The following is a 57,008-nucleotide window of genomic DNA, read 5'->3' as shown; positions in this document are numbered from 1 at the left end:
GATCGACCAAAGGCCGCCAGGCCTGCGCGGAGATCCGCGGACCCCGCCCCGGTGGTCGACCAAGCGAGCGCCCCGGTGGTCGACCAAGCGAGCGCCAGCGAGCGCGTGGACACCTTCCGCCCCATGCTCGCCGAACTCGACGAGCGCCGCGCCGACAACTCCCCCGCCGTCGTCGACATGGCGCCCCTGGCGGCTCCCGGAGCAGGGCCGCGGACGCTGACCTGGGCCGAGCTCGCCGGACAGGTGGATTTGCTCGCCGACGGCCTCGCCGGGATCGGCGTCAAGGCTGGCGACCGGATCAATTTGCTTGTCCCGCCGGGCATCGAACTGACCAGCCTGATTTACGCCTGCCTGAAACTCGGCGCCGTCATCGTGGTGGCCGACGCCGGGCTCGGCCCGGCCGGACTCAGCCGCGCCATCAAGGGTGCCGGCCCTCAGTTCATTGTCGGCATCGAGCGCGCCTTCGTTGCCGCCCGGCTGTTCAACTGGCCCGGCCAGCGCATCAGCGTCACCGAGATGGGCGAGGCCAAGCGCAAGCTCTACGGGATCGCCCACACCGTGCCCGAGCTGGTGGAGGCTGCCGCGGCCGCGTCGGCTGCCGGCCGGTCTCTACTCGGCGCCGGCGCGCCTCCGTCGACCACGGACACGAGCCCCCCGGTGGTCGACCAAGCGAGCGCGACGTCCCCGGTGGTCGACCAAGCGAGCGCCAGCGAGCGCGTGGAGACCTCCCCGAACCCCGACGACGACGCTGCGATCCTCTTCACCTCCGGCTCCACCGGTCCGGCCAAGGGCGTGGTCTACACGCACCGCCAGCTGGCCGCCATGCGGGACACGTTGAAGGACACCTACCGGCTGGAGGCCGGCACGTCGCTGGTGGCCGGCTTCGCCCCGTTCGCCCTGCTGGGCCCCGCCCTCGGCGTCACATCGGTCACCCCGGACATGGACGTCACGGCGCCGAAGACGCTCACCGCCGCCGCCCTGGCCGACGCCGCCGCCGCGGTGGACGCCACCGCGGTCTTCGCATCGCCGGCCGCGCTGGCCAACGTCCTGGCCACGGCCGACGGCTTGACCGACGAACACCGCGTGGCGCTCTCCAGCGTCGAGTTGTTGCTCTCTGCCGGGGCCCCGATTCCGGAACCGCTGCTGGCCAAGGTGCAGTCGCTGGTGCCGTCCGCAACCCTGCACACTCCCTACGGGATGACCGAGGCCCTCCCGGTCACGGACATCAGCCTGGACGGCATCCGCGCCGCCGGTTCCGGCAACGGCGTCTGCGTCGGCACCCCGGTTTCCGGCGCCACGGTGGCCATCGCCGCGGTGGCTCCGGACGGCAGCGTCTCCGGTCAGCCCTCCACCGACCCCGGCGTCACCGGAGAGATCCTGGTCAGCGCCCCGCATGTGAAGGACCGCTACGACCGTCTCTGGATCACCCAGCAGCACAGCGCCTCCCTCCCGGGCTGGCACCGCACCGGCGACGTAGGCCATCTCGACGCCGAGGGGCGGCTCTGGGTAGAGGGACGGCTCGCGCACATCATCACCACTGCTTCCGGTGTCGCCACTCCCGTGGCCGCAGAGCAGGCGGCGGAAACGCACGACGGCGTCCGGCTGGCTGCCGTCGTCGGCGTCGGTCCGGCGGGCACCCAGGTACCCGTTGCGGTGGTGGAAACGCTGCCGCCGGCCGCCAAACCGGGAACAGCCCCACGTGAGCTCGGCGAGCAGGTGCGCTCCGCCGTCGTACGCTTTACCGGTCTGGATGTCGCGGCGGTGCTGGTGGTACCCGAACTTCCCACCGACATCCGCCACAACTCCAAGATCGACCGGGCCAGGCTGGCCGAATGGGCGGCCAAGTCGCTGGCCGGCGGACGGATCACCAAGCCATGAGCACCAACGAACCGGCGGACGGCAGGTCTCTACTCGGCGCTGGCGCGCCTCCATCGACCACCGACAAGACCGCCCCGGTGGTCGACCAAGCGAACGCCCCGGTGGTCGACCAAGCGAGCGCCAGCGAGCGCGTGGAGACCCGCGCGGAGACCCGCGTGGACCACAGCGCCGAAGAGGCCAACGCCCCGGTCGACGAGCGGTCTCCACTCGGCGCTGGCGCGCCTCCGTCGACCACCGGTAGAACCGTCCTGGTCACCGGCGCCAGCGGCATGCTCGGCGGCGCCGTCGCGCGGCTGCTGCTGGAGCAGGGCCACCGGGTCCGGACCTTCCAGCGCCGGCCGGCCGACATCGGCCCCGGCTCCGAGACGGTGCTGGGTTCGTTGACCGAACCCGACGCCGTCGCCCGGGCAGTCCAAGGCGTGCACGCAGTCATCCATCTGGCCGCGAAGGTCTCCTTCACCGGTGAGTGGAGCGAGTTCGTGGCCACCAACATCGACGGCACCCGAACCCTGCTGGCCGCGGCCAAATCCGCCGGTGCCCGCGACGTGGTGTTCGTTTCGTCCCCGTCCGTGGCGCATTTCGGCGAAGCGATCGCCGGAGCGGGCGCCGGGACCGCCGACCCCGAGCGGGCCCACGGCAACTACGCACGGTCCAAGGCCGCCGCCGAGCTGCTAGCCCTCGCCGAGGATTCCCCCGGCTTCCGGGTTGCGGCCATCCGCCCGCACGTTGTCTGGGGCCCTGGCGATACCCAGTTGGTGGAGCGTGTGGTGGCACGGGCCCGGGACGGCCGGCTGCCCCTGCTGGACAACGGCGCCGCCTTGATCGACACCACCTACATCGACAACGCGGCGGCGGCGATCGTCCGGGCGCTCGAACGGATGGACCAGGCGCATGGCCAGGCACTGGTGGTCACCAACGGCCAGCCCCGGCCGGTCGGCGAGCTGATCGCAGGAATTTGCGACGCCGCCGGCGTGAGGGCGCCGGGCTGGTCGGTCCCGGGCTGGCTGGCCCGGGGCGCCGGTGCGGCGATCGAACGAGCCTGGACCGCAGCCGGAAAGCGCGGACTGGTCACGGACGAACCGCCTATGACTAAATTCCTGGCCGAGCAACTGTCCACGGCGCACTGGTTCGACCAGCGCCGCACGCGCGAAGTGCTCGACTGGACACCTGACGTCAGCATCGAGGACGGGCTGCGCCGGCTGGCGGCCCACTACCGCCCAACGGCAAGCTAGGAGCAACTGTGGAGAGCGTCAAGCTGATCGAGTCGTGGCCGGTGGACAACGCGGCCACCGCCGTCGTCGGCCCGGACGGCACTGTGCTGGGCACCCACGGCGACCAGCAACGGCGCTTCCCGTTGGCCTCGGTCACCAAACTCCTTAGTGCCTATGCCGTGCTGATGGCGGTCGAAGAAGGCGCGCTGGAACTGGACCAAGCTGCAGGGCCCGAAGGCTCCACGGTTCGTCATCTGCTCGCCCACTGCGCCGGTTTCGACTTCGGCGACCGCACCATCCGCTTTGCCCCGGGAGCCCGGCGGCTCTACTCCAACGCCGGTTTCGAGGTTCTCGGCGAAACGTTGGAAGCCGCCACGGGCATGAGCTTCGCCGCGTACCTGAAGGAAGGCGTGCTGGCCCCGCTCGACATGGCGGACACCAGCCTGGACGGCTCCCCCGCCGCCGGCGCCACCTCCACCGCCGCGGATCTGTCCCGCTTCGCCGCCGAACTGCAAAAACCATCGCTGCTGGCCCCGTCCACGCTGCAGGAGGCAACTCGGCTGGCTTATCCCGGCCTGTCCGGCGTGCTGCCTGGCTTCGGACGCCAGCAGGACAATGACTGGGGCCTCGGCTTCGAAATCCGCGGCCATAAAGACCCGCACTGGACCGGCGCGAACAGCTCGCCGAACACCTTCGGTCACTTCGGCCAGTCCGGCACCTTCCTCTGGGTGGATCCCGACGCCGGTGCCGCCTGCCTCGCGCTCACCGACCGCGACTTCGGCCCCTGGGCCGCTGAGATCTGGCCGAAGTATACGGACGAAGTTTTGGCCGAGCTGGAGCGTTAGGCGGGTTCTACCAGCGTCCGTTGCGCGGGCGCGGCTGGCAGACCGGGCAGGTGTAGGACGAGCGGTTCATGAAGGTGTCGCGGCGGATCTTGGTGGTCAGTCCCAGGTCGCTGCAGCGGTAGCAGGGCTCGTTTTCCCGGCCGTAGGCGTTCAGGTGCCGTTCGAAGTAGCCCGAGGCGCCGTTGACGTTCACGTAGAGCGAGTCAAAGCTGGTGCCGCCGGCCGCCAGCGCCTGGGTCATCACCTCGCGGCAGGCATCGAGGAGGCGTTCCGCGTCCTTGCGGCGCAGCGTGTCCGTGGGGCGGGCGTAGTGAAGCTTGGCAGCCCACAGCGCCTCGTCCGCGTAGATGTTTCCGATGCCTGAGACCAAGGCCTGGTCCAGGATGGCGCGCTTGATGCCGGTCTTGCGGGCACGGAGTCGCTGGTAGAACGCGTCAAAGGAGAAAGCCGGGTCCAGCGGGTCGCGGGCGATGTGAGAGGCTTCGACGGGGATCAGCGGCAGACCGGTCTCGGAGATGCCGCCGGAGTGGCCGTCGCGGGTGGGTTCCAGATCTGCCAGAAACATGCCGCCGAAGATCCGCTGGTCGACGAAGCGCAGCTCCGCCGGCATGGGCGAGCCGTCGGTGTCACTGGCCGGGCTCAGCGTCAGCCGCACTTTGAGGTGCTTCTCGTCCGGCTGTGCGCTGTCCTCCACCAGCAGCTGTCCGCTCATGCCAAGGTGCGCCATCAGGGCGAGTTTGGGTTCATTTCCGGCGTCGCCGTTTGAATCGTTCACACCCGTGGCAGCGGCCTCCAGCAGGGGCATCCAGAGGAACTTGCCGCGCCGGACGACGTCGGCGACGTGGGCGCCGACCAAGTTTCCGCGGAGGTCCTCGGCGCCGAGTGTGTGCCGGCGGATGGAGCGTTCATCAAGGACGTCGACGCCGGTGATGGTCCGGCCGCGGACCCACTGGGCCAACCCGCGGCGGACAACCTCCACCTCGGGCAGCTCAGGCATCCGATCCGCTGTTCTCCGTCACCGATTCGGGTAGGGATCCGCGCAGGTCCCGCCACGTTGAGGCGGCGGCTTCCTGTTCGGCTTCCTTCTTGGAATGTCCGGTCCCTTGGCCGTGTTCGGCGGTGCCGATCAGTAGCGTGGCCACAAACGTCCTCGCGTGGTCCGGCCCCGAGCCCTCCACGCGGTACGTCACGTTGCCCATTTTCCGGGCTGCGGCCAGTTCCTGGATGCTGGTCTTCCAGTCGGTCCCGGCACCCAGGGCCTCGGCGTCTGCCAGCAGCGGCCCGATCAGGCGCATCACCAACTGGCGTGCGGTTTCGATGCCGTGGCACAGGTAGGTGGCGCCGAACAGGGCTTCCATGGTGTCGGCAAGAATAGAGGACTTGTCCGCGCCATTGGTCAGCTTTTCGCCTTGCCCGAGCAGCACATGCTGCCCCACATCCAGCGAGCGGGCAATGCCGGCCAGCGCCCGGGTGGACACCACTGCGGATCGCCGTTTGGCCAGCTCGCCCTCAGGCAGGTCCGGATTGTCCCGGTACAGCGCGTCGGTCACGGAGAAACCCAGAATCGAGTCGCCCAGGAACTCCAGGCGCTCGTTGGTGGGCAGGCCGCCGTGTTCGTAGGCGTAAGAACGATGGGTTAAAGCGAGACGGAGCGTCTCGGCGTCGAGATCGACACCGAGACGCTCCAAAAGCTCTTCAGTTGAAGGCATACCGGACGTTATTACGCGTCGGCTACCTTGCGGCCCTTGTACTCAAGGAACAGCGCGGTGCCTGCCGAGTCGGTGACAACCTTTGCCTGGTGCGGCAGGCTGTAGGTGACACGGCCGTTCTCAACGGTCTTGACCAGATTGGGCGCAGTGGCCTTCCACTGGGACCGGCGGGCGCGCGTATTCGAGCGGGACATCTTCCGCTTGGGAACAGCCACGGCTAACTCTCTTCTCTCTCGTCTGACTCTTTACTTTTCGGCGCCTCGTCGGCGGCCGTGCCGGCCAGCCCAGCAAGGGCTGCCCAGCGAGGATCCACGACCTCATGTTGGTGACCCGGATCCTCTTCAAGGCGCATCCCGCATTCTGGGCACAAGCCTTGGCAGTCTTCCCGGCACACCGGCTGGAACGGCAGGGCGGTCACCACTGCGTCCCTCAGCACCGGCTCGAGATCGATTAGATCGCGCTCAACCCGCCGCTGTTCGTCCTGTTCTTCTTCCTCGAGGAGTTCAGCATCCTCATAGTAGAAGAGTTCCTGCACTTTGACGTCAAGGTCGTACGCGATGGGATCCAGGCAGCGCCCGCACTCGCCCGTGACAGCCACGGATACAGTGCCGGAAACCAGGATTCCCTCGTGCACGGCCTCAAGCTTCAGATCCAGCTCCATGTCGGAGCCTTGCTGAACGCCAATGAGCGCTGCCCCGAAATCCTTCGGCGCAGCTATATGTTCCTCAAGAGTCCGCATGCTGCCCGGGCTGCGCCCGAGGTCCTTGACCGCAAGGGTCAAGGGCGAACTTTGATCATGGTTCAAGACCAATGTACTGAAAACTCCTAAAGGAACATACGACCGACGTATCATCTTAGCTTGGATCCGGCGCTGGCCCAAACCGGCCATCCTGCGCCAGTCTCAGCCCTGTCCGGCAGCCGCCAAGGGCGTCTCCGCCTCGATCTGGCCGGCGAGGTCAACGATCCAGGAACGCAGTTCCGGTCCCAGGTCTTCGCGTTCCGTTGCCAGCGAGATGACCGCCTTGATGTAGCTGAGCTTGTCGCCGGTGTCGTAGCGACGCCCCTTGAAGACCACGGCATACACGCCGCCGCCCTCGTCGTCGGACTTCGCCAGGGTCTGCAGCGCGTCGGTCAGCTGGATTTCGCCGCCACGCCCCGGCGCGGTCTGCTCCAGCACTTCAAAGACGGCCGGATGCAGCACGTAGCGGCCAATCACAGCCAGATTGGACGGCGCGTCGGCCGTGGCCGGCTTCTCCACCAGGCCGTGGACCTTCACGTGCGCCGCTCCGTCAACGGCGCTGACGTCGGCGCAGCCGTAGGCGCTGATCTGTTCCGGATCGACCTCCATCAGGGCGATGACGGAACCGCCAGTCGCCTGCTGCACAGCGATCATCTCCGAGAGCAGTTCGTCGCGCTCGTCAATGAGGTCATCCCCCAGCAGGACGGCGAAGGGCTCGTCCCCTACATGCTGCTTGGCGCGGAGCACCGCATGGCCCAGTCCCCTGGGATCGCCCTGGCGAACGTAGTGGATATCCGCCAGCTCGGAGGATTCGCGCACGGCGGCCAGCTTCTCGAGGTCGCCCTTGGCCTCCAGCGTCTCCTCGACGAACGGCACACGGTCGAAGTGGTCCTCCAGGGACCGCTTGTTCCGCCCGGTGATCATCAGGACATCCGTCAGGCCGGAGCGCGCCGCTTCTTCGACGACGTACTGGATGGCCGGTTTGTCGACGACCGGAAGCATTTCCTTGGGCATGGCTTTGGTCGCCGGCAGGAACCGCGTTCCCAGGCCTGCAGCAGGGACCACGGCTTTGCGTACTAGGGGAGCATGAGACATGGGTACGAGATTAGCTGAAGCAACCACTCAGTCGTAATCGCACGTCATTACTCGGGCGCAGATATTGGGACTGTTCCCCCGGCGCGGAAGCGATTGAGAACCGCTTTGGGCACGAACTCGGAAATGTCTCCGCCCAGTGACGCAACTTCTTTGATCAGCGTGGAGGAGACATGCGAATAGCTGTTCTCGCCAGCGAGAAACACCGTCTCAATCCCGGCCAGGTGCCTGTTCATGTGGGCCATCGGCAATTCGTAGTGGTAGTCCTGCGACGAGCGCAGGCCTTTGACGATGACGCCGGCCCCACGGCTGCGGCAGTATTCGGCGAGCAGGCCCTCGCCCATCGGTTCAACGCTCACACCGCGGAGGTAGGACAGCGTCTCGCGGGCCATGGCGAGCCTCTCCTCCAGACTGAAGCGGTACTTTTTGGCGTAATTGGTCGAGACGGCGACGATGACCTCGTCATACATGCTCGCGGCACGGGCAATAATTTCCACGTGTCCTTTGTGGAGCGGGTCGTAGGATCCTGGGCAGACAGCACGGCGCATAGAGTCGAATCTAGCCGATCCGGCAGGCCGCGCACCACGCGGGATGGTAATACTGGAAGTCATGAGCACAGCAATGAGGCAACTGGTGCACGGACGCCGTGACAACGTTGCCGCCCCATGGCAGCGGACCGCGGCGGGATCGAACCTCCTCGGCGATGACGGCGGGCTCGGCGTGACCATTTTCGAGGAGATGACCACGCTGGCGGCCCGGACCGGTGCCATCAACCTGGGACAAGGCTTCCCGGACGAGGACGGGCCGGCCGAAATAGCTGCCGCCGCGATGGACGCCATCCGCAACGGCGCCAATCAGTATGCGCCGGGCAAAGGGACGCTCACGCTGCGCACCGCCGTCGCGCATCATCAGGAACGTTTCTACGGACTGACCCCCGACCCGGAAACCGAGATCATCGTCACCACGGGGGCAACGGAGGCTCTGGCAGCCACGCTGCTGGCGCTGACCGGACCGGGCGACGAAGTCCTGACCTTCGAACCCTTTTACGACTCCTACGGCGCGGTCATCGGATTGAGCGGCGCCCGGCATACCACGGCACCGCTGCTGGCTCCGGACTTCCAGCCCGACCTCGACGCACTTGAGGCGGCCTTCTCCGAGCGCACCCGCATGGTGGTGGTCAACAACCCGCACAACCCCATGGGCAGCGTCTTCCCGCGTGCGGCGCTGACCCGAATCGTCGAACTGGCACACCGCTACGATGCGCTGATCGTCACCGACGAGGTCTACGAACACCTCACCTTCGATGTCCCGCACATCCCGATCACGACGCTGCCTGGCGCGGCGGAGCGGACCCTCACCATCTCCTCGGCCGGAAAGACGTTCTCCTTCACCGGCTGGAAGGTCGGCTGGCTCTCCGGCCCGGCGGACCTGGTAGCGGCGGTGCGGACCGTCAAACAGTTCCTCACGTACAGTTCGGGCGCCCCGTTCCAGGATGCGGTGGCGCTGGGGCTCGGACTGCCCGACTCCTTCTACAAGGGCGTCGCCAGGGACCTGAAGGCCAAGCGCGACCTGCTCAGCGACGGCCTGCGGCAAGCGGGGTTTGACGTCTTCACGCCGCAAGGAACCTACTTCGTCAACGTGGACACCGCACCGCTGGGCTTTGCCGACTCCCTGGAACTGGCCCGGCGGTTGCCGGAGCAGATCGGTGTTGCGGCCATCCCGGTGCCGGTGTTCTGCCACCCCGACGGCGCCCGGCGTACCCGTTCGCTGCTGCGCTTCGCCTTCTGCAAGAAGACCGAGCTGCTGCAGGAAGCCGCCCGGCGCCTCGCCTCCCTGAGGAAAGGGGCCTGAGCCGTGGCGGAACGATATCTCGGCGGCAGCGGCCTGCACGCCAGCATCGACAAGGACGACCGCGTCCCGGGGTCCTACGTCCTCAGCATCGGCGGCGCGGAGCAATCACACGTCAATCTGCGGCATCCCGACGAAGTGTTCTACGAATACCTGCGCCGGATTGCCAACGTCGTCGACCTCGCCGGACCACAGGGAGTCCCGCTGCGGTGCCTGCACCTGGGAGCCGGCGCCCTCACGCTGGCCCGGTATGTCCAAGCCACCCGCCCCGGTTCCGAACAAGTAGCCGTGGAGTTGGAGCGGGAACTGTTGGACTTCGTGCTCGAGCACCTGCCCATGCCGGAGGGAACCGATCTCAGGGTCCACTTCGGCGATGCCCGGCATGAAGTGGCCTTCGGCGATATTGAGGGGACGTTCGACGTCATTGTGCTGGATGTCTTTGCCGGCGACGACGCCCCGGAACACCTCACCACCGCCGGCTACTACGAGGAGTTGCTGGACGTGCTGGAACCCGACGGAGTGCTGCTGGTCAACGTGGGCGACGATCCGCCGCTGACATTCGCCAAGCGGCAAACCAGGGAACTGGTCTCCGCCGCCGGGTCCGTCGCTGCCCTCGCCGAGACCGGCATGTTCACCAGCACTAGGGCCGGCAACATCGTGCTGGCCGCATGCCTTGACGGCTGGTCGCCTGAATGGACCGACGCGCTGCTGGCCGCGGGCCCACACCCCGCAGCCGTGCTCACCGGTCCCGAGCTCGAGTCATTCGCCGGGGGCTGAGGGCCCCATGACCGGCTCGGCGAACCACAACTGGGTCTCGCCGTACTTCTTGACCGCAAACCGCACCAGGCGATGCGGCCACGCGGGTTCCTGGGAACGCGAGGAACGCTCGACGACGACCACCGCGCCGTCGGCAAGGTAACCGGACAGGGACCGCAGGACCGCCCCGAGCGCGTCCTCCCCCAACGGATAGGGCGGATCCATCAGTACCAGGTCCCAATGTTGTCCCGCGGGAAGTTTCTCGAGAAAACGTTCCGCTTTCATGCGGTGAACGGTGGCCGTCTTCCGGCCCAGCTTCTCGTTGACCATATCGGCGTTTCGCCGGCATACCGCTGCGGCCTTGTCCGCCGCTTCGACCAGGTCGACTGTGGCAGCGCCGCGGCTGGCCGATTCCACGCCCAGCGCCCCGGATCCGGCGAAGAGGTCCAGCACGCGTGCACCGACCAGAATGTCGTAGGACTCCAACCGGGAGAACAGCGCCTCCTTGACCCGGTCCGTCGTCGGTCTCGTGTTGTCGCCCGGAACGCTCGCCAGGGTCAGTCCCCCGGCCACGCCGGCCACGATCCGGCTCACCGATTACCCGCGCTCAAGGAAGGCCTCGCGTTCGGGGTTCAGGTACAGCTCGATGGCCTCCGCCAGTTCCGGATACTGAGACAGCGTGGAGTCATGCTGCAGGATAGCGGTGGCGTCTTCGCGGGCACGGGCGATGACCGCCTCGTCCTTGATCACCCGCAGGAGTTTCAGCGTCGATTTGCCTCCCGATTGCGAGGCGCCGAGGATGTCCCCTTCGCGGCGCAGCTGCAGGTCTGCCTGGGAGAGTTCGAACCCGTCGGTGGTGGCGGCAACGGCCTGCAGCCGCTCCCGGCTGGGGTGGCCTGGTTCCAGCTGCGTCACCAACAGGCAGGTACCGGGGAGACCGCCTCGGCCCACCCGGCCGCGGAGCTGATGGAGCTGGGAAATCCCGAATCGGTCGGCGTCCAAAATCACCATCATGGTGGCATTGTGCACGTCGACACCGACTTCGATCACCGTGGTCGAGACCAGAATGTCCAGCGTGCCGTCGTTGAACTCCGCCATGGCTGCGGCCTTCTGCTCGGACTCGAGCCGCCCGTGCAGCATGCCGATCCGCACGCCCGCCAGCGCCGGCAGGCCGCTGATGTGCTCGATGATTCCGACCACCGAGGCCATCGGCCGCTGTTGCTCCTGGTCCAGATCGTCCGGCGGATCCGCTTCCTCGAGCTCGTCGTCGCCAATCTTGGGGCAGACAACGTAGACCTGCCGGCCGGCGTCGACCTCTTCGCGGGCGCGCTGCCAGATTCGGTCCTCCCACGCAGGGTGTTCCTGCAGCGCCACCATGTGAGTGGTGATCGGCGCGCGGCCCGCGGGCAGTTCGGTCAGCACCGACGTCTCCAAGTCACCGAAGACCGTCATCGCCACGGTCCGCGGGATGGGCGTGGCGGTCATGACCAACAGATGAGGCGGTGTGTCGGCCCGGCTGCGCAGTTTGTCCCGCTGCTCCACTCCAAACCGGTGCTGTTCGTCCACCACTACCAGCCCCAGGTCCAGGAACTGCACGGTCTCGGCAAGCAGCGCGTGGGTGCCGACGACGATTCCCGCTTCCCCGGTTGCTACATCCAGCAGGGCCCTGCGCTTGGCAGTTCCGGTCATCGATCCGGTGAGCAGCACCACCTTGGTGCCGTCGGCGTCGCCGCCGAGCATGCCGCCCTGTGCCAGCGGGCCGAGCGTCTTGCTGATCGACTCGTAGTGCTGTCCGGCCAACACCTCGGTCGGCGCGAGCAGCGCCGCCTGGCCGCCCGAATCGACCACTTGAAGCATCGCCCGCAGGGCGACCAGAGTCTTTCCGGAACCGACTTCCCCCTGCAGCAACCGGTTCATCGGCGCATGGCCGGCCAGCTCTGCCGCAATGGTCTGCCCGACGTCGCGCTGCCCGTTGGTCAGCTCGAAGGGCAACCGGGCGTCGAACTTGTCGGCGATGCCGCCGGTCCGTCCCGGTCGCGCGGTGGCGTGCTCAGCCGCCGCGATGGCCCGCTTCCGCCCCAGCGCCGCCTGCAGGACCAGCGCTTCCTGGTACCGGAAGCGGTCCCGGGCCGCGTAGGCGGCCTCCATCGAGGCCGGCCGGTGGATCTGTTCATAGGCCTCGGCCAGCGAGAGCAGTCCGTCTCGGATGGCGATGTCCGGCGGGATGGGGTCGCCCAAGCGGCTGAGGTCCACGATGTCCAGCAACGCGTCCACCGCAGCCTTGATCCGCCAGTTGCCCAGCTTGGCCGTGGCCGGGTACATCGGTACCGGACGCAAGGCTTCCTCGGCGTCGAAGTCGAAGGCGTCCTCAAGCAGTTGATAGTCCGGGTTGGTCAGCGTGAGGCTGCCTCGGTAAGAGGTCACCTTGCCGGAGAACATGGCGAGTGTGCCCGGCTTCAGCTCGCGTTCGGCCTGGTAGCCGTTGAAGAAGGTGAGGCTGATGTCCGAGGAATTGTCGGTCACCACCACTTCGGTCAGCGAGCCGCGGCGGGCACGCATCCGGCGCGACGTGCACTTCAGGACACGTGCCACCAGGCTGGCATCCTCGTCAAACGGCAGCTCGGCGATCATGGTCAGTTCGCCGCGCTTCAGATACCGCCGCGGAAAGTAATTGAGCAGTTCCCCGGTCAGCGTGATGCCCAGATGCTTCTCGAGTGCCGTCGCCGAACGTTTGCCGAGCCGCCGCTCCAGCGGAACGCCCAGCTCATCGGGCAGGTCAGCCGCCATGGCTGTGCTCCGGCGGCCCGGCCAGTTCCGTCATGGTGACATTCATCGGCTCACCCAGTTCCCGGATGAGCCCCAGGGCCGCATCGCCGTCCGGCACGTGGGCGTGGACACGCCAACGGTACCCGCCTTCGACCTCGGTCACCGCACTCATGATGACCGAATCGCCCAGCTCGTCCAGCTTCAAGCGCAGCGTTGCCGCATCCAACGGGCTGAGGTTTATGGTGCACATTACCTCGACGCCTTCGTCGATGTGGTCCAGGTGCAAATGCGGATCCTGCACGTTGAAGCCGTGCAATCCGTCGAGCAGTTCGGGCTGCAGCCCCTGGCCCAGGGCGCTGGCACGCAAGGTGTCCATGATGAGCAGGAAACCCACCGCCCCGGCATCGACAATATGGGCCGATTCCAGGGCACCGAGCTGGGCCTCGGTCCTGACCACTGCGGCGAGGGCCTCCTCCACGACCGCTTCCAGCGTCGCGGCCAGTCCATGGTTGCTGTCGTCGCCGTGCTGGGCGCCATGCACGGCCGAGGCCGCCCGCGACACGGCGGCGATGACGGAGAGCATGGTTCCCTCCACAGGCTCGCTTAGCGCAGACCAACAGCGGATCTCGGCACGCTGCAGGGACGCGGCGAGCAGCGGTCCGGTCAGCCGGGTGGTCCCGCGCAGCGGTTCAGCCAGGGCAGCCAGGAAAACGGACAACAAGGTACCGGAGTTTCCGCGCGCTTCCTCCATGGCGGCCTGGCCCGCACCGGCCAGGAGTTCACCGACGTCGCTCGTGGGGTTTTCCGAGGCTGATTTAGCCGCCGCCCGGATGGTCAGATAGAGGTTGGTCCCGGTGTCGCCGTCGGCCACCGGGAAAATATTGATGGCGTTCAGGCGGTCGCTGTGGTTCCCGAGTACCACCTCGGCCTTTGACAGCCAGCGGCGCAGCGCTTCGGCATTGGCAGCAATCTTCGTCTGCAACATGATCCCATCTGCATGCGCCGGCGATGCCCGCCAACGATCGTCCTCAGTTCTCCGGCGTTAACTGAGCCTACCGCAGCCTGCCCAGCCAGTCGGCACGCCGCGACGGCGCTGTGGACCTACTCCAAATCCGCGGTGCTCAGGTATTCGCCGAGGCTATCGCTCTTCAAGGCATCTGCGATCTCGGCAATGGCCGCCTCATCGGGTACCACGATCGATTGGCCGTCGGCGGACGTGCCGGTGCCGAGCGTCGGAAGGGTAAACATCTGAACGTCGTTTGAACGCACGTCTCGAAGCGATACTCCCAAGGACCCTGCTGTCATGGCGTTCAGGTCATTATCGACGCTGACGAACGGAGAGAATTCGTCGACAACCTCGTTGATGCGGATCGGGTTTGTCAGCGTTTCCGCCGTCAGGAACTCGGACATCAGTGCCTTGACGAAGAGTTGCTGGTTACGGACGCGCTGATAGTCGCCGTCGCTGAAGGCCTTGCGCTCCCGCACGAAGGACAGAGCAGATTCGCCGTCCAGGGTCTGCGTGCCCGCCGGGAAGTGTTCCCCGGTCGACCCATTCGCTGAGAAGGCCGCCGGGTTGTTGATCTCTACCCCGCCCAGGGCATCGGTGAGTTCCTTGAAACCTGAGAAGTCGATGATCGCCACGTGGTCGACGCGGGTCTCGAACATGCCTTCAATGGTTTCAACCACAAGCGGCACACCACCGAACGCCATGGCCGCGTTGATCTTGTGCTCACCCTGGCCCGGAATGTCCACCCATGTATCTCGCATGATCGACATGACGTAGACGTTCTCCCGGTTTTCCGGGATGTGCATCAGCATCATGGTGTCCGACCGGCTGCCATCCGAGGTCTCGGTGAGGTTCTCCCCCGAGGTGTTGCGGCTGTCCGAACCCATGAGCAGAATGTTGACGGATTTGTCGTTGGGGTCCTTTTCCGCCCGGTTGGTCGGGAAAGCCGACTCGATCGTCTGCGACTTGCTGTTGAAAGAGTTGGCGAGGTTGAAAATGTAGCCACCTCCAACAATTGCGGCCACAACAACAATGCCCAACAGCGTGAAGAAGACCGTTCGAATGGGGTCTTTCTTGCCCTTGCGGCGCTGCCGCCGTGGGCGGTATTCGTTGTCATGTTCAGCAGTCAATGAGGTCTCTTCCTTGGGAGGGGCTACCTAATAGGATAAAGCCCGCGGCAGGCTTGCCCTTGCAGGAACCCCGCTGGGCGTGGCCGCCGTCACGGCGGCCCCGGCGGCCTACAAAGACCGGGATACGCTAGCAGCATGACCCGTGTTTTCCCCAATCGCCTCCGTTGTGCTGCCCTGTTGTCGCTTGGATTGTTGGGAACCCTCACGGCCTGCTCGCCGGTGGTCACGGTTGACGCAGCACCGGATGCTGCCAATCCCGGCTGTGCTCCGATGATGGTGATCCTGCCCCAGTACGTGGCCGACTTCCCGCGCCGCGAAACCAGCAGCCAGGCCACCGCCGCCTGGGGGGACCCGTCACAGGTGATCCTGCGCTGCGGAGTTCAGGTTCCCGGTCCGACAACGGATCAGTGCGTTTCAGTCAACGACGTGGATTGGGTGCTGCGCGAAGGCGAGAACGGCTACTGGACCGCTACGACGTACGGGCGCACGCCAGCCACGGAACTTATTTTCAAGCCCGACGACGTGGCGGAGAGTTCCGTACTGATGGATCTGTCCGCGGCTGCCTCGGAGATTCCGCAGGAACGCAAGTGCCTGAGCATCTCGGACACGTTGTAGGGCTGCACGGGTCTCCACGGGTCTCCACGGGTCTCCACGCAGGCGCAAGCGCCTTTGGTCGACCACCGGTGAAACACGCAAGCGGCTTTGGTCGACCACCGGTGAAACACGCAAGCGCCTTTGGTCGACCACCGGCGCAGTGTCGGTGGTCGATGGAGGCGCGCCAGCGCCGAGTAGAGACCGGTCGGCCACCGCGGGTCTCCACGCAGGCGCAAGCGCCTTTGGTCGACCACCGGTGATCGAAACGCCACCGGCTGCTAGCGGAGTCCGGTCTTGCGGTTGAGCGCCAAATAGAGCAGTTCGTCGATCAGTTCGGTGTAGGGCAGACCTGACTTGGCCCACATCTGCGGGTACATGCTGATGGGTGTGAAGCCGGGCATGGTGTTGATCTCATTGATGATCAGCTCGCCGTCGGGCGTGTAGAAGAAGTCCACGCGCGAGAGGCCCTCTCCCCCGAGTGCGTCAAACGCCAGGGCGGCAAGCTCCCGGACCTTGTCCGTTGCGTCCGCCGGCAGATCTGCCGGACAGCTCAGCGCGGCAGCGGCCCCATCGATGTACTTCGCTTCGAAGTCGTAGAACTGATGCTGCCCGGGCTGCACAGCTATCTCGCCGGGCAGGCTGGCGCGGGTCGGTTCGGTGCCGCGGCCCTGAAGCACTGCCACCTCGATCTCCCGACCGATGATGCCGGCCTCCACCACCACCTTGGGATCGTGCTCTCGGGCGGCTTCGATGGCGGACCGCAACCCGGATGGCTCGGTCACGCGGGTGATCCCCATCGAGGATCCGGCGCGGGCGGGCTTGACGAAGACCGGGAACTGAAGCGCGGCCGCCCGCTGGAGCGCAGCGTCGGCGTCCTGCTGCCACTGGCGATCGGTGATGACTACGTAGGGTCCAACGGCGAGGCCGGCCGATTCGAAGACCACCTTCATGAAGTGTTTGTCCATGCCCACCGCGGAGGCCAGCACGCCGGCGCCGACGTAGCGCACGTCGGCCATCTCCAGCAGACCCTGCAGAGTCCCGTCCTCACCGAACGGTCCGTGCAGCAGTGGCAGCACGACGTCCACGTTGCCCAGGCTTTGAGGAACCTGCGCAGCCGGCGCCACCACCAGCTCCGGAGCGGTGTCGCGGCTGGCCAGCATGACCGGTTCTGCGGACGCGGCAATCTCCGGCATGGCACCCGAGGCCAGCGACCACTGGGCCGGATCATCGGCGACCTGCACCCACTGGCCGTTGCGCGCAATACCGATGGGAACGACGTCGTACTTGTCCTTGTCGATGGCGCCCAGGACACCTGCTGCGGTGACGCAGCTGACCGAATGCTCGCTGGAGCGTCCGCCGAAAAGTACCGCAACGCGGGGCTTGCGGCCGGCTGTTGACTCCGGCGCAGCCGGGCTGGATTCGTGGTTCACTGCAGCTCACCTTCGGATTTGAGTTCACGGGCCAATAGCCGTGGGGCCAGTTCCTCGACGGCGATCTCCCCCTCAAGGACGGCCACCACCGCCTCGGTAATCGGCATGTCGACACCGAGCTTTGTGGCCAGATCCAGCACCGCCCGGCCGGACTTGATGCCTTCGGCAGTCTGGGTCATCTGTTCGGACACTTCATCAAGCGTCAGCCCCTCGCCCAGCAAGCGGCCGGCAGTATGGTTGCGGGACAGCGGCGATGAGCAGGTGGCGACGAGGTCGCCCAGCCCGGCCAGACCGGCCATGGTCTGCACGTCTCCGCCCAGGGCCAGGGTGAGGCGCGTAGTCTCGGCGAGTCCACGGGTGATGACCGTGGCCTTGGTGTTGTCGCCCATGCCCTTGCCGTCGCAGATGCCCACGCACAAGGCGATGACGTTTTTGACGATGCCGCCGATTTCGACGCCGGTGACGTCCGGGTTGGTATACGGGCGGAAATAAGCCGCGGTGCAGAGCCGGGCGATCCACTGCGCCACATCTTCATCCGTGCAGGCCACCACGGACGCGGTCGGTTCCTTGCGCGCGATCTCCATGGCCAGGTTGGGGCCGGAGATGACTGCCACGCGGTCGTCGGACAGCCCCAGCTCTTCCTTGATCACTTCGCTCATGCGTGCGTCGCTGCCGCGCTCCAACCCCTTCATGAGCGAAACCACCACTGCCTCCGGATCCAGCAAGGGTTTCCAGGAGGCCAGCTGCGGCCGGAGGGTCTGGGCCGGGACGGCTAGCACTACCAGCGGTGCATTCAGGACGACGTCGGCTACATCAGCGGAAGCAACCACGTTGCCGGGCAGGACGATGTCTTTGAGGTACTTGGCGTTGCGGTGTTGGGTATTGATTTCCTCCGCCACCTCGGGGCGCCGTGCCCACAGCCGAACTTCGACCTCGGGGTGTGCGTCAGCAACTACCTTGGCGAAAGTAGTGCCCCAGCTTCCTGCTCCGAGAACTGCAATGGTTGCAGGCAGGTCGGGGCGTTCGCTCACAACTTCTCCTCTGGCGGGATTTCTTCCGTATGCACCGCAGGACCGGCACCGAAGTCCCGGCCGGTCGATTTCTGCCCGTGTGCGGAAGGATCCCAGCGGAAAGCAGGGGGTTCTTCGCCGCGCACCTCGGCCAGCAGCGCAGTGATGCTGTCCATAATCCTATTCGTTGCGGCGTCGAGCACCGTCTTGGTGATCGGCATGCCGCCGAACTCCGACAGATCGACCGGGGATCCGGCCACCACATGAGCGGTCTTGCGCGGGAAAAGGCTGGGTTTCTTGGCATAACGGGGCAGCAAGTCGTTGGCTCCCCAATGTGCCACCGGGATGACCGGCGCTCCGGTCTGCAGGGCGAGCCGGGCGGCCCCCGTGTGCCCGCGCATGGGCCACAGATTCGGGTCCCGCGTCAGCGTGCCTTCCGGATAGATGATCACGGCGCCGCCTTCATCCAGCACTTCGCGGGAGATTTCCAAGGAACGGTTAGCGCCCGAGCTGCTCCGTTCGACCGGAATCTGCCGGGCCCCGGACAACAGCTGGCCCACCACCGGAATCTTGAACAGCGAGGCCTTGGCCAGAAAATGCGGCAGGATGCCTTGGTTATAGACATAGTGGCCCACTACCAGCGGATCAATCTCCGTGTTGTGGTTGGGACAGACGATGATTCCCTGGTTGCTGGGGAAATTTTCGGTTCCTGACCAGTTGCGCCGCAAGACCAGGTTCAAGACCGGCCGGACTGCGCCGGCCAGGATACCGATGACCACACGCTCTTTGGTAGCTGCTCCCATCGCTGCCTACTCGACGTCGAAGTCCGCGCCGAGGCCTTCCAGCTTCGACTGGAAGTGCTCGTAGCCGCGATTGATGAGTTCGATGCCGGTGACCCGGGAGGTTCCGGTGGCAGCCAGTGCGGCGATCAAGTGGCTGAATCCGCCACGGAGGTCGGGAACGTCAATTTCCGCACCGGAGAGCTGAGTAGGGCCGGAGATGACGGCAGAATGCAGGAAATTCCGTTGGCCGAAGCGGCACGGAATGCTGCCGAGGCATTCGCGGTGAACCTGGATGTTCGCCCCCATCCGGATCAAGGCTTCGGTGAAGCCGAACCGGTTCTCGTAGACCGTCTCGTGCACAATCGAAACGCCTTCCGCCTGGGTCAGGGCAACCACCAGAGGCTGCTGCCAGTCCGTCATGAACCCGGGGTGCACATCGGTCTCGAGCACCAGCGGCGACAGGCTCCCGCCTGGGTGGTAGAACCGGATGCCGTCGTCGTCGATATCCAAGGCCCCACCGATCTTGCGGTAGGTGTTCAGGAACGCCGTGAGATCGCCTTGGTTCGCGCCTTCAACGTAGATGTCCCCCTTGGTGACCAGCGCCGCCGATGCCCAGGAGGCCGCCTCGTTGCGGTCGGGCAGGGCGCGGTGGTTGAAACCAACCAGTTCCGGCACGCCCTCAATGCGGATGACACGGTCCGTCTGGACAGAGATGATGGCGCCCATCTTCTGCAGCACGGCGATCAGATCCATGATCTCCGGTTCGATGGCAGCACCGCTGAGCTCCGTGATCCCCTCGGCCCTGGTTGCTGTCAGCAGAACCTGTTCGGTGGCCCCGACACTGGGATACGGCAGCGCCAGCTTGGCGCCCTTCAATCCCCTGGGTGCCGAGATGGAGATGCCACCGGGACGCTTGTCCACGATGGCACCGAACTGGCGCAGCACCTCGAGGTGGTAGTCGATGGGACGGTCGCCGATGCGGCAGCCGCCCAGATCGGGGATGAATGCCTCGCCGATGGCGTGGATCAGGGGGCCGCAGAAGAGAATCGGGATCCGGGAATCGCCGGCGTGCGCGTCGATGTCCTTCATCTGGGCCGTCTTGACGTGGGTGGGATCCAGCGTCAGGTCACCGGTCACCGGGTCTTTGGAAACCTCCACGCCGTGCAGGCGCAGCAGGCTGGTGACGATCTCCACGTCCCTGATCTCGGGCACATTCCGGAGGACCGAGGCATCGCTGGCGAGCAAGGAGGCGACCATCGCTTTGGGAACCAGGTTCTTGGCACCACGGACGGAGACCTTTCCCGTCAGGGGTACGCCACCACGAATGGTCAAAACACTTGCCATGAATACCTGTTTCCTCAAACTAGTTTAACGCCGGACTGGGCCTAGGGCTCAGCTAAGCATATTGGCAATCCGTGACCATTCCGAAATAAACGGACCGCGCGTCCCGTGGCTTTCTGTGCGCCGACCGCGGACTTACATAATGCGGGTCATTCACGCAAATCGGCGCCCTTGAAAGAACTGTTGCAGTTCCCTCAAGAGCGCCGATCCGGTGCAGGATGCCTGCGGTCAGACCTTGGCGGGAAGCGTCTTCGGCTTCCACGACGGCCGGCTGGCCTCGTAGGAGGTGATTTCCGCCTCATGGTGCAGGGTCAGGCCGATATCGTCCAGACCTTCGAGCAACCGCCAGCGGGTGTAGTCGTCGATCTCGAACGGAGCGGTGATGGTTCCGCAGATGACGGTCTTCGCGTCCAGATCCACCGTGATCTCGGTACCCGGATGGTTCTCGAGTTCCTTCCAGATCAGCTCGATGTCATCCTGCGCCACCTCGGCCGCCAGCAGGCCCTGCTTGCCGGAGTTCCCGCGGAAGATATCCGCAAACCGGGACGAGAGCACTACGCGGAACCCGTAGTCCTTCAGGGCCCAGACGGCGTGCTCGCGCGAGGAACCGGTGCCGAAGTCGGGGCCGGCCACCAGAACGGAACCGCGGTTGAACGGCTCTTGGTTCAGGATGAAATCGTCGTTCTTGCGCCAGCCGGCGAACAGGGCATCCTCGAAGCCGGTCCGGGTGATCCGCTTGAGGTACACCGCCGGGATGATCTGGTCGGTGTCCACATCGGACTGCCGCAGGGGAACGCCGATGCCGGTATGGGTGGTGAACTTCTCCATGGTGCTTCAGGCTCCTTAGGCAGCAGACCGCGTGGATGCGTCGTTAGTGGCTGGATCCAGATCCGAGGGCGAGCTCAGAGTGCCGCGCACCGCCGTGGCGGCAGCAACAACCGGCGAGACCAGATGGGTCCGGCCGCCCTTGCCTTGCCGGCCTTCGAAGTTGCGGTTGGAAGTGGAGGCGCAGCGCTCCCCCGGAGCCAACTGGTCCGGGTTCATGCCCAGGCACATGGAGCAGCCGGCGAACCGCCACTCGGCACCGAACTCCTTGAACACCTGGTCCAGCCCTTCGGCTTCGGCTTCAAGCCGGACGCGCGCCGACCCGGGGACCACCATCATGCGCACATTCGGCGCCTTTTGCCGGCCGCGGATGATGTCCGCGGCGATGCGCAGGTCCTCGATCCGGCTGTTGGTGCAGGAGCCCAGGAACACGGTGTCCACCGGGATCTCCTTCATCGGCGTGCCCGCCTCGAGTCCCATGTAGGCCAGCGCACGTTCCGCCGCGGCCTTGGCGTTCTCGTCGGCAAAGTCGTCCGGCGACGGCACCGCCTCGGACAGTGACACACCCTGCCCTGGGTTGGTGCCCCAGGTGACGAAAGGCTCCAGGGTGTTGGCATCCAGGAAGACTTCGGCGTCGAATTCTGCGTCGTCCTCGGTGTGCAGCGTCTGCCAGTACTCGACGGCGGCCTCCCAGTCGGCGCCTTCGGGTGCGTGCGGACGGCCCTTGAGGTATTCGAAGGTGGTCTGATCCGGCGCCACCATGCCGGCGCGGGCGCCCGCTTCGATGGACATGTTGCAGATGGTCATCCGGGCTTCCATGCTCAGCGCGCGGATGGCGGAGCCACGGTATTCCAGCACGTAGCCCTGCCCGCCGCCGGTGCCGATCTTGGCGATGACGGCCAGGATGATGTCCTTGGCCGTGACCCCGGGACGCAGCGTGCCCTCGACGTTGATCGCCATCGTCTTGAACGGCTTCAGCGACAGCGTCTGGGTGGCCATGACGTGTTCCACCTCGGACGTTCCGATGCCGAAGGCCAGCGCGCCGAACGCGCCGTGCGTGGAGGTATGGGAGTCGCCGCACACCACTGTCATGCCCGGCTGGGTGAGCCCCAGCTGGGGACCGACGACGTGGACAATGCCCTGCTCGGCATCGCCGAGCGAGTGCAGGCGGACGCCGAATTCCCGGCAATTGGAGCGCAGCGTCTCGATCTGGGTCCGGCTGGTCAGGTCGGCAATCGGCTTGTCGATGTCCAGCGTGGGAGTGTTGTGGTCCTCGGTGGCGATGGTCAGATCCGGTCGACGCAGCTTGCGGCCCGCCAGCCGCAGGCCCTCGAAGGCCTGCGGAGAGGTGACTTCGTGCACCAAGTGCAGGTCGATGAAGAGGAGGTCGGGCTGGCGGGCTGTGCCTTCCCCGTCGCCGCGGCGCACCACGTGCGCCTCCCAGACCTTTTCAGCGAGCGTCCTGCCCGCAGTGTTACCGGCCATGGCCAGATCCCTCCATCAATTACCAATGCAGGTGGTGTCTCCCAGCGGGAGACCTGCTTTAAGTGTGTGATTCAACTCTTCCAGTACGGGCTCGAATCCCGCCAGCGAAACGACTTGCATCTCAAATAGTGAGATGACAGTATCATTCTATGGACAATCCTAGTGGTGTCGGCGTCATCGACAAAGCGGCCATGGTGCTCGACACCCTCGAGGCCGGACCAACCTCGCTGGCCCAGTTGGTGGCAGCCACCGGCCTGGCCCGGCCAACGGCTCATCGGCTTGCCTTGGCCTTGGTCCACCACCGGCTGGTCAGCCGGGACATGCAGGGCAGGTTCGTGTTGGGCAGCCGGCTGGTAGAACTCGCCGCCGCTGCCGGCGAAGACCGCCTCATTGCGGCGGCGGGCCCGGTCCTAATGAATCTTCGCGACGCCACCGGCGAAAGCGCACAGGTCTTCCGGCGGCAAGGCGACGCACGCGTCTGCGTGGCCTCGGCGGAACGGCCGATTGGCCTGCGGGACACCATTCCGGTGGGGACGCAGCTCTCGATGAAGGCCGGCTCCGCCGCCCAGGTCCTGCTGGCGTGGGAAGACCACGAACGGCTGCTGGAGGGTCTTCATGGGGCACGTTTCACCCCGACGGTGCTCGCCGGCGTGCGCCGCCGCGGCTGGGGCCAAAGCCTCGGCGAGCGTGAGCCCGGAGTGGCGTCGGTCTCGGCGCCGGTGCGCGGACCATCGGGGCGCGTCATCGCCGCTGTTTCCATTTCCGGCCCGATCGAGCGGCTGACCCGGCAGCCCGGCCGGCTGCATGCCGAAGTAGTCTGCAACGCTGCCGCCCAACTCACCGAAGCCCTGCGAAAGACCAACGACTAGCAGCCCTTCAACCCCCGAAGTGGTCCCAGCCAATGGCCTGGACGGCGGCGCCGTCCAGGGTCGCCGGAACCGATCCGCTTTTGCGGACCGCACCGACTGCCACGAATCCGTCCGGTAGGGCCACCGTTGCCGGGAAGGTGCACAGCAGGCCATGGTCTTCTCCGCCGCCGAGTACCCATTCCATCGGGTCGGCTCCCAGCAAGGCACCCGCCTCGCCCAGCGGTTCAACAAAGTCCTGCAGCGCTGCCGCGAAAAAGTCCACCGAGACGGCGCTTGCACGGGCCAGCCGGGCTGCGTCGCGGAGCAAGCCGTCCGAAATGTCCATCATGGCGGTGGCACCCGCCTTGGCGGCCGCCGGGCCAGCATGCAGCGGTGGCTCGGGCCGGGACTGGATAGTCGCCAGCGCCCGCAGCGAAGCCTTGGCCTCGGCGATAGGGTGCTTGCCGTCGAGCAGGCGCAATCCAGCCGCCGCCTTCCCCAGCGTTCCGGCCACGGCCACGACGTCGCCCGGGCGTGCACCGCTGCGTAGCACCGGACGGCGGCCTTCGAGATCGCCGGTGACGGCGGCCGTAACCACCAGCGCATCGCCCCGGCCCAGATCCCCGCCGACAACGGAGCACCGGTCCGCACCAAGTTTCCGGATCGCCTCGGCCACACCATCGGCCAGATCCTCAACCCACGCCACCGGCGTCGAACCGGGCAGGGTGAGGCTGATGACTAAAGCCGTGGGCACGGCCCCCATGGCATTGATGTCCGAGAGGTTCTGCGCCACGGATTTCCAACCGACGTCGTAGCCGGTGGTCCGGTATCCCGAGGGCCACTCGAGCCGGAAGTCCTGGTCCTGGACCAACGTATCGATCGAAATGACGGTCCGGGCATCCGGTGCGTCGATAACGGCGGCATCGTCGCCGGGGCCGACCGGGACGTTGCCGGGGCCGAGACGGGGGAAGATCCTCTCCAGCAGTGATCCCTCATCCAGCTCATTGATCATCAGTTCATCGGCCAATCTTGCAATTCTCCCTTGTCATTACAGGCCCGTTCCGAGCTTCGCACGGGTCACGCGGCTTTCCGACGGCATCAGTCTCCGGCCGCCGTCGCTACCGCCTGCCGGAATTCCTTGTACAGGGCGACCGCCTGCTCCACAGGCTGGACGATCCGCTCTTCCGCAACCTGCGCCACGGAGGCGCGCAGCCGCCGTCGTGCCCTTGCTGCCCTGGATCTGGCGACGAGGCGCGATATCAGGCCGGATGCCAGCGCCAGCAGCACCCCTGCGAGGATCCCGGCGGCCAGCAGCAAGGTGGGCACGGGGAAGCCCTCCACCCTGGGGGTTTCCGGCACCGGGAACTGGAAGTATCCCAGCGCCGCGATGCCCAGCAGCCATAGTGCTCCGGCCAAGGCGGCCGCCAAGGCGCACCATTGAATCACGCCGAAGACGGGCCACCACCAGGACCCCCGGTCAGAGCGCAGGTCGGTGCGGGCCAGGGCTTGGTCCAAGTCGTCCGGGAGCGTGTCCTCTCCGGACCGTGCGGCCCGGCGAATGGCCGCGCGCCACGGGGCACTGGCTCCTTCGCTGGCTCGGTCGGCGAACTGCCGTACCGCATTGTCGGCCTGCGCCTGTTGGGCCGGGCCCGGCGCCGGCATCGACGAACGATTGAGCATCGGGCTGACGTCTTTGCGGTCCAAGTTGAGCCGTTTGAGCGGGTCCCGGCGCAGCTTCCCCAACCAGCGGACCACCGGCCATCCCGTCCGGGCGTGCGACTGGCGGCGGTAGGACGTGGCGACGGCGTCGCCGATCGCATCAACGCCCGCGGCCTGCGAGAGCTGGTCAGCCAGTTCCGTGCGGGCTGGCTTACTGACGCCGGCCGGTTCCGAGCCAAGATGCAGGTCCAGCGAGTGGGCCGCGTTGCGGACGTCGGCGACGAGCCGGTTGGTTGCTGCCTGCCGCTGGTCGGCGAAAGCGGTAATCGCCGCCTTGAGCTCATCGATGCCGGCGCCGGTCCGGGCGGAGGCAGGATAGACATCTGCCCGGCCCAGCCCGTCCTGGACCAGGATGTCCTTGAGCGATGCCATGACGGGTTGCAGTTGGTTCTCTGCCAACCGGTCCACCTGGTTCAGCACCACCAGGGTCACCGCCCCGTGGGATGCCAGCGGCCGCAGGAAGCCGTGGTGCACAGCGGCATCGGCGTACTTCTGCGGATCCAGGACCCAGACCAAGACGTCCACTTGCCCCGCAAGGCGCTGCACAATCTCGCGATGCTCGACGGCGGTGGAATCAAAGTCGGGCAGGTCCAGCAGGATCAGGCCGCCATGTCCGCGCAGCGACTCATCGGCAATAAAGTGCCGGTGGGCCACCTGCAGCCAATCCAGCAGCGGCTCGCTGCCGGCCGTTCCCCAAATGCCGGCCAGCGTCTCCGAGGTGGTCGGACGGCGTGCAGCCACGGCGGCGTGATGGGTTCCGGATACGGCGTTGAAGAGGGAGGACTTGCCGCTGCCCGTCGCTCCGAAAAACCCGACGACGGTGTGTTCGGCGGACAACGAGCGACGGGTGCTGGCGCGTTCCAGGACATCGTTGATCGGCGCGAAGTCCGCTGTCGGCAGCACGCCCTCGGCCAGTTCGGCAGCCGAGTTCAAGGCCTCCAGCCGCGCCTCCAACACGGATGCTTCGGGCTTCCCCCGGTGCCGGCTCATTCCGGAGCCTCCCGGTCCGGTGTGCTTCCCACAGCGTGCAATTTCTCCGCCAGTAAGCGCATCGCCTCGGCTTGCTGCTCCTGCGGCGGGACCCTGGACAGGAAGCGCTCCGCTTCAGCGTCCATCAGCCTGCGTGTGCGGTCCTCCAGCTGGGAGCGGGCCTTGCGGGCCAGCCTGCGGACGGCGTCCTCGCCGAAGACGGCTTCGAGCAGCTTCTGGCCCACCACGGCTGTGCCGCCGGCAACGCCGATTTCCAAACCCGTCAGCCCGCCTGTCGCCGCGAAGATCACCACCATCAGGGCCACCCCGAGCCCATTGACTCCGAAGGAGAGCATGCGCGCGGTGAACCGCTTGTCCTCGCCCTCGCTGCGGATCAGATCCAGCAGGTCCGCCTGCCACGCCCGGATCTCCCGCGCCACTTCGGCCGAGAATCCGGCGCTGGGAGTCGACAGGTCGCCGTCTCCGAGCAGGCCCTGCCCGGCCGGATCCACCCGCCAGCCCGCGTCGGCTTGCTCCGTCCCCTTGGCCGCGGCCTCGACGACGACGGCCTGCAGTCCGGACTCGATGGCCGCCTCGACCACCACCGAGGGTGCCGGCTTACCGGAGAAGAACGCGCCGATCCGGTCCCGCAGCCGGCCTATTCCACTCTCGATGCCGCGGAAAAATTCCCCGGTTCCGACAAAGTCCTGCCACCGGGCCAACACCTCGCCGCGCAGCAGCGTCCCGTCCTGCGTCGCCGCGAGGGCCTGAACGGTGGCTGCTTCATAGGCCCGATCGACGATCTTGCGCAGCCTCTGGCTGGCGGCGTATTGATCGTCCGCTGCGACGGCTGCGGCCCGGACGGTGCCGGCCAGCGAGCGCACGGCCCCACCGAGGGTGCGGCGGGCAATATCGGCACGGCTGGAAGCATCGGCGGCGAGCTCCTCGAGCCATGCGCGGATCGGATCCACGGCCCCGGCCGGCAGCATGCCCTGCCCGTCCAGCGTGGACTCGTAGATGACGAACAGCTTGGCGGCGGCGAGCCCCTGTCGCTGCAGCAGCCCGGCCAGGTCGGTGCGGACCTCCAGTTCAACGTCCGCCGGTACCCGGTCCAGCACGACTGCGACCTCGATGTCCCGTTGTGCGGCGTCCAGCAGCAGCGCCCACGGCACTGCGTCCGCGTAGCGGTTGGCCGTGGTGACGAAAATCCACAGATCCGCCGCCGCCAGCAGTTGACCGGCCAGCCGTCGGTTGTCGTCGGAGATGGAATCAATATCCGGTGCGTCGAGCACCGCAACGCCTGCGGGTATGCTTCGGTCCGCCAGTAACACCAGTGAGGTCCCCGCGGGCTCGGCGGCCTGCTCTGCCCCGCCGGTGTGCGCCTCTGGCGCGGCATCTGCGGGTGTTCCGGTGATCCTACTGAGGCCGGGCAGGATCCTCCGGTCGGTAAACCAGCCAGCATCGCTCGGATGATGCAACAGGACGGGCTGCCGGGTGGTGGGCCGGATGGCGCCCGCACGCGTCGCCGGGTATCCGGCCAGCGCGTTCACCAGCGTTGACTTTCCGGCGCCGGTCGAGCCTCCCACCACCGCCAGCAGCGGTGCTTCCAGCCTGCGGTAGCGGGGCAAAATATAGTCGTCCAACTGGGCGACGGCCGCGCGGATTGCGGCGCGTGCCTCGACGGCGCCCGGGACGTCCAGCGGCAAGTCCAACAACTCAAGCGTGCCGCGGCTTTCTTCCAAGAGCTCGACGGCGTCCGCCGCTCCCCTGTCCTGGCCCTCGGGCAACATGCTGGTCACGCTCCCCATCATGCCAGCAGAAGCGGTCAACCATGCGGACCCCGGCCGCTGCGGGACGCACATCTCCCGGCATGCACAAACCGGCCCCGGACATGATGTCCGGGACCGGTTGTTGGTGACCCCAGCGGGATTCGAACCCGCGTTACCGCCGTGAGAGGGCGGCGTACTAGGCCGCTATACGATGGGGCCGCATAGCTTGCACTGTTGAAAGGCCGGTGCTGCCTTGTCCTGCTAGGACAGTGACCCCAGCGGGATTCGAACCCGCGTTACCGCCGTGAGAGGGCGGCGTACTAGGCCGCTATACGATGGGGCCGTAGGTTTGTTTGGAGTTTGCCTCCGCACAATCCAGCCCCCGCGTAAGCGGAGGCCGTAGCGCTGGGATACCAGGACTCGAACCTAGAATGACGGTACCAGAAACCGTTGTGTTGCCAATTACACCATATCCCAATGGCACTTTCGGAGCCGATGGAAACGGGCTTTCGCCCATTCCTTAGCGCCTCAGCACGAGTAATTACTTTACCGGATGCCTGCTCGAAAGTGCAAAACGAGCAGCAAACGGACGGCTGGACCGCGCGCTGCTCCGATTCAGGCTTAGCCGCGGAACGACTTTAGCCGGGCGAGCGAGGACTCCTTGCCGAGGATCACCATGGACTCGAACAGCGGCGGAGAGATGCGCCGGCCCGAGACAGCTGTCCGGACCGGGCCGAAGGCCAGCCTTGGCTTAAGCCCCAGGCCATCGACCAGGGCCGCACGCAGCGCCGCCTGAATGTTCTCGGCCGTCCACTCTTGGACCGGCTCCAGCGCCGCCAACGCGGCGTCCAGCGCCTCGGTGAGGTTCTCCGGCAGCCCCTTGCGGGCGTCTTGCGCGACGTCGATCTCGTCGTCGTTCTTGAACAGGAAGGCGAGCATCTCCGGCGCTTCGCCCAGCAGCGTGATGCGCTCCTGGACCAGCGGCGCGGCATCCGCCAGAATCATCTGCTCACGTTCGTTCAGCATTTCGCCGACCAAGCCGGCGTGCTGCAGGTAGGGCACCAACCGGAGCTTGAAGTCACCCGGTTCCAGCAACCGGACGTGCGTGCCGTTGATGGCTTCGGCCTTTTTCAGGTCGAACCGGGCAGGATTGGCGAGCACGTCGTGGATGTCGAAGTTCTCCACCAACTGGTCAACGGTAAAGATGTCCTCGTCAGCGGACAGCGACCACCCCAACAGCGACAGGTAGTTCAGCAGCCCCTCGCGGATGAAGCCGCGTTCGCGGTGCAGGAAGAGGTTGGACTCCGGATCACGCTTGGACAGCTTCTTGTTGCCTTCGCCCATCACGTACGGCAAGTGGCCGAACAGCGGCATGTAGCGGGCGACGCCGATGTCTACCAACGCCCGGTAGAGCGCGATCTGACGCGGCGTCGAAGAGAGCAAATCTTCCCCGCGCAGCACGTGGGTAATGCCCATCAGCGCGTCGTCAACCGGATTGACCAGCGTGTAGAGCGGTTTGCCATTCGCCCGAACTACCACGAAGTCCGGGACGCTGCCGGCCTTGAACGTGATCTCGCCGCGGACCAGGTCCGCGAAGGTGATGTCTTCGTCCGGCATCTGCACCCGCAGCACCGGCTCCCGGCCTTCCGCCTTGAAAGCAGCGATCTGCTCCGGCGTCAGGTGCCGGTCGAAGTTGTCGTAGCCGAGCTTGATGTCGCGGCCAGCGGCGCGGTGCCGCTCCTCGACCTCCTCGGGGGTGGAGTAGGACTCGTAGACGTGGCCGCGCTCTTTGAGCTTGGCAATCACATCTTGGTAGATGTCCCCGCGCTGGGACTGCCGGTAGGGCTCGTGCGGGCCCCCGACTTCAACACCCTCGTCCCAGTCAATGCCCAGCCACTTCATGGCCTCCAGCAATTGCTGGTAGCTTTCCTCGCTGTCGCGGGCAGCATCGGTGTCCTCGATCCGGAACACCATGGTGCCGGCGGTGTGCCGGGCATAGGCCCAGTTGAACAGCGCGGTACGGATCAGGCCCACGTGCGGGGTGCCCGTGGGAGACGGGCAGAAGCGTACGCGGACAGGAGTTTCGTCGTCGACAGTGGGAATGGCAGCAGCATTAGTCATGATGGCATCCAGTTTAGTCTGCCGCGCCAGTCCCCGACGTGCCTCAGGTTCTTTGAGCGCTTGGGGTGGGTCGGTGCCTCAGGTTCTTTGAGCGCGTAGCCCCGGACCCGGGGCAGGCTTGATGATGTGGAAGGCAAGATTCCGATGGCTGCGCGCCGACAAGTTACGAACAAGCTCCGTACCGCGTATCGGACGGCATCCAAGACCGACCGGGGACGGATTCTCGACGAGGTGACGGCCACGACCGGGATGGGACGGTCCACCGCGCGGCGAATGCTGTCCGGCCCTGCGCTGCCGGACCCGGCCGCGCAGGTCGATAAACGGCGGTTGCGTCCAAAGGGGTACGGCGACGACTCGCGCCTGCTGCTGGAGCATGTCTGGGCCTTGATGGGATTCCCGTGCGGGAAGTACCTGGCCGTCATGGTCGAGCTCTGGCTGCCGCTGCTCCAAGCAGGAGGCGACCTCAAAAAACCGTTCGCGACACCGCAGGCGATCGCAGAGCTTCAGGCGATGAGTCCGGCCACGATCGACCGCTACCTGGCGCCTGCGCGGCGTGCCATGGAGCTGCGGGGCATTGCCACGACCACGCCGGCGCCGCTGCTGCGCAACTCGATCGGGCTGAGCAAGGCCGGCGACACACCGGCCACGACACCGGGGGTGATCGAGGCGGACACCGTCGCGCACTGCGGGCCCACCTTCGAGGGCGAATTCGCACGCACCCTGACGATGACGGACCTGGCCACCGGGTGGACCGAGAACGCCTCGATCCGCAACAACGCATCCAAATGGATCCTGCAGGCCGTCGGCGGCCTGCAGGACATGTTCCCGTTCCCGCTACGCGTGTTCGACTCCGATAACGGCTCCGAGTTCATCAATCATCGAGTCGCAGACTGGCTCCAGGAACGCGACATCGCCCAGACCCGGTCACGGCCCTACAAGAAAAACGACCAAGCCACCGTCGAGTCAAAGAACAACCATGTCGTGCGCAAGCACGCGTTCTACTGGCGATACGACACCGCCGAGGAACTGACCCTGCTTGGCGAGCTCTGGCCACTGGTATCGCTGCGGCTGAACTTCTTCACCCCGACGAAGAAGCCGACTGGCTACGCCACCACCGCCGACGGCCGCCGTTCACGCCTCTACGACAAGCCGAAGACCCCGTGGCAGCGGGTAATCGATTCCGGGCTCCTCAACATCGAACACAGGCTCGCCATCCTCGGCCGGATCGAGGGAGTCAACCCGGCCGATCTGACCCGCCGGATCAACCAAATCCAGCTCCGGCTTATCGAGCTCTCTCAAGGGAAAACCGAGGCAATGACTGCCAGCCGGCACCTCGACATGGCATCCTTGGATCCGTCGATCCGTCGACTCCAAACAACCGAATGAACCCAAGCCCCTCGCGCTCACCAAACGTGAGGCACCAAATCACTCCACGCGCTCACTTTTCAATGAGGCACCTCGGTCCCCTGTTCCGGTCGAGCAGCCGCTATTCCGGGCGCCTGCTTCGGCCCAGCCAGGAGGAGATGAGCCGATACAGGTAAAAGAGCGCCAACAGGATTCCGACGGCGAGGAAGGTTGCCGTGAGCCAGCCGGGGCCGCCCAGATAGTGCGTGGCGCGGGCAGCCACGGAAAAGGTAGCCAGCGAACCGAGCGCAAAGACTGCGAACGACCGGCGGCTGGCACGCATGAAGATCAGCGGCGGGCCGTGTTCGAGAGCGTGCCGATGCCCTCGATCTCCACCTCGTAGCGCTGGCCGGCTTCGATGGTGCCGACGCCGGAGGGGGTGCCGGTCATAATCACGTCGCCGGGCAACAGCGTGAAGGCCTGGGAGGCATAGGAGACCAGTTCCTTGACGCCCCAGATCATCTGCGAGGTGTTCCCGTCCTGCTTGAGTTCGCCGTCGAGCCGGCCACGGATGGCCAGGTCTTCGGTGTCCAGTTCGGTTTCGATCCACGGACCGAGCGGGGCCGAGCCGTCGAAGCCCTTGGCGCGGGCCCACTGATTGTCGGTGCGCTGCGCGTCGCGTGCGGTGAGGTCGTTGCCGCAGGTGTAGCCGAAGATGACATCGCCCACCCGCTCCACCGGGACGTCCTTACAGATCCGTCCAATGATCACGCAGAGTTCCGCTTCGTAGGAGACCTCGTCGGAGAACTCGGGCAGCACCAGCGGCTCGTTCGGGCCGATCACCGACGTGTTGGGCTTGAGGAACATCAGCGGTGCTGCCGGGGTCTCATTGCCCATTTCCTTGATGTGTTCGGCGTAGTTGCGGCCGATGCCGATCACCTTGCTGCGCGGGATGATCGGAGCCAGCAGGCGGACGTCCTCGAGCTTGTGCCGGGCTCCCGTGGGCTGGACACCGTTGAAGAACGGGTCACCGGCGATGACGGTGACCTGCTCGCTACCCTCCTCGCCTTCGACGATGCCGTATTGGGGGTCAGAATCGAGGACAAACCGGGCTATACGCATGCGTTTAGCCTACTGGTTGCGAGTGCACGGATTCCAAGCGGAACAATCCGGTCAGCCGCGCAGGTACTCCAGTTGGGCCGCGACGGAGGCTTCGGCGGCCAGGCGGACGGCGGCGTCGATGTCTGTGTAGACGTGGTCGGTGACGTCATCGACGCTGGCGTCGGCACCGAGCTGCTCGAGGGCGGAGCGGATCTGGTCCAACCGTAGCTGCCGGTGGCTGGCGTACTCACGGCAAATGGCGGACAGGTCCGGCAGGGTTCCGCCGTGGGCCGGCAATACCTTGGCCGGGCCGAGGATCTCCAGCCGGGCCAACGACTCCAGGTAGGGGCCGAGCCGGCCGTCCGGGTAGGCAATGATGGTGGTCCCGCGCCCCAAGATGGTGTCGCCGGTGAGGACAGAGCCGTGCGGGCCGTCGGCGGGCAGCTGGAAACTGACCGAGTCGGCCGTGTGCCCCGGCGTCGCCAGAACGTGGATATCGACGCCGGCAGCCCGGATCACCTCGCCGTCACTTAGGGGTTCTGCACCGAAGCAGAGCGCGGCATCCAGCGCCCGCACGGGGGCGCCGGTCAGGTCATGGAAACGCTCGCTGGCCTCGGTGTGGTCGATGTGGTGGTGGGTGATCAGGACAAGCTCCACGTCGCCGGCGGCCGCCAATTCGGCCAAATGCACCTCATCCAGCGGACCCGGATCCACCACCGCCACTCCCCTGGTCTCCGGAGCAGCGATCAGATACGACTGCGTGCCGTCCAGGCTCATGGGACCCGGGTTCGGGGCCAACCGGTAGCGGGTCAGTTCGCTGCTGCGGACGAGAGCGGGATTCTGTTCAGCGGTCACAGAGCCATCCTCGCACCCTCCGGCCCCGCGCCGCAGAGTTGCTCATCCGAAGGCGCGCTCCGCCGTCGTAACATTCGCGCAATATGAAGGATTCGATTCATATTCCCTCAGATCGTGCGGAATGTGACATCGGTCGCATAGGCTAGGGGCCTGCACATGCCGCTGAGGGCGGCAAGACGATGGCTGGCGGATGCGCACATCACCAGCCGGACGGGGGAATCGGTGCTGGAGGAAGTTCACTCAACCTACGATGTGCAACTGGACGACGACGGGCTGCTGGTGCTGACGCTCCACCGCGGTCTCAGCGTCAGCGCCGAACTGGCGCAGCAGGTAGTTGACCGTCTCTTCGACCTGGTCGGCGAGCGGCGGGTGGTGATACTGCTGAAGATGGCCGGCGTGCGCTGGGCGACCGCGGAGGTGCGGTTGATCGCCCATACCTTTACGCCCTCACTCGCGGTGGCGGTGCTCGGCAGTGGGCCGGTAGACCGCGTGCTGGGGAACTTTTTCCTGCGGATATTCGCCGATGACGGTTGCTCCCGATACTTCGACGACGAGGCCGAAGCCCGCACCTGGCTGGCAGCTCATTCCGAACGCCTGCCCACCCTGGAAGTCGACGGGAGCGTCGTCTAGCTGCGGGCACCGGCGCGTGTGGCTGGGTTCATGGCGGAATTAGTTCGTGTGCAGCGGGGTTGCCCTGAGGGAACCATTGCTGCTGCACGATAGGAAGAATTCTCCATGGCGGAAACCAAGAACACCGTCTCGCTGGCGGACCTGCTGGCCGAGTACGACGAGGCCGAGCATGACCACGCCGCGGCCGAGCGCAATAGCGGGATGCAGCACATCCACAACCATGCCAACGGGGACATCGTATGGTTCCCCACCTGGCAGAAGAACCGCGAGACGACCGACTGGGACAACGCGGTCAACGAATTCACCGCGGAACTTGAGGCCGCGGCGGAAGGCGGTGCGGACCTCTCCAACGCTGCATCGGGCCTGCTGGCGGCACGGCAGCAGATCTTGCTGGAGCAGGCTGCGGACGCCGCGGATGCAAATGCGTTCATTCGCGAGAACCTAACCCGCTACCTGTCGGAGACGTGGGCACTCGGCGACGCCTACGCACTAAAGAGCGGGAAGGACCTTCCCGGGGCTGCCTCGCCGGCCGGAATCTTCGCGTCCTTCCCGTACCAGGTCTACGAGCGCGACGGCGGCAGCTTCGCCTCCGCGCTCTGGAACGATCTGGTGAATGCCCGGAAGAACCGGATTGCCGCCGAAGAAGCGGAGCGCAAGGCGCTGAAGCCGGTATCCAAAAAGGCCCGGAAGGCCGCCGAGCGCAAGGCCGCTGCCCGGAAACGGTAGCCGCACTGGCGGGGAGGGCCCGCCGGAAAGCCGAGCCCGTACCAACGGGGCGGGTGTCCTCTCCAAGGCGGGCCCGTACCGACGGCGGGTGTCCTCTTCAAGGCGGGCCCGTCCGGAAGGCGGGGTTCCTCCGAAAGGCTCGCCCCGCCGTCGTTCTCTTCCTGGGTTAGAACAGAAACAGCAGGAGGAGGACGATCAGCGGCAGGATCGCCTGGGCCAGGGCACTCTGCCAGAGGCGCCGTTCGGTGAACCACAGCACCGCGCCAAGGATCACGTGGGTGATGCAGGTGAAGACGATCATGGTCTCGCCGATGGCCGTCCTGCCGCCGGCGGCGATGAAGACCCCGGCGATGAGGACCAGCCCCCAGAGCATGTTGTAGAAGCCCAGGTTGATGGTCCAGAGCCGGACCGCTGCCACGTCCTGGGGTCGAATCAGGAACAGCTTGTGGAAGCGCGGGTCACGGAAGTAGAACGCCTCGGCGATCCCGACGGCGATCAGCACCAAACCGAAGATCACGGCAAGCAGGTAGGCCACCCCGGTCATGGACCCAGTGTGGCCCGTCCGGCAGCGGAAGGGAAGCGGTGCTCAGGCCAGCCTGGTGGGCCGGCCACGCCAGGCAGGTGAGCCAGCCTACGCCAGGCGGGTGAGCCAGCCGCGCGAGTCCTCCACAGCGCCGGTCTGGATGCCGAGCAGTTCCTCCCGGATGGACATGGCAACTTCGCCGGAGCCGGCGCTCGGCGACGCAATGGACCAGCCGTCCGCCTTCAGCTCGCCGATCGGGGTGATCACGGCGGCGGTGCCGCAGGCGAAGGCCTCGGTAATGTCACCGGCGGCCACGCCGTCGCGCCATTCGTCGATGGTGATCTTGCGTTCCTGCACGTCCAGGCCGCGGTCCTTGGCCAGCTCGATCACTGAGGAGCGGGTGACGCCGTGCAGGATGTGGCCGTTGAGTTCCGGGGTGACCAGGCTGCCGTCCTTGAAGACGAAGAACACGTTCATGCCGCCGAGTTCCTCGATGGCGTTGTCGTTGAACTTGTCCAGGAAGAGCACCTGCTGGCAGCCGTTGGCTTCGGCTTCCAGCTGGGCGGCCAGCGACGCGGCGTAGTTGCCGCCGCACTTGGCCTCGCCGGTGCCGCCTTCGCCGGCGCGGGAGTAGCGGTCGGAGAGCCAGATGGACACCGGCTTGAGCTCGCCGCCCCAGTAGTTGCCGGCCGGCGAAGCGATCACGCGGTAGGAAACCTCGTGGGCCGGGCGCACGCCCAGGAACGCCTCGGTGGCGATCATGAACGGGCGCAGGTACAGCGCCTCGCCGTCGCCCGTGGGAACCCAGGCCTTGTCCGTGGAGACCAGCTGGCGCAGCGACTCGATGAAGGTCTCTTCAGGCAGTTCCGGCAGCGCCAGCCGGCGGGCCGAGGTGTTGAGCCGGGCGGCGTTGGCCTCCGCGCGGAAGGTCCAGACGGATCCGTCGTCGTGCTGGTAGGCCTTCAGGCCCTCAAAAATCTCCTGGCCATAGTGCAGCACCGCAGCGGCCGGATCCATCATGATGGGCCCGTAGGGCTCGATCCGCGCATTCGACCAGCCGCCGTTGCCGTCGGCGCCGACCTTGTAGTCGACCACCGCAGTGTGGTCCGTGAAGTGTTTGCCGAAGCCCGGGTTCGCCAAAATGGCGGCGCGCTCCTCTGCACTCTTCGGACGGTCCGAAAGCTGCTGGGTGAATTCGAGGGTTTCAGTCATGGGTTCCTCCGCGGTGAGGGCACGCCCTTGTGCGTCAATAAATGGTTTTGGTTAGTAGCCGCTAACTAGCCTACTGCCAAAGCGGCGCTGATGGCATCGCCGATTTGCGCGGTGGTGCGGGAGGCACTCCCCCGGGCCGCGACGTCGTCCTCCACCGCCTTTTGCACGCGGGCGGCGGCGTCGGCAAGGCCCAGGTGCTCCAGCAGCAGCGCCACGGACAGGATGGCCGCGGTGGGGTCGGCCTTCTGCTGGCCGGCGATGTCCGGGGCCGAGCCGTGGACCGGTTCGAACATCGACGGCGCGGTGCGGTCCATGTTGATGTTGCCCGACGCGGCCAGGCCGATGCCGCCGGTGATCGCCGCGGCCAGGTCGGTGATGATGTCGCCGAACAGGTTGTCCGTGACGATCACGTCGAAGCGCGCCGGGTCGGTGACCATGAAAATGGTGGCCGCGTCGATGTGCAGGTAGTCGACGGCGACGTCCGGGAACTCCTCGCCGACGGTCTCCACGGTGCGCCGCCACAGGTGGCCGGCGTGGACCAGCACGTTGTGCTTGTGCACCAGCGTGAGCTTCTTGCGGCGGGCGGAGGCACGGCGGAAGGCATCGCGGACCAGACGCTCAACGCCGTAGGCGGTATTGACCGAAACCTCGGTGGCGATTTCGTGCGGCGTGCCAACGCGCAGCGCACCGCCGTTGCCCACGTACGGACCTTCGGTGCCTTCGCGGACGACGACGAAGTCCACCTCGCCCGGGTTCGCCAGCGGGCTGGACACCCCGGGCAGCAGCTTGGCCGGGCGCAGGTTCACGTAGTGGTCCAGCGAGAAGCGCAGCTTGAGCAGCATCTCGCGCTCGATGATGCCGGACGGGATGCGGGTGTCGCCGGGGGCGGCACCGACGGCGCCGAACAGGATGGCGTCATGCTTGCGGAGCTGCTCCAGGGTTTCCTCGGGCAGGGTCTCGCCGGTGGCCAGCCAGTGCTCGGCGCCCAGCGGGTACTCGGTCAGCTCGAAGGTGGCATCGCCGCCGGCAGTTGCCGCCTCGAGCACCTTCACCGCCTCCGCCACGACCTCGGGACCGATGCCGTCGCCGGGGATGACTGCCAGGGAGAATGCCTTAGTTGCTGCGCTCATGGATTCATTTTAGGGAGGGCGTCCACATTCTGGGCAAACCGTCCCATTATGTGAAATGGGAATCGGGACCATGGGCCCCCGCTCATCGACTATTCAGCAGGCGGCCGCTTCAGGGCCGAGAGGGCCGCCTGCTGAATAGTCGATGGGCGACCAGCGGGCTTGCTGCCCGCTGCCCGCTGCCCGCTGCCCGCTGCCCACTGCCCGCCGCCCGCCGCCCGCCGCCCGCCGCCCGGAACACAATCTCAGACCGCGGCATGACGCGGCGGCCGGCGCGGACATCCTAGAGTTGTGGATCATGGGCGTGCACCACAGAATCTACCGCTGGCTTCAGGCCAACACCGGCAAGGTCGACCTGATCCTGATGCTGCTGGCTTTGGTGGTGACTGTGCTGCCGTATTTGGCGATGGCCAATCTTGCGGCCTTCGCGTTGTCCGCGCTCCTGGTTGTCCCTCTCGCGTGGCGCCGCACGTATGCCTGGCAGTCCGGCTTGGCCGTGGCGGCGGCTGCGCTGCTCAACGTGGCCTTCATCGGCGAACCAGTGCCCGCACACGTGTTTGTCCTGGTCACCGTCTACTCCTTGGCAGCCTACGGCCCCCGCTGGGCCAGTTTGGGCGGCCTGGTGCTGGCGCTCCTAGGCGGCGTGATGTTCGTGGTGCGTTACGGAATCACCGACCCGTTCACCGGTGGCACCGCGCCGTACTACCTGCTCTCCCTCGTAGCGGTCGATGCCTTGGTGCTCGCCTGCTGGATGTTCGGCGACCTGGTGCGCAACCGCCGGCTTACCGTCCGGGCACTGGAGGACCGGGCCCGCCGGCTGGAGGTGGAACGGCAGCAGGAGCGCGATCTGGCCGCCGCGGATGAGCGCAGCCACATCGCCCGCGAGATGCATGACATCGTGGCGCATTCGCTGTCGGTCATCATCACGCAGGCGGACGGCGCCCGGTACGCCAGTGCAAAGGACCCGACCATTGCCACCGGCACCTTGGCCACCATCGCGGAAACCGGGCGCACGTCGCTGCAGGACATGCGGCGGCTGCTTGGCGTGTTGCGCGGGGACGAAATCGCTTCCACCCGGCCGTTGCCGACGCTGGCCGACGTGGAAACCCTGGTGGACACCGTGCGCCGCTCCGGGCTGGAGGTGCAGCTGCAGTATTTTGGCCAGCCAAGGCGCTTGATGCCCACGGGTGCCGAACTGACTGCATACCGGGTGGTGCAGGAAGGCCTGACCAACGTCCTGAAGCACGCCGGGCCCGGCGCCTCCGCGGAGGTCCGTCTGGCCTGGAGCGTCCGCGGCTTGGAACTGCAAATTAACGACGACGGCCGGGGCGCCGCGGCCGATCCGGCCACGGCGGGGAGCCAGCAGGGCCTCACCGGGATGGCCGAGCGGCTGGCGCTCTACGATGGAACGGTCGAAGCCGCACCCCGGACCGGCGGCGGATTCTCCGTCCGCGCCTTCATCCCGTACACCGAGTCCTGAGGCCCGACGCGTGACTTCCAACCTGCGCTCCCGGCGCCGGCGAAGGATTAGCCTCGGCGCGGCCCAATCCCGACCCAGAGCTGTCCCTCAGTCTCCGCCTTGCCCTGGAACCGTCAGTCCCCGGCGTGTTCCCCCTCAGACTTCTCATCAGCCCGAGCCAGAAAGATCCCGATGACCGACTCCCCTATCCGCGTGGCCCTCGTCGACGACCAGCAGCTGGTCCGCGGCGGCTTCAAGATGCTGATCAATTCCCAGCCGGACCTGGAGGTGGTGGCCGAGGCAGGCGATGGGCGCGAAGCCGTGGGCGCACTCGGGAAGGTGCGCGCCGACGTCGTGCTGATGGACGTGCGGATGCCGGGCATGGACGGGATTGAGGCGACCACCCGGCTGCTGGACACCGCCGCCGCGCAGCCGGCCGGATCGGACCGGGCGGAGCTGAAGGTGGTGGTGCTGACCACGTTCGACCTGGATGAGTACGCGCTGGCCGCCATCCAGGCCGGAGCCAGCGGGTTCCTGCTCAAGGACGCGCCGCCGGAGGAACTGCTGGGGGCCATCCGCACGGTGTACCGGGGCGACGCGGTGATCGCACCGTCCACCACCCGGCGGCTGCTGGAACACGTGGCACCGCTGCTGCGCACGCCGAGCCCGGCCGCCAGCCGCAGCCACGCGGCGGTCGAGTCGCTGACGCCGCGCGAGCGCGAAGTGTTCACGCTGATCGCCGAGGGCCTGTCCAACCCGGAGATCGCCGGGCAGCTGTTCCTGTCCGAGGCGACGGTGAAGACCCATGTGGGCCACATCCTGGCCAAGCTCAACGCGCGCGACCGGGTGCAGGCCGTGCTGATCGCCTACGAAACCGGTGTTGTTGCGCCCTAGCGCACGGCCCGCGGGCCACTTTCGGGCAGCGGTCCCCGGCCGGGGAACCGATCGCGTGCGCGGGCTACAGGTTGCCGTCGGCGAAGGAGTCGAAGATCTTGCGGGTCGGGGCGTCCATCGGCAGCATGTACTGGCCGTCGGCGCTGTAGCCGAAGCCGGGTTCGGGGACTGCGCCGCCCACCTTGGAAGGATCCGTCTTGTAGACCCAGGCGCCCAGCGTCAGAGCCTGTTCGGCGCTCAAGTTGGTTTCCACCAGCGGATCGACGGCGTCGAGCAGGTCGACCAGTCCGGCCGGTCCGTTCAGCTTGGCCAAGGCGGCGAATCCGGCCAGCAGGACGCCCTGGTGCGCCGAACGGCCGAAGTCCCCGTTGCTCAGTGTCTTCCGCTCGCGGGCATATTCCAGCGCGGCGTCGCCGTCGAGCTTGCTCTCCCCCGCCTTGACGCCGAGCACCGGAATCGGCGCGTCGATGGTGACGCCGCCTATTTCATCGACCAGTTTTTCGAAGCCCTTGAAACCGGTGAGGACGTAGCCCTCCACCTTCAGGCCTGTCACGTCCGCCACAACCTTCTGCTGCGCCTCGGGCCCACCCTGCATCATGGCCGCGTTGATTTTGGCCTGTCCGCCCTTGGGCATGTCCACCCACAGATCGCGCGGAATGCCGAGGACGCCGCCCCCGCCCTTGCCGTCCACGCCAACCACCTGCAGGGCATCGGCTCGTGCTGTGCGAACTTTTTCGCCCTTGCTCTTCTGGGCGTCGGAGCCCATGAGCAGCACGTGCCGCTTGCCGCCGAGCACCGCTTTCTTGACGTCCAGCGACGGCCACCAGCCGCCGACCGCGGTCCACGTGCCGTCCTTTTCGACGGCGAGGGTCACGTCCTTGTCCGACGTCAGGACGGCCATCTTCTGCTTGTTCCATTCGCCCGTGGCCGCCTTCACGGTGATCTTGCTGTCGACCGGTTTGCGGTCCGCGAGCGCAGCCGCGGTTCGCTTGTTGGCCTTCAGGTCGCCGCCCTCGTAGATCGCGGTGGCCAGTTTGGCCAGCTCGGCCGGCATCTTCCCCGTCTCCACCCCTGAGGTCGGTGTGGGCGATGCCGTGGCCGACGTCAGCGGGCGGGCCGGCTCTTCCTTTGCGGCGCAGCCGGTCAGGACCAGCAAGGAGACAAGGGGCAGCGTGGCAATCCGGGCAAGCTTCATGGCTCCATATTCCATGCTTCAGCGCCCGGAGCACAAAGGTTTCACCAATTGCGGCGTGTCTCGGGCTATGAGGCCCTGCTTTGCGGGGCGGGGCTTCGGGGCCGGGGCCGGGCTCCGCACCGGCCTCCACGCCGGTCTCCACGCACTCGCTGGCGCTCGCTTGGTCGACCACCGAGGGCGTCGCTGGCGCTCGCTTGGTCGACCACCGGGGGGGGTGTCGCTGGCGCTCGCTTGGTCGACCACCGAGGGCGTCGCTGGCGCTCGCTTGGTCGACCACCGCGGGGAGGCTTCTCCACCCTGGGTATGAGCGATGCGGCCGGGAAGACCAGCCCGGCGGCTGATCCGCTCGGGGGTGCCGGTTCCATAGCGTAGGGGTATGACCACAAGAACTGAGCAATCACTCGCCGGCGCAGGCCCGGACGGCGCCGCCTCGGCCGCGGGCACGCGCGGCCTGAACAAGACCTACGGCACCGGGGATACCCGCGTGCACGCCCTCAAGGATGTGGACGCCAGCTTTGACGCCGGCAAGTTCACCGCGATTATGGGTCCGTCCGGATCCGGCAAATCCACGCTGATGCACTGCCTGGCCGGGCTGGACACCGCCGATTCGGGCAACATCTGGATCGGCGGCACGGAGATTACCGGGCTCAACGACTCGCAGCTGACCAAGCTGCGCCGGGAGCGCGTCGGGTTCGTGTTCCAGGCCTTCAACCTGGTGCCCACGCTGACCGCGGAGCAGAACATCACGCTGCCCATCTCGCTGTCCAACGGCACGGTGGACAAGGAGTGGTTCGGCTACGTCACCAAGACGCTTGGTCTGACCGACCGGCTGGCGCACCGTCCGCACGAGCTGTCCGGCGGACAGCAGCAACGCGTGGCCGTGGCCCGGGCGCTGCTGACCCGCCCGGACGTGGTGTTCGGCGACGAGCCCACCGGCAACCTCGACTCGAAGGTGGGCGCCGAGGTGCTCTCGCTGCTGCGCCGGTCCTGCCAGGAGATGGGCCAGTCCATCATCATGGTCACTCACGATCCGGTGGCCGCCTCCTACGCGGACCGGGTGGTACTGATGAACGACGGCGCCCTGGTCGGCGAGCTGGACCGCCCGGACACCGACACGATCCTGGCCGCGCTGGCCAAGCTGGGGGCGTAGGCCATGTTGCAGGTAGCACTCGCACAGCTGCGGCAACACGCACGGCGGTTCATCGCCGTCGGACTCGCCGTGGTGATGGCGGTCGGTTTCCTGACCGCCACGCTGATGGTCAATGCTTCCACCGAGGCATCGCTGGGCAACAGCATCGGGGCTAACTTCCGCAACGCGGACCTGGTGGTTTCGGAGGGCCCGGACAAGCCGCTGGGTGCCTCCGCGCTCGATGCGGTGACCGGCGCGGCCGGGGTGGGCAACGTGTATGCGCATCAGCAGGCGTCCATCGCTTTCGGCACCGCCGCCGAGGCCAGTTACGGCGCGTTGCAGAACACCGCGCCGGCCGGGCTGGAAAACCTGGAACTGCTGGACGGCGCGCTGCCGGGCGACGGCGAGGTGGCGGTGGACGCCGAAACCGCGGAAAAACAGGAACTCTCCGTGGGCGACAAACTGGAACTGGCTCCGGCAGCCGGCATGGTCGCCGCCGAGGACGTGGCTGCCGCCGGGACCACACTGACGGTCTCCGGCATCGTCAAGCTGTCCAAGGACCCGTTCATGATGGGCCAGCCGCAGCTCTTCGCCACTGACGCCCTGCAGCAGCAGGTGGCGGGCGCGGACAATTCGTGGCTGCGCACTATCCAGGTTGATCTGGCCGATGGCGCTGACACCGCCGCCGTCAAGGAATCGGTATCCGCTGCGCTGGCCGACGCGGGGTTCCCGGAAGCCTCGGTGAACACCGCCGCCGAGCAGACCAAGGCAGTGGTGGCCAGCCTGACCGGCGGCGCCGACCAGCTGACCATTGTCCTGCTGGCGTTCGCGCTGGTGGCGCTGCTGGTCTCCGCCCTGGTGGTGGCCAACACCTTCTCGGTGCTGATTGCCCAGCGGACCCGCGAACTGGCGCTGCTGCGCTGCATCGGTGCCGACCGCGGGCAGATCCGCCAGTCGGTGCTGGCCGAGGCCGTGCTGGTGGGCATCACCGCCTCGGTGGTGGGCGTGCTCGGCGCCGTGGGCCTGATGGCCGGCATCATCGCCGTGCTCCAGCGGCAGCCCGACACAGAGTTCGCCACGCTGGCCGTTCCGCCGTCCGCCGTCATCGTCGGTCTGGTGGTTGGCATCCTGATGACGGTGATGGCCGCGCTGGCCCCGGCCCGCGCCGCCACGCGCGTGGCCCCGCTGGCCGCGCTGCGCCCGGCGGACGAGGCACGTGCCGGCAACAGCAAAGGCAAGGTCCGGCTAGCGGTGGGCCTCGCACTCGCAGTGGGAGGCGCCGTCGTGCTCGCGCTGGGCGCGGTCTCCGCGGACCTGCTGATCGCCCTGCCCGGCGGCATGCTGTCCTTCATCGGGCTGCTGATGTGTGCCACGCTGTTCGTCCCGCCGCTGGTCACCGCCGTCGGCACCTTGGCGAAGCCGGCCGGCGTGCCGGGCAAACTGGCCGCGGTCAACGCCGTGCGCAACCCCGGCCGAACGTCCGCGACCGCCACGGCGCTGCTGATCGGCGTGACCCTGGTGGCGATGATGATGACCGGCGCGCAGACCGCGCGGACCGCCTTCGACGGCCAGTTGGGCGCGGAGTACCCGGTGGACCTCTCCATCGGCGACCTCACGTCGGCGGGGCGGCCGCTGGATTCATCGGCGGCAACCAACGCTTTGAATTACGACGGCGTGGCGGCCGCCGGTCTGGTCACGAACGGCGGTTACGCCGAGGTGCACGGGGCGCGCACCGGGGTGTACCAGCTGGCGCCGGAGCAGCTGGACCTGCTGCAGGACAAGACAATGGTGCTGGACGAGAACACCGTGCTGATGCCGCAGGACTCCGAGCTGAAGACGTTGACCGTCACCGGCAGCAAAGGCTCCAAGGAGCTGACCGTGGTGGAGGCCGACAGCCGGACGCTGCCGCCGCTGATCTCCTCCGCCGTGGCCGCGGAGATCGGCGTGCCGGAACTGCCGGCTGCCGACAGCGAGGACTATTACTCGTCCTTGCCGCAGCTGTGGGTCTCGGTGGACCGCGATCTTGATTCCTGGGCGCTGCTCGACCTGCGCAGCCAACTGGCCGCGGGACTGGGCGTGAACGAATACCAGATTTCCGGCGCCGCGATGGAACGGGCCGCCTTCAACCAGGTGATCGATGTGCTGCTGCTGGTGGTGACCGGGCTGCTGGCCGTGGCCGTGCTGATCGCGCTGGTCGGTGTGGCCAACACCCTCTCTCTCTCAGTGCTGGAGCGCACCCAGGAGTCCTCGCTGCTCCGGGCGCTGGGACTCACCAAGTCGCAACTGCGCGGCATGCTGGCGTTGGAGGCCGTGCTGATCGCCGGCGTCGCCGCACTGATTGGCGCGGTGCTGGGCGCGGTGTACGGCTGGCTGGGTGCGCAGTCAGCGCTGGGGGCGTTCGCCACCGTGGTGCCGGATGTCCCGTGGCTGCAACTGCTGGCCGTGCTGGCCGTCGCCGTGGTGGCCGGGCTGCTGGCCTCCGTGATGCCGGCCCGCCGCGCCGCCCGGCTCTCCCCCGTGGAAGGCCTGGCCACGGTGTAGCCGGGACTGGAGGCAACCGGGGCCGGAGGCAGCCAAGCCGGGACACCGCCGTCGTCGCCCTCCTTCAAAAGCGGGCCACCCGCCGTCCCCGCCGTCGCCCCATCGAAGAGCCAGCAGGCGTCCTTCTCATGCTCGAGAAGGACGCCTGCTGAATAGTGCTTGGCGGCCGGTCATGGCTGGATGCGGTTCCGCCATCGCCAGAGGGCAACATGCCGGCCGGCGCGGTCCGGGCTCACCGTGCCCATTCGGTCTGCATCTGGGCGACGGGATGGATGTTGACCATCTTCACGCCGTCAGCGGTCGTGGCCGTGAATTCATGCCAGGTATGGGCGGGGATGACAATCACGGTCTCGCCCGTTGCATGGCCGGACTCGCCGTCGATAGTGAAGTCGATCTCGCCGTCGAGCAGGACAAAGATCTCTTCATACGGGTGGCGGTGGCGTTCGGCGCCGCGGGAGTTGACGAAGAAGGACGCATGCGCGCCGTGTTCCGATCCGTGGAAGACGGCGGCGCCCGCGTCGGGCCGCAGGCTGGCGAGCGACAGCGTCTGGTAAGTCATCGGCATATCCTTCCGCACGGGAGTAGCCGACACTCTACCGATTGGGCGGCCGCGGGCCTAGGGAACACCAATGAGGGCCCGCTCCTCCCCGCGCGGCTTCGCTCCGCAGACATCGTTTGTGACGAGTGCTACGTTGGCCCCATAGACCAGCGACTAGCACCGCGTGGACGGAGGTCGATCGTGAGTGAATCCACCGCAACCGAACAGCAGCCGGAGCTGAAGAGGGCCATCGGCACCAAACTTCTGCTGCTCTTCATCGTGGGCGACATCCTGGGAACCGGCGTCTATGCTCTGACCGGGCAGGTGGCCGGCGAAGTGGGCGGCGCGGCCTGGGCTCCCCTGCTGCTAGCGTTCATCGTTGCCACCATCACCGCGTTCTCCTATCTGGAGTTGGTCACGAAATACCCGCAGGCGGCGGGCGCCGCGCTCTACACGCACAAGGCTTTCGGGATCCACTTCCTCACCTTTCTGGTGACCTTCGCCGTGCTCAGTTCCGGCATCACATCCGCCTCCACCGCCGCCAAGTTCCTGGGCGAGAACTTCATTGCCGGGTTCAATCTGGACTGGGACCAGACCGGGGTGACCTGGGTGGCCATTGTCTTCATGGCGGTGCTGGCTGCGATTAACTTCCGCGGCGTCAGCGAATCGGTGAAGTTCAACGTGGTGCTGACGCTGGTGGAGTTCACCGGCCTGCTGATCGTGATCTTGATCGGATTCTGGGCGATGAGCCAGGGCAATGTGGACTTCAGCCGGGTGATGGTCTTCGAAACCTCGAATGACAAGAGCGTTTTCCTCGCGATCACTGCCGCCACCTCGCTGGCCTTCTTCTCCTTTGTAGGCTTCGAGGATTCGGTCAACATGGCCGAAGAAACCAAGGATCCGTCCCGGATCTTCCCCAAAGTCATGCTTACCGGCCTCGGCATCACGGTGATTGTGTACCTGCTGGTGTCGATCACCGCCGTGGCCATTGTGCCGATCGGGCAGTTGTCAGAGAGCCCCACGCCGCTGCTGGAAGTCGTGCAGGTCGGGGCGCCGGGCCTGCCGGTGGACGTCATCTACCCGTTCCTGTCCATGTTCGCGGTGGCCAACACCGCACTGATCAACATGCTGATGGCCAGCCGTCTGCTCTACGGGATGGCCCGCCAGGACGTGCTGCCGCATTTCCTGGGCAAGGTGCACTCGAACCGCCGCTCCCCGTGGGCCTCGATCATTTTCACCACGCTCATCGCCTTTGTCCTGATTTTCGTGGTCACCAACGTGATGGGCGCCGAGACCGTGACCGCGCTGGGCGGCACCACCGCGCTGCTGCTGCTGGGTGTCTTCACGATTGTGAACCTGGCCGTGCTGGTGCTGCGCCGGAACCCGGTGGACCGCCAGCACTTCCGGACCCCCACGGTGCTGCCCTATCTGGGCATGTTCACCTGCCTCTTCCTGGTGGGGCCGTGGGCGCAGGATCCCATTGAGTACCAGATTGCCGGGCTGATGATCGGCCTCGGCTTGGTGCTGTGGGTGATCACCTGGCTGTGGAACCGGGGTGCCTACGGCAAGAGAACCAAGTTCCGCCACCCGGAGGAACTGGGCGAATGAGTGAGCGTATTTGTGGGTAAGGACAGTCTTAACCACGACGGCGGAATCCGTCCGCTTGAGATGACGGGCAGCAGAAAGGAAGGCCATGGCCGCTGACAAACTGTCGACAGGCACGCTGAACCAGAAGGACATCGCGTCGTACCTGGACTACCACCTGCTGGGCTCGGCGGCCGGCGTGCAGTTGTTCGACGCCGTCCGCCAGTCCTGGGCGGGGACACCCCAGGAAGCCGAGTTCCGGAAGCTGCGGGAGGAATTGTCCGCAGAGCGCAAGGAACTGAAGGCGCTGCACCGCAGCTTTGGCCACGGGCGCAACAAGCTCAAGCGGGTCGCTGCGATGGCCGGTGCAGTTATCAGCAAGCTGAACCCGCTTAATCCGACACGTGCTTCTGGCGGCGTAGGCACCCAGCTGGAGCTGGAGTCGCTGTTGTCCGCACTGCGCGGCAAGCAGTGCATGTGGCAGATCCTGGCCGAGCTGGCGCCCCGAGACCCACGGCTGAACGCCCTCCGCTTCCAGGAACTGGAGGCGCAGGCGGTGGCCCAGCAGAAGCGCGTGGAGCGGATGATGAACACCACCGCGGCCCAGCGGTTCCTCGCGGCGCCAGACCGGGACTAGTCTGCGGCCGGCTCCTCGTACTTCGGGAAGATGGGCGCGGGAGCCGGCAGCGAGGTTCCCGGCACCAAAGCCGTGCCGATGGCAGCGAAGTCGCGGGCGCCGTCGTCGTGCTGTCCCAGCACATCCAGCAGCTTAGCCGCGGACGCCGGCATCACCGGCTGGACCAGGATGGAGACAATGCGCAGCACCTCCAGCGTCACGTAGAGCACCGTGTTCATCCGCTCCACGTCCGTTTTCCGCAGCACCCAGGGAGCCTGTTCCGCGAAGTACGCGTTGGTGTCGCCGAGCACGGTCCAGATGGCTTCGAGCGAACCGTGGAAGTCCTGTACCTCGTAGGCCGCACGCGACTTCTCCAGCAGGCGCTCGGCGCGGGCCAGCAACTCGTGGTCCTCCGGCGCCAACGTTCCCGGCTGCGGGACCTTGCCCTCGCAGTTCTTGGCCACCATGGACAGCGAACGCTGGGCCAGGTTGCCCAAATTGTTAGCCAGATCGGCGTTCATCCGGCCCACCACGGCGTCGTGGCTGTAGGAACCGTCGGCGCCGAAGGGGACCTCGCGCAGCAGGAAGAAGCGCACCTGGTCCAGTCCGTATTGGTCAACCCAGTCGGCCGGGGCCACCACGTTGCCCAGGGACTTGGACATCTTGACGCCGTTGTTGTTCAGGAAACCGTGGATCATCACGCGCTTGGGCAGTTCCAGCCCGGCGGACATCAGGAAGGCCGGCCAGTACACGGCGTGGAAACGGGAGATGTCCTTGCCGATCACGTGGACATCGGCCGGCCAGTACTTTTTGAAGGACTCGGCCTCCGTGTCCGGGTAGCCGACGCCGGTGAGGTAGTTGGTCAGCGCGTCCACCCAGACGTACATGACGTGCTTGTCATTGCCCGGAACCGGGACGCCCCAGTCGAACGTGGTGCGGGAGATGGACAGGTCCTCCAGCCCGCTCTTGACGAAGCTGATCACTTCGTTGAAGCGGCTGCGGGGCGCACCGAAGCTGGGCTGCTCTTCATAGAGCTTGAGCAGCTTGTCCTGGTACTGGGAGAGCCGGAAGAAGTAGCTCTCCTCCTCGGTCCAGGTCAGCTCCGTGTCCGTCTGGATGGAATAGCGCTTGCCATCCTCGCGGAGCTCGGTCTCGTCCTCGGCGTAGTAAGCCTCATCGCGGACCGAGTACCAGCCCTCGTACTTGCCCAGGTAAATGTCCCCGGCCTCTTCCATCTTCTTCCAGACGGCTTGGGAAGCCTCGTAGTGGTCCGCGTCGGTGGTGCGGATGAACCGGTCGTAGGAGATGTCCAGGACCTCATGGGCGGACTTGTAGGCCGCCGTGTTCCGGTCCACCAGTTCCTTGGGCGTGATGCCCTCCTTGGCCGCCGTCTGCGCGATCTTCATGCCGTGCTCATCGGTGCCGGTCAGGAACATCACATCGTAGCCGTCCAACCGCTTGAAACGGGCCATCGCGTCCGTGGCGATGTACTCGTAGGCATGGCCGATGTGCGGCACGCCGTTCGGGTACGTGATGGCCGTGGTGATGTAGTACGGGGTCTTGGGCTCAGAGGAGGTCACCCTATGAAATTACCCCTTGGCTTCGGCGGTTGTCGAAATGCGCAACATCGTTTGATGCGTGGATGGCGTCCGGGCCATTTTGCCCAAACCGCAACTTGACCGCGTGAGGTCATCCACAGCACCGACGGCCCTATGGACTGAGGTCCAGCGCGCGGGCAGGTTGTTAGCATGACTTCATCAATGACGCCATGGCTGGATATTCCGCCCGGCCAGCTGAAAACGTTCTCGGAACTGCGCACCGCGGGTTTTGAAGAAAACGATATCCGCACAGCCCTGCAGGAACGACAGATCTTCCGGCTGAGGCACGGGGTCTACATCTCCGCCCCGTTCTGGCGATCGCTGAAATCTTGGGAACGCGACACGTGGATTGTGCGGGCCCACCATCTGACAACACGATCTGCGCTGGTGTACAGCCATGTCTCTGCGGCCCGGCTATGGGGCTTCGACGTATGGAATGCACCGACGGAGATACACGTAGCCCAGAGGTCGCGGCATGGGGATAATTCAGTGGGAGTCGTACGACACAAGATGACGATCCCAGCTGATCAGTTGGTTGTGCAGGACGGTGTCCGCTTAACGACCAGAGAGCGTACCGTGGTTGACTGCGCCAAGCTGCTGCCGTTTGAGTTGGCGACTGTCATAGCCGATTCCGCGCTACGGGCCGGAGCTGAGCCGAAAAATATCCTGGCCATCATCGAGGAGCAGGCAGGGTTTCGAAACATCAGCAAGGCACGACAGATGATGTCGGCCGCGAGCGGATTGAGCGAGTCTCCTGGCGAAACCAGGCTGCGCCTGAAAGTCATCGGGTGGGGCTTTCCCCCGCCGGTATTGCAGTATGAGCTCGAGACGGCCCACGGCCGGTACCGGGCGGACATGGTCTGGCCTGAAATCAGGCTGATCTTGGAGTTCGACGGCGACGCAAAATACAACGGCGGAGTGGCCACTGACTCCGTACTGCTCAAGGAGCGTAAACGGGAAACGTCGCTCATGGAGATCGGTTGGAACTTCATCCGCGTCCGCTGGGCGGATCTGGGCGACGATGAAGCCTTGAGGGGCCGCCTGGTCCACGCGTACAACAAGGCGCTCCGGGCCAGCCAGCTGGCGGCCTAGCTAACTACCGTCTACCGTGACTCGATCTCGGACAGGAGGCAGGCAAGGCGGGGAAAATCTTTGAGGGCAGGGTCCATGGACCCTGCCCTCAAAGATTTTCCCCGCCCTCGTCGCAGGCATATGGCATAGAGGGAGCGCCTCGAACGGGCCTGCGGCAATCGCAGGCGCGGTCGGAAGCACGCCCAGCGAGTGGGGCCCGGCTTCGGGCCTTAGTTCATCTTGGTGCTGCTGTCCGCGGCCCTGATGAGTTCCTGGTCGTGGGAGGCCACGAGCACGGCGATGCCGTCCTGTGTGGTGTCCTTCAGGATGTGGATGATCTTGTTGGCCTGTTCGCGGTCCAGGTTGGCGGTGGGCTCGTCCACTACCAGGACCTTGGTGCCCAGGATCAGGGCGCGGGCGATGGCAACGCGCTGGCGTTCGCCGCCGGAGAGCTGGCCGGGGCGGTGCCGCATGCGGCGGCCCAGTCCGACCAGGTCCAGCAGGTCCTTGGCCATCTCGGTGCGCTCTTCGACCTGGCCGTCGGGTACGGCCGGCAGCAGCACGTTCTCCAAGGCGCTCATGCCGTCGATCAGGGCGCCGCCCTGATCAACGTAGCCGATCAGGGCGCGGCGGCGGTCGGAGATCTCGTCGTCGTCCATGCTGGTGAGGGCATCGCCCTGCCAGAACACCTCGCCGGCTGTGGGCTGCTGCAGACCGGCCGCCACGGTGAGGATGCTGGTCTTGCCGGAGCCGCTGCGGCCGGCCAGGCAGTGCATGGTGCCGGCTTCGAGGCCAAGGTCGAAGTCTTCGGCGATCACCAGGGGTTCGGCGCCGCCGTCGTACCGGATGGTGATGCCCCGCAGCTCCACCGGCATGGCGTGGTCCTCGGTGCGCTCCTTGATGGCAGCACGGGTCGTCAGGCGTTCTTCAATCATTTGCGGGTCCTTGTCATCAAAACAAACCAGAGGAGCACGGCCACAATGCCAGCGGCAGCGGCCCACACCGCGGTATGCGGTGCAATAAACAGGGCAGTCACGACGGCGCCGATGACCGCCAGCGGCAGCGCGATGGCTGCGGTGATGCCGGCCTCGCCGCGGCGGGCCTGCAGCAGCAGCGTGGGCGTCCAGCCCATCGCGCCGAGAATGGCGAACTGTTCCCGCTTCCGCTGGGCCTCAAACCGGGTGGTCATCAGCGCCAACAGCAGCGCCGTCACGACGCCGAGCAGGGCCAGCGCGATGTTAAGTCCGCTCAGCTGCGAGGCGGCCAGCGACCCGAGTGCGGTACTGCCGGCTGCCCGCGGGATGTCCGCCAGCACGGCGACCAGCGCTCCGGCCGCGGCGCCGAGGACGGCCACGGCCAAGGCAATGGCGACGGTGTTGAACCGGTTGGTGCTCAGTTGCCGGGCGGCGAACTGCAGCGGCGTCTTCACGGACGGCACGCCGGCGGCACCGGACGGTTCGGTGTCCGTCTTCGGGTGCGGCTTGAGCATGGCGGCCGAGATGAACGCGGCGGCAACATAAACCACCAGCGCGATGAGCGACACCCACAAGGTCACGGCGCTGCGACTGATGGCGCTGGCAATGATTGCCACCGCCAGCACGGCCACGCCGCCGACCAGCAGTTCGTTCAGGAACCAGGACCGGATGCGGCGCCGGTTCCAGCCCATGGCCCGCAGCGTGACGGCTTCGGTACGGCGGGAGCGGGTGAAGGCCACCGAGCTGGCGGCGGTCAGCAGTGCCGCGCCGCCGACGGTGAGGGCCAACAGCGCCGCGCTGGACGCGCTCAGGGCACCGTGGACCTCGCCGGCTGCGCCCTGGCGGACCCATGACTGCTGCACGGTGCCGAGGTCGCTGACCGTGCCGGAGGCGTCCTTGTGGTAGTCCGGAACGTAGATGGAAACGTCTTCGCGGGCCGAGCCGGCGACCACCTGGGTCTGCAGGCCGAGGTCCTCGATGGCGGCGGCGACGGCGTTGATCTGGTCCTCGGCGTCGGCCCAGGAACCGCCGGCGTTCACGCGGACCCGGACGGCGTCGATCACGGCCTCGTCGGCGCTGGTGCCGCGCACTGCGGCGAGCCCGTCGAAGTCGGTGATGGCACCGGCGGACTGCACGGCGAGGCCGGCGCCGCTGAGGCCCGGCTTCATCACCGTTTCGTCGATCTTTTTGCCCTCGGCATCGTGAGTGATGGTCACCGGCGTCGGGTCATAACCGCCCAGCGGCAGGTAGTTCACATCGCCGGCGGCTTCCCGGACAGCGGCGGCGTCAAAGGTGCCGTAAACGAAAGGCAGCGGAGTGGCGGATTCGGTGCCGGAATCCACGGTGCTGCGGTAGGACTGCTCTTCCACCGGTCCGCGCTGGCTCTGGTCCGGTTCCAGCTGCCACTGAAGGGTCTTCTCCGGCAGCTTGTTGACCTGGATCCAGCCTTGGGGCGTGGCGGTCTGTTCGGCGCTGCCGTTGCTGGTGGCGTCGCCGAGTGCGTAATCCGGGTTGGACATGAAGTCGGTGGTCCACACCGGCGGCTGGTGCAGGCCGGCGACCATCTGGACGCCGCCGGAGCCGAGCAGGTAGTTGTAGTCCTCGCCGCCGGGCCAGCGCAGCTGGAACGGCTTGCTGGACGCGAAGGGCAGGTAGCCCTCCCCCAGTTCCTTGCTGACGGTGCCGATATCCTTGACCGTGTTGCCGGAGTCGTCCAGCTCTTCGATCTTGACCGAGTAGGTCAGGTCCAGGTCGGTGCCCGACCGGACCACCATGGGGATGACCTGCGACTCGTCGTCCAGCGTGCCGGCTTCCACCGCGTTCTGGTACTGCACGAAGAACGGGCTCCAGAACTGGAACGGGTGCCCGTCGATGGCGGCGCCTTCGCCGCCCTCCGAGAACATGCCCATGCCGAACTGCGAGGAGAAATACTGGCCCAGTTCCTGAGCGTTGCGGTCCGTGGCGTCCGGCGCCTGCTTGAGCGGGGCCAGGAAGCCGCCGGCGTCGCCGAGCAGCGCGGATTCGGCGGCCGGATCCACGGCCACCACGGTCTCGGTGATCTGCGGCAGCATCGGCAGCGCAATGGTCGTGTCGAAGTCGCCGTGCATGCTGCCGCCGGCCGGATCCGGGAACTTGATTCCGGTCTCGTCCTTGGGAGCCACGGTGCGCAGGCTGGTGCCGCCGGGAACATCCAGTTCCTCCACCTTCGCCTGGCCCAGTGAGCCTTCGGCGGCGGTTTCGAACAAGACGGTGTCACTCAGTCCGTCGGAGCTGACGGCTTTGGCGGTGATCCGGTAGTTGGTCGCTTCCGGGTTCAACACGGAATCGGGCTCCGGCCACTCGCCTTCCGGCACCGCGTCCTGGATCCCTTGCGACTTCAGGTACTGCTCGATGTTGGCGTTATAGCCGACGTAGTCCGTGGCCTTCAGCTGCGGGAACTCGATGTCCTGGACAACCTTGGACACCAGCGAAATCGGTGCGGCGACGGATACGCCGTCGATCCCGCGGACCTGGTCGAGGTCCGCCGCGGCGATGCCGCCGTTGCCGGAGAGGAAGTCGGGCTGGCGCAGTTCGTCCCCCGCCGTACCGCCGGGAAGGACCAAGATGTCGTACACGCCGCGGGTGTTATCGTCGACCACCCGGGTCAGCGAGGCCTGCGCCCTGCCCTGCACGAAAATCGAGAGAACCATCGCCGCAATGAGGACGGCAACCGTGAGCACGAGCGAGCGGCTGCGCATGAAGCGTGACGCAGCGTTGAACCGGATTTCCAAAAAATCACTCCATACGGCGGCAAAGAGGCCAAAGGTCGAACTGACCCGGCGTTAAGGTTCTCATGAGGTGGGCGCAGTCGAGGAATCGACATGCGGATATGGCCAAAGCCCGCCCGTGCCCTGCACATGCAGCGCGGACCGGGCGGGCTTTACTGAGCGGGAAACGCTAGTCCTGCAGGTCCACTTCGCGAGCCACGACAGCGCCGATTTCAACGGTGAGCTGGTCCAGCAGGTCCTGCGGCAGGGCGCTGTCCACGGTCAGCACGGCCAATGCCTGCTTGCTGTCCTCATTGCGGGCAACCTGCATGCCGGCGATGTTGACGTCCTGCTCGCCCAGCAGCCGGCCGAGCGTGCCGATGACGCCAGGACGGTCCTCGTAGAGGAACACGATGACGTGCTCGCTGATCGGCATTTCCACCTCGTAGCCGTTGATGGCCACGATCTTTTGGATCTGCTTGGGTCCGGTCAGCGTTCCGGAGACGGAGATCTGCGAGCCGTCCGACAGGGCGCCGCGGATGGTGAGCACGTTGCGGTACTCTTCGGACTCGATGGTGGTGATCAGGCGGGTGTTGATGCCGCGCTGTTCGGCCAGCACCGGGGCATTGACATACGAGACCGACTCCGAGACGACATCCTTGAACACGCCCTTGAGCGCGGCCAGTTCCAGCGCCTTGACGTCCAGCTCGGCGATTTCTCCGGCGACCTCGACGTCGATCTGGGTCACCGAATCGTGGGTCAGCGCGGTGAAGATGCGGCCGAGCTTTTCGATCAGCGGGATGCCCGGGCGGACGTCCGGGGCGATCACTCCGCCGGCCACGTTCACGGCGTCGGGCACCAGCTCGCCGGCCAGCGCCAGGCGCACCGACTTGGCTACGGAGATGCCGGCCTTTTCCTGGGCTTCAGCGGTGGAGGCGCCCAGGTGCGGGGTGACCACCACGTTGTCCAGCTCGAAGAACGGCAGGTCGGTGCTGGGCTCCTTGACGAAGACGTCGATGGCGGCGCCGGCGATCTTGCCACCCTTCAGCGCGTCGTACAGGTCCGATTCGTCAATCAGGCCGCCGCGGGCCACGTTGACCACGTACGCGGTGTCCTTCATCTTCTCGAAGGCGTCGGCGCCGATCATGCCCAGCGTCTCCGGGGTCTTCGGCATGTGGATGGTGATGAAGTCCGACTGTTCCAGCAGCTCGTCCAGGCTGACCAGCTGCACCCCCAGCTGGGCGGCGCGGGCGCTGGTCACGTACGGGTCATAGGCCAGGATCTGCGTCTCGAAAGCCTGCATGCGGGCGGCGATCAGGGCACCAATGCGGCCCAGGCCGATGATGCCGATCTTCTTCTCGTAGAGCTCGGTGCCGGTGTACTTGGAGCGCTTCCATTCGCCGCCCTTCAGCGAGGCGTTGGCGGCCGGGATGTTCCGGGCCAGGCCCAGAATGTGGCCGACGGTCAGTTCCGCGGCGGAGATGATGTTGGAAGTCGGTGCGTTCACGACCATGACACCGGCCTGGGTGGCGGCCTTGATGTCCACGTTGTCCAGGCCCACGCCGGCGCGGGCGATGATCTTCAGGTTCTTGGCCGCGGCGATGGCCTCGGCGTCCACCTTGGTGGCGGAGCGGACCAGGATGGCGTCGACGTCGGCAATCGCGGCCAGCAGCTGGGACCTGTCGGCTCCGTCGGTCTGGCGGATCTCGAAGTCAGGCCCGAGGGCTTCGATGGTAGCTGGGGAGAGTTCCTCGGCAAGGAGAACTACTGGTTTTTCCACAGGGGTTGTTCCTTCGCTGCATGCATGGTGATGGCCGTGCGTATAGATGGGGTGGGTCCAGTCTAGAACGGCTACCGCCCGGTCCCCCAGTTGTTACCGGTGCCGGCGGGCCCGGCGCCTCCCGCCGGGCCCGCCGGGAAGGCAAAAAAGTGACGGCCGGCGCCCTCAGCGGGCGCCGGCCGTGGCACGGACTAGCGGGCTGCGACGCCCTCGGTGTAGTCGTCGTCGGACTTGATCCAGGAGAACAGCTTGCGCAGCTCGCGGCCGGTGGCCTCGATCGGGTGGTCCTCACCCTTCTGGCGCAGTTCCAGGAATTCCTTGGCGCCGTTGGCCTGGTCGTCCATGAAGCGCTTGGCGAAGGAACCGTTCTGGATGTCGGCCAGGACGGCCTTCATGTTTTCCTTCACCTCCGGGGTGATCACGCGGGGACCGGAGACGTAGTCGCCGAACTCAGCGGTGTCGGAGACCGACCAGCGCTGCTTGGCGATGCCGCCCTCGACCATCAGGTCAACGATCAGCTTCAGCTCGTGCAGCACCTCGAAGTAGGCGATCTCCGGCTTGTAGCCGGCTTCGGTCAGGGTCTCGAAACCGTACTGCACCAGCTGCGAGGCGCCGCCGCAGAGCACTGCCTGCTCGCCGAACAGATCGGTCTCGGTCTCTTCGGTGAAGGTGGTCTCGATGACGCCGGCGCGGGTGCCGCCGATGCCCTTGGCGTAGGACAGTGCCAGCGCCTTGGCGCCGCCGGTGAAGTCCTGCTCGATGGCGATCAGGTCCGGCACGCCGCGGCCGGCTTCGAACTCGCGGCGCACGATGTGGCCCGGGCCCTTCGGCGCAACCAGGGCGACGTCGACGTTGGCCGGCGGCTGGATGAAGCCGAAGCGGATGTTGAAGCCGTGGCCGAAGAACAGGGCGTTGCCCTCTTCGAGCTTGTCCGCGATGGAGTCGGCGTAGACCTTGGCCTGGACCTGGTCCGGGGTGAGGATCATGATCACATCGGCCTCGGCGGCAGCGTCTGCCACGGAGAGGACCTTGAGGCCCTCGGCCTCGGCCTTGGCACGGGACTTGGAGCCCTCGGCCAGGCCAACGCGGACGTCCACGCCGGAATCGCGCAGGCTCAGGGCGTGGGCATGGCCCTGGCTGCCGTAACCGATGACAGCGACCTTGCGGCCCTGGATGATCGAGAGGTCGGCGTCGTCGTCGTAATACAGCTCAGTCACTTTGGGTTTCTCCTGTTGGGGGTTTCGTGGAAAGGAATCAGGCGGAACGCAGGGCGCGGTCGCTCATGGAGCGGGAGCCGCGGCCAATGGCCAGCGTTCCGGATTGGACTATTTCGCGGATGCCAAACGGCTCCAGCACTGCAAGCAGGGCCTCGAGCTTATCGGCGGTGCCGGTGGCCTCCACAACCAACGAGTCGGTAGACACGTCGACCACGGAGGCACGGAACAGATCTGCTGCCTGGGTTACCTGCAGCCGTGTTGCGGCATCCGCGCG

General features: G+C 66.5%; 51 protein-coding genes and 3 tRNA genes (2 of these 54 cut by a window edge). 17 read left to right on the top strand and 37 right to left on the bottom strand.

From position 1 onward, the window contains the following. The 3 genes in view from AB0N75_RS13155 to AB0N75_RS13145 are tightly spaced (at most 8 nt apart) and all read left to right on the top strand, a layout consistent with a single transcriptional unit that may run on beyond the window. A protein-coding gene (locus AB0N75_RS13155) for an alpha/beta fold hydrolase (RefSeq protein ID WP_364650454.1) crosses the window boundary here: on the top strand, positions 1-1,878 show its 3' portion. The gene continues 987 nt to the left of window position 1, outside the view; only the last 1,878 of its 2,865 coding nucleotides appear in the window; its start codon lies off the left edge, out of view; it ends in the stop codon at positions 1,876-1,878. Beyond that, a complete protein-coding gene (locus AB0N75_RS13150) occupies positions 1,875-3,110 on the top strand; it encodes an NAD-dependent epimerase/dehydratase family protein (RefSeq protein WP_364650450.1) in 1,236 nt (411 codons plus the stop codon). The genes AB0N75_RS13155 and AB0N75_RS13150 overlap by 4 nt, the downstream gene beginning before the upstream one ends. Before the next feature lie 8 nt (positions 3,111-3,118). Then, positions 3,119-3,934, top strand: a complete 816-nt coding sequence (locus AB0N75_RS13145) for a serine hydrolase domain-containing protein (protein ID WP_364650447.1) — start codon at positions 3,119-3,121, stop codon at positions 3,932-3,934. A 7-nt stretch (positions 3,935-3,941) separates the two neighbouring features. On the opposite strand, the gene mutM is transcribed toward AB0N75_RS13145, so the two are convergent. The 6 genes from mutM to coaD all read right to left on the bottom strand — a co-directional run bounded on the left by mutM (position 3,942) and on the right by coaD (position 8,022). After that, on the bottom strand, positions 3,942-4,931 hold the full coding sequence (mutM, locus tag AB0N75_RS13140; protein WP_364650444.1) for a bifunctional DNA-formamidopyrimidine glycosylase/DNA-(apurinic or apyrimidinic site) lyase: 990 nt from the start codon (positions 4,929-4,931) through the stop codon (positions 3,942-3,944). Then, positions 4,924-5,643: a ribonuclease III gene (rnc, locus tag AB0N75_RS13135; RefSeq protein WP_364650441.1), complete on the bottom strand. Its 720-nt coding sequence runs from the start codon at positions 5,641-5,643 to the stop codon at positions 4,924-4,926. Before rnc ends, mutM begins: the two co-directional genes overlap by 8 nt. 11 nt (positions 5,644-5,654) lie before the next feature. Then, positions 5,655-5,858, bottom strand: coding sequence for a 50S ribosomal protein L32 (rpmF, locus tag AB0N75_RS13130; protein WP_127511582.1), 204 nt, complete (start codon positions 5,856-5,858; stop codon positions 5,655-5,657). A gap of 2 nt (positions 5,859-5,860) precedes the next feature. Further along, positions 5,861-6,424, bottom strand: coding sequence for a YceD family protein (locus AB0N75_RS13125; protein WP_364650438.1), 564 nt, complete (start codon positions 6,422-6,424; stop codon positions 5,861-5,863). 120 nt (positions 6,425-6,544) lie between these two features. Then, positions 6,545-7,477, bottom strand: coding sequence for a UTP--glucose-1-phosphate uridylyltransferase GalU (galU, locus tag AB0N75_RS13120; RefSeq protein ID WP_364650435.1), 933 nt, complete (start codon positions 7,475-7,477; stop codon positions 6,545-6,547). Between the two features lie 47 nt (positions 7,478-7,524). Next, positions 7,525-8,022, bottom strand: a complete 498-nt coding sequence (gene coaD, locus AB0N75_RS13115; RefSeq protein WP_364650432.1) for a pantetheine-phosphate adenylyltransferase — start codon at positions 8,020-8,022, stop codon at positions 7,525-7,527. A 61-nt stretch (positions 8,023-8,083) separates the two neighbouring features. Between coaD and AB0N75_RS13110 the strand changes: the two genes are divergently transcribed. Both AB0N75_RS13110 and AB0N75_RS13105 read left to right on the top strand, forming a co-directional pair. Next, the gene (locus AB0N75_RS13110; RefSeq protein WP_364650429.1) at positions 8,084-9,325 is read left to right on the top strand and encodes an aminotransferase class I/II-fold pyridoxal phosphate-dependent enzyme; all 1,242 of its coding nucleotides are present in this window, start codon (positions 8,084-8,086) and stop codon (positions 9,323-9,325) included. A 3-nt stretch (positions 9,326-9,328) separates the two neighbouring features. After that, positions 9,329-10,099: a fused MFS/spermidine synthase gene (locus AB0N75_RS13105; protein WP_364650426.1), complete on the top strand. Its 771-nt coding sequence runs from the start codon at positions 9,329-9,331 to the stop codon at positions 10,097-10,099. Here AB0N75_RS13105 and rsmD read toward each other — a convergent pair. From rsmD to AB0N75_RS13085, 4 genes are all read right to left on the bottom strand, one after another. After that, on the bottom strand, positions 10,082-10,672 hold the full coding sequence (rsmD, locus tag AB0N75_RS13100) for a 16S rRNA (guanine(966)-N(2))-methyltransferase RsmD (protein WP_364650423.1): 591 nt from the start codon (positions 10,670-10,672) through the stop codon (positions 10,082-10,084). The two genes, AB0N75_RS13105 and rsmD, sit on opposite strands and share 18 nt — an antisense overlap. Positions 10,673-10,675: 3 nt before the next feature. Continuing rightward, a complete protein-coding gene (locus AB0N75_RS13095) occupies positions 10,676-12,853 on the bottom strand; it encodes an ATP-dependent DNA helicase RecG (RefSeq protein WP_364650760.1) in 2,178 nt (725 codons plus the stop codon). 1 nt (position 12,854) lies between these two features. Continuing rightward, a complete protein-coding gene (locus AB0N75_RS13090; RefSeq protein WP_364650757.1) occupies positions 12,855-13,793 on the bottom strand; it encodes a DAK2 domain-containing protein in 939 nt (312 codons plus the stop codon). A gap of 152 nt (positions 13,794-13,945) precedes the next feature. After that, complete coding sequence (locus tag AB0N75_RS13085) at positions 13,946-14,980, bottom strand: LCP family protein (protein ID WP_364650420.1); 1,035 nt, start codon at positions 14,978-14,980, stop codon at positions 13,946-13,948. A gap of 135 nt (positions 14,981-15,115) precedes the next feature. On the opposite strand from AB0N75_RS13085, the gene AB0N75_RS13080 reads away from it, so the two are divergent. Further along, positions 15,116-15,595: a DUF3515 domain-containing protein gene (locus AB0N75_RS13080; protein WP_364650417.1), complete on the top strand. Its 480-nt coding sequence runs from the start codon at positions 15,116-15,118 to the stop codon at positions 15,593-15,595. A 257-nt stretch (positions 15,596-15,852) separates the two neighbouring features. On the opposite strand, the gene AB0N75_RS13075 is transcribed toward AB0N75_RS13080, so the two are convergent. The 6 genes from AB0N75_RS13075 to leuC form a co-directional block, all read right to left on the bottom strand. After that, positions 15,853-17,004, bottom strand: coding sequence for a D-alanine--D-alanine ligase family protein (locus tag AB0N75_RS13075; RefSeq protein ID WP_364650415.1), 1,152 nt, complete (start codon positions 17,002-17,004; stop codon positions 15,853-15,855). After that, positions 17,001-18,035, bottom strand: a complete 1,035-nt coding sequence (locus AB0N75_RS13070; RefSeq protein WP_364650412.1) for an NAD(P)H-dependent glycerol-3-phosphate dehydrogenase — start codon at positions 18,033-18,035, stop codon at positions 17,001-17,003. Before AB0N75_RS13070 ends, AB0N75_RS13075 begins: the two co-directional genes overlap by 4 nt. Further along, complete coding sequence (locus tag AB0N75_RS13065) at positions 18,032-18,817, bottom strand: lysophospholipid acyltransferase family protein (RefSeq protein ID WP_364650409.1); 786 nt, start codon at positions 18,815-18,817, stop codon at positions 18,032-18,034. The genes AB0N75_RS13070 and AB0N75_RS13065 overlap by 4 nt, the downstream gene beginning before the upstream one ends. A gap of 6 nt (positions 18,818-18,823) precedes the next feature. Continuing rightward, positions 18,824-20,140 carry a UDP-N-acetylglucosamine 1-carboxyvinyltransferase gene (murA, locus tag AB0N75_RS13060; protein WP_364650406.1) on the bottom strand — a complete coding sequence of 439 codons (1,317 nt, stop codon included), beginning with the start codon at positions 20,138-20,140 and terminating at the stop codon, positions 18,824-18,826. A 225-nt stretch (positions 20,141-20,365) separates the two neighbouring features. Continuing rightward, positions 20,366-20,965 (bottom strand): 3-isopropylmalate dehydratase small subunit, encoded by a 600-nt coding sequence (gene leuD / locus AB0N75_RS13055; RefSeq protein ID WP_364650404.1) that lies wholly within the window; start codon positions 20,963-20,965, stop codon positions 20,366-20,368. Between the two features lie 15 nt (positions 20,966-20,980). Next, positions 20,981-22,447: a 3-isopropylmalate dehydratase large subunit gene (gene leuC / locus AB0N75_RS13050; protein ID WP_364650401.1), complete on the bottom strand. Its 1,467-nt coding sequence runs from the start codon at positions 22,445-22,447 to the stop codon at positions 20,981-20,983. A 149-nt stretch (positions 22,448-22,596) separates the two neighbouring features. On the opposite strand from leuC, the gene AB0N75_RS13045 reads away from it, so the two are divergent. After that, complete coding sequence (locus AB0N75_RS13045; protein ID WP_241915089.1) at positions 22,597-23,316, top strand: IclR family transcriptional regulator; 720 nt, start codon at positions 22,597-22,599, stop codon at positions 23,314-23,316. A 7-nt stretch (positions 23,317-23,323) separates the two neighbouring features. Here the strand turns inward: AB0N75_RS13045 and AB0N75_RS13040 are convergent, their stop codons facing one another. The 7 genes from AB0N75_RS13040 to gltX all read right to left on the bottom strand — a co-directional run bounded on the left by AB0N75_RS13040 (position 23,324) and on the right by gltX (position 29,873). Beyond that, positions 23,324-24,307 (bottom strand): thiamine-phosphate kinase, encoded by a 984-nt coding sequence (locus AB0N75_RS13040; protein WP_364650754.1) that lies wholly within the window; start codon positions 24,305-24,307, stop codon positions 23,324-23,326. Positions 24,308-24,393: 86 nt separating this feature from the next. After that, positions 24,394-26,004 carry a GTPase gene (locus tag AB0N75_RS13035; RefSeq protein ID WP_364650397.1) on the bottom strand — a complete coding sequence of 537 codons (1,611 nt, stop codon included), beginning with the start codon at positions 26,002-26,004 and terminating at the stop codon, positions 24,394-24,396. Beyond that, positions 26,001-27,773, bottom strand: coding sequence for a dynamin family protein (locus AB0N75_RS13030; RefSeq protein ID WP_364650752.1), 1,773 nt, complete (start codon positions 27,771-27,773; stop codon positions 26,001-26,003). Before AB0N75_RS13030 ends, AB0N75_RS13035 begins: the two co-directional genes overlap by 4 nt. Before the next feature lie 122 nt (positions 27,774-27,895). After that, a tRNA-Glu gene (locus tag AB0N75_RS13025) sits at positions 27,896-27,971 on the bottom strand. A gap of 51 nt (positions 27,972-28,022) precedes the next feature. Further along, positions 28,023-28,095, bottom strand: a tRNA-Glu gene (locus AB0N75_RS13020). A gap of 62 nt (positions 28,096-28,157) precedes the next feature. Beyond that, positions 28,158-28,229: transfer RNA gene (locus AB0N75_RS13015), tRNA-Gln, on the bottom strand. A gap of 144 nt (positions 28,230-28,373) precedes the next feature. After that, complete coding sequence (gltX, locus tag AB0N75_RS13010; RefSeq protein WP_364650394.1) at positions 28,374-29,873, bottom strand: glutamate--tRNA ligase; 1,500 nt, start codon at positions 29,871-29,873, stop codon at positions 28,374-28,376. A gap of 126 nt (positions 29,874-29,999) precedes the next feature. Here gltX and AB0N75_RS13005 point away from each other — a divergent pair, with 126 nt between their 5' ends. After that, entirely contained in the window at positions 30,000-31,259 is a 1,260-nt protein-coding gene (locus AB0N75_RS13005) for a transposase family protein (RefSeq protein WP_364650391.1), read from the top strand. 100 nt (positions 31,260-31,359) lie between these two features. Here the strand turns inward: AB0N75_RS13005 and AB0N75_RS13000 are convergent, their stop codons facing one another. From AB0N75_RS13000 to AB0N75_RS12990, 3 genes are read right to left on the bottom strand one after another with little or no spacing between them, the layout of a single operon-like run. Then, positions 31,360-31,560 (bottom strand): hypothetical protein, encoded by a 201-nt coding sequence (locus AB0N75_RS13000; RefSeq protein ID WP_364650389.1) that lies wholly within the window; start codon positions 31,558-31,560, stop codon positions 31,360-31,362. A gap of 5 nt (positions 31,561-31,565) precedes the next feature. After that, positions 31,566-32,339, bottom strand: a complete 774-nt coding sequence (locus AB0N75_RS12995) for a fumarylacetoacetate hydrolase family protein (RefSeq protein WP_364650387.1) — start codon at positions 32,337-32,339, stop codon at positions 31,566-31,568. Positions 32,340-32,390: 51 nt separating this feature from the next. Further along, positions 32,391-33,173 carry an MBL fold metallo-hydrolase gene (locus tag AB0N75_RS12990; RefSeq protein WP_364650384.1) on the bottom strand — a complete coding sequence of 261 codons (783 nt, stop codon included), beginning with the start codon at positions 33,171-33,173 and terminating at the stop codon, positions 32,391-32,393. Positions 33,174-33,329: 156 nt separating this feature from the next. Between AB0N75_RS12990 and AB0N75_RS12985 the strand changes: the two genes are divergently transcribed. Both AB0N75_RS12985 and AB0N75_RS12980 read left to right on the top strand, forming a co-directional pair. Continuing rightward, positions 33,330-33,803: a hypothetical protein gene (locus AB0N75_RS12985; RefSeq protein ID WP_364650381.1), complete on the top strand. Its 474-nt coding sequence runs from the start codon at positions 33,330-33,332 to the stop codon at positions 33,801-33,803. Positions 33,804-33,908: 105 nt separating this feature from the next. Next, positions 33,909-34,529, top strand: a complete 621-nt coding sequence (locus AB0N75_RS12980; RefSeq protein WP_364650378.1) for a hypothetical protein — start codon at positions 33,909-33,911, stop codon at positions 34,527-34,529. A gap of 166 nt (positions 34,530-34,695) precedes the next feature. Here the strand turns inward: AB0N75_RS12980 and AB0N75_RS12975 are convergent, their stop codons facing one another. The 3 genes from AB0N75_RS12975 to AB0N75_RS12965 all read right to left on the bottom strand — a co-directional run bounded on the left by AB0N75_RS12975 (position 34,696) and on the right by AB0N75_RS12965 (position 37,394). Next, positions 34,696-35,073 carry a DUF1304 family protein gene (locus AB0N75_RS12975; RefSeq protein ID WP_364650375.1) on the bottom strand — a complete coding sequence of 126 codons (378 nt, stop codon included), beginning with the start codon at positions 35,071-35,073 and terminating at the stop codon, positions 34,696-34,698. 87 nt (positions 35,074-35,160) lie between these two features. Further along, positions 35,161-36,264, bottom strand: a complete 1,104-nt coding sequence (locus AB0N75_RS12970) for a branched-chain amino acid aminotransferase (protein WP_364650372.1) — start codon at positions 36,262-36,264, stop codon at positions 35,161-35,163. 65 nt (positions 36,265-36,329) lie between these two features. Continuing rightward, positions 36,330-37,394 carry a 3-isopropylmalate dehydrogenase gene (locus AB0N75_RS12965; protein ID WP_364650369.1) on the bottom strand — a complete coding sequence of 355 codons (1,065 nt, stop codon included), beginning with the start codon at positions 37,392-37,394 and terminating at the stop codon, positions 36,330-36,332. Positions 37,395-37,689: 295 nt separating this feature from the next. Between AB0N75_RS12965 and AB0N75_RS12960 the strand changes: the two genes are divergently transcribed. Both AB0N75_RS12960 and AB0N75_RS12955 read left to right on the top strand, forming a co-directional pair. Next, positions 37,690-38,871 carry a histidine kinase gene (locus tag AB0N75_RS12960; RefSeq protein WP_364650366.1) on the top strand — a complete coding sequence of 394 codons (1,182 nt, stop codon included), beginning with the start codon at positions 37,690-37,692 and terminating at the stop codon, positions 38,869-38,871. Positions 38,872-39,042: 171 nt separating this feature from the next. Further along, on the top strand, positions 39,043-39,744 hold the full coding sequence (locus AB0N75_RS12955; RefSeq protein WP_364650363.1) for a response regulator transcription factor: 702 nt from the start codon (positions 39,043-39,045) through the stop codon (positions 39,742-39,744). A 64-nt stretch (positions 39,745-39,808) separates the two neighbouring features. Here the strand turns inward: AB0N75_RS12955 and AB0N75_RS12950 are convergent, their stop codons facing one another. Further along, positions 39,809-40,939 carry an LCP family protein gene (locus AB0N75_RS12950; protein ID WP_364650361.1) on the bottom strand — a complete coding sequence of 377 codons (1,131 nt, stop codon included), beginning with the start codon at positions 40,937-40,939 and terminating at the stop codon, positions 39,809-39,811. Positions 40,940-41,315: 376 nt separating this feature from the next. Between AB0N75_RS12950 and AB0N75_RS12945 the strand changes: the two genes are divergently transcribed. Next, positions 41,316-42,089: an ABC transporter ATP-binding protein gene (locus tag AB0N75_RS12945; RefSeq protein ID WP_364650358.1), complete on the top strand. Its 774-nt coding sequence runs from the start codon at positions 41,316-41,318 to the stop codon at positions 42,087-42,089. A gap of 3 nt (positions 42,090-42,092) precedes the next feature. Beyond that, positions 42,093-44,609 carry an ABC transporter permease gene (locus tag AB0N75_RS12940; protein WP_364650355.1) on the top strand — a complete coding sequence of 839 codons (2,517 nt, stop codon included), beginning with the start codon at positions 42,093-42,095 and terminating at the stop codon, positions 44,607-44,609. 232 nt (positions 44,610-44,841) lie between these two features. Here the strand turns inward: AB0N75_RS12940 and AB0N75_RS12935 are convergent, their stop codons facing one another. Then, entirely contained in the window at positions 44,842-45,168 is a 327-nt protein-coding gene (locus AB0N75_RS12935; RefSeq protein ID WP_364650352.1) for a cupin domain-containing protein, read from the bottom strand. A gap of 180 nt (positions 45,169-45,348) precedes the next feature. Here AB0N75_RS12935 and AB0N75_RS12930 point away from each other — a divergent pair, with 180 nt between their 5' ends. Then, a complete protein-coding gene (locus tag AB0N75_RS12930) occupies positions 45,349-46,755 on the top strand; it encodes an APC family permease (RefSeq protein WP_364650349.1) in 1,407 nt (468 codons plus the stop codon). Positions 46,756-46,840: 85 nt separating this feature from the next. Beyond that, the gene (locus AB0N75_RS12925) at positions 46,841-47,368 is read left to right on the top strand and encodes a hypothetical protein (protein WP_364650346.1); all 528 of its coding nucleotides are present in this window, start codon (positions 46,841-46,843) and stop codon (positions 47,366-47,368) included. Here the strand turns inward: AB0N75_RS12925 and metG are convergent. Next, positions 47,365-48,927: a methionine--tRNA ligase gene (gene metG, locus AB0N75_RS12920; protein WP_364650343.1), complete on the bottom strand. Its 1,563-nt coding sequence runs from the start codon at positions 48,925-48,927 to the stop codon at positions 47,365-47,367. The genes AB0N75_RS12925 and metG overlap by 4 nt on opposite strands. Positions 48,928-49,095: 168 nt before the next feature. Between metG and AB0N75_RS12915 the strand changes: the two genes are divergently transcribed. Continuing rightward, on the top strand, positions 49,096-50,037 hold the full coding sequence (locus AB0N75_RS12915) for a hypothetical protein (RefSeq protein ID WP_364650340.1): 942 nt from the start codon (positions 49,096-49,098) through the stop codon (positions 50,035-50,037). 209 nt (positions 50,038-50,246) lie between these two features. Here AB0N75_RS12915 and AB0N75_RS12910 read toward each other — a convergent pair whose 3' ends face one another. The 5 genes from AB0N75_RS12910 to ilvN all read right to left on the bottom strand — a co-directional run. Continuing rightward, a complete protein-coding gene (locus AB0N75_RS12910) occupies positions 50,247-50,951 on the bottom strand; it encodes an ATP-binding cassette domain-containing protein (RefSeq protein ID WP_364650337.1) in 705 nt (234 codons plus the stop codon). Further along, positions 50,948-53,761 carry an ABC transporter permease gene (locus AB0N75_RS12905; protein WP_364650335.1) on the bottom strand — a complete coding sequence of 938 codons (2,814 nt, stop codon included), beginning with the start codon at positions 53,759-53,761 and terminating at the stop codon, positions 50,948-50,950. The genes AB0N75_RS12910 and AB0N75_RS12905 overlap by 4 nt, the downstream gene beginning before the upstream one ends. Positions 53,762-53,927: 166 nt before the next feature. Further along, on the bottom strand, positions 53,928-55,517 hold the full coding sequence (gene serA / locus AB0N75_RS12900) for a phosphoglycerate dehydrogenase (RefSeq protein ID WP_364650332.1): 1,590 nt from the start codon (positions 55,515-55,517) through the stop codon (positions 53,928-53,930). A 191-nt stretch (positions 55,518-55,708) separates the two neighbouring features. Further along, a complete protein-coding gene (ilvC, locus tag AB0N75_RS12895; RefSeq protein WP_127511544.1) occupies positions 55,709-56,734 on the bottom strand; it encodes a ketol-acid reductoisomerase in 1,026 nt (341 codons plus the stop codon). Between the two features lie 37 nt (positions 56,735-56,771). After that, a protein-coding gene (ilvN, locus tag AB0N75_RS12890; protein WP_136786644.1) for an acetolactate synthase small subunit crosses the window boundary here: on the bottom strand, positions 56,772-57,008 show its 3' portion. The gene runs 276 nt beyond the window's last position; only the last 237 of its 513 coding nucleotides appear in the window; the start codon falls outside the window, past its right edge; it ends in the stop codon at positions 56,772-56,774.

Origin of the sequence: Arthrobacter sp. NPDC089319 (assembly GCF_040684925.1) — a bacterium.
Classification (GTDB): domain Bacteria; phylum Actinomycetota; class Actinomycetes; order Actinomycetales; family Micrococcaceae; genus Crystallibacter.
The sequence above is the reverse complement of the archived record's forward strand: the minus strand, read 5'-3'. Positions and strand labels throughout refer to the sequence as shown.

Bases quoted from the DNA above. Each gene is read 5' to 3' on its own strand.
- AB0N75_RS13150 (WP_364650450.1), top strand. From the start codon at position 1,875: ATGAGCACCAACGAACCGGCGGACGGCAGGTCTCTACTCGGCGCTGGC.
- AB0N75_RS12975 (WP_364650375.1), bottom strand. From the start codon at position 35,073: ATGACCGGGGTGGCCTACCTGCTTGCCGTGATCTTCGGTTTGGTGCTG.
- AB0N75_RS13080 (WP_364650417.1), top strand. From the start codon at position 15,116: ATGACCCGTGTTTTCCCCAATCGCCTCCGTTGTGCTGCCCTGTTGTCG.
- AB0N75_RS13045 (WP_241915089.1), top strand. From the start codon at position 22,597: ATGGACAATCCTAGTGGTGTCGGCGTCATCGACAAAGCGGCCATGGTG.
- leuC (WP_364650401.1), bottom strand. From the start codon at position 22,447: ATGGCCGGTAACACTGCGGGCAGGACGCTCGCTGAAAAGGTCTGGGAG.
- AB0N75_RS12970 (WP_364650372.1), bottom strand. From the start codon at position 36,264: ATGACTGAAACCCTCGAATTCACCCAGCAGCTTTCGGACCGTCCGAAG.
- AB0N75_RS12960 (WP_364650366.1), top strand. From the start codon at position 37,690: ATGGGCGTGCACCACAGAATCTACCGCTGGCTTCAGGCCAACACCGGC.
- AB0N75_RS12955 (WP_364650363.1), top strand. From the start codon at position 39,043: ATGACCGACTCCCCTATCCGCGTGGCCCTCGTCGACGACCAGCAGCTG.
- murA (WP_364650406.1), bottom strand. From the start codon at position 20,140: ATGGCAAGTGTTTTGACCATTCGTGGTGGCGTACCCCTGACGGGAAAG.
- AB0N75_RS13000 (WP_364650389.1), bottom strand. From the start codon at position 31,560: ATGCGTGCCAGCCGCCGGTCGTTCGCAGTCTTTGCGCTCGGTTCGCTG.
- AB0N75_RS12925 (WP_364650346.1), top strand. From the start codon at position 46,841: ATGGCCGCTGACAAACTGTCGACAGGCACGCTGAACCAGAAGGACATC.
- AB0N75_RS12950 (WP_364650361.1), bottom strand. From the start codon at position 40,939: ATGAAGCTTGCCCGGATTGCCACGCTGCCCCTTGTCTCCTTGCTGGTC.
- AB0N75_RS12980 (WP_364650378.1), top strand. From the start codon at position 33,909: ATGGCGGAAACCAAGAACACCGTCTCGCTGGCGGACCTGCTGGCCGAG.
- rnc (WP_364650441.1), bottom strand. From the start codon at position 5,643: ATGCCTTCAACTGAAGAGCTTTTGGAGCGTCTCGGTGTCGATCTCGAC.
- AB0N75_RS13035 (WP_364650397.1), bottom strand. From the start codon at position 26,004: ATGAGCCGGCACCGGGGGAAGCCCGAAGCATCCGTGTTGGAGGCGCGG.
- AB0N75_RS13065 (WP_364650409.1), bottom strand. From the start codon at position 18,817: ATGGGAGCAGCTACCAAAGAGCGTGTGGTCATCGGTATCCTGGCCGGC.
- AB0N75_RS12985 (WP_364650381.1), top strand. From the start codon at position 33,330: ATGCCGCTGAGGGCGGCAAGACGATGGCTGGCGGATGCGCACATCACC.
- leuD (WP_364650404.1), bottom strand. From the start codon at position 20,965: ATGGAGAAGTTCACCACCCATACCGGCATCGGCGTTCCCCTGCGGCAG.
- mutM (WP_364650444.1), bottom strand. From the start codon at position 4,931: ATGCCTGAGCTGCCCGAGGTGGAGGTTGTCCGCCGCGGGTTGGCCCAG.
- coaD (WP_364650432.1), bottom strand. From the start codon at position 8,022: ATGCGCCGTGCTGTCTGCCCAGGATCCTACGACCCGCTCCACAAAGGA.
- AB0N75_RS12910 (WP_364650337.1), bottom strand. From the start codon at position 50,951: ATGATTGAAGAACGCCTGACGACCCGTGCTGCCATCAAGGAGCGCACC.
- AB0N75_RS12995 (WP_364650387.1), bottom strand. From the start codon at position 32,339: ATGCGTATAGCCCGGTTTGTCCTCGATTCTGACCCCCAATACGGCATC.
- AB0N75_RS13110 (WP_364650429.1), top strand. From the start codon at position 8,084: ATGAGCACAGCAATGAGGCAACTGGTGCACGGACGCCGTGACAACGTT.
- AB0N75_RS12915 (WP_364650340.1), top strand. From the start codon at position 49,096: ATGACTTCATCAATGACGCCATGGCTGGATATTCCGCCCGGCCAGCTG.
- AB0N75_RS12965 (WP_364650369.1), bottom strand. From the start codon at position 37,394: ATGAGCGCAGCAACTAAGGCATTCTCCCTGGCAGTCATCCCCGGCGAC.
- gltX (WP_364650394.1), bottom strand. From the start codon at position 29,873: ATGACTAATGCTGCTGCCATTCCCACTGTCGACGACGAAACTCCTGTC.
- AB0N75_RS12945 (WP_364650358.1), top strand. From the start codon at position 41,316: ATGACCACAAGAACTGAGCAATCACTCGCCGGCGCAGGCCCGGACGGC.
- galU (WP_364650435.1), bottom strand. From the start codon at position 7,477: ATGTCTCATGCTCCCCTAGTACGCAAAGCCGTGGTCCCTGCTGCAGGC.
- AB0N75_RS13040 (WP_364650754.1), bottom strand. From the start codon at position 24,307: ATGATCAATGAGCTGGATGAGGGATCACTGCTGGAGAGGATCTTCCCC.
- AB0N75_RS12935 (WP_364650352.1), bottom strand. From the start codon at position 45,168: ATGACTTACCAGACGCTGTCGCTCGCCAGCCTGCGGCCCGACGCGGGC.
- AB0N75_RS12940 (WP_364650355.1), top strand. From the start codon at position 42,093: ATGTTGCAGGTAGCACTCGCACAGCTGCGGCAACACGCACGGCGGTTC.
- AB0N75_RS13030 (WP_364650752.1), bottom strand. From the start codon at position 27,773: ATGTTGCCCGAGGGCCAGGACAGGGGAGCGGCGGACGCCGTCGAGCTC.